At 56.2% G+C, this 56,869-nt stretch carries 55 protein-coding genes, 1 tRNA gene and 1 other RNA gene (1 of these 57 cut by a window edge); 38 read left to right on the top strand and 19 right to left on the bottom strand.

The window, feature by feature from the left end; translation table 11 throughout:
* The 5 genes from NFR47_RS07510 to NFR47_RS07490 all read right to left on the bottom strand — a co-directional run.
* A protein-coding gene (locus NFR47_RS07510) for a DUF3868 domain-containing protein (RefSeq protein WP_251214955.1) crosses the window boundary here: on the bottom strand, window positions 1–968 show its 5' portion. The gene continues 478 nt to the left of window position 1, outside the view; only the first 968 of its 1,446 coding nucleotides appear in the window; the start codon lies at window positions 966–968; its stop codon lies off the left edge, out of view.
* Between the two features lie 6 nt (window positions 969–974).
* Window positions 975–1,559 (bottom strand): DUF3575 domain-containing protein, encoded by a 585-nt coding sequence (locus NFR47_RS07505; RefSeq protein ID WP_251214954.1) that lies wholly within the window; start codon window positions 1,557–1,559, stop codon window positions 975–977.
* 150 nt (window positions 1,560–1,709) lie between these two features.
* Window positions 1,710–2,003: a hypothetical protein gene (locus tag NFR47_RS07500; protein WP_251214953.1), complete on the bottom strand. Its 294-nt coding sequence runs from the start codon at window positions 2,001–2,003 to the stop codon at window positions 1,710–1,712.
* Window positions 1,996–3,624, bottom strand: coding sequence for a S41 family peptidase (locus NFR47_RS07495; protein ID WP_251214952.1), 1,629 nt, complete (start codon window positions 3,622–3,624; stop codon window positions 1,996–1,998). The genes NFR47_RS07500 and NFR47_RS07495 overlap by 8 nt, the downstream gene beginning before the upstream one ends.
* On the bottom strand, window positions 3,624–4,793 hold the full coding sequence (locus NFR47_RS07490; RefSeq protein ID WP_251214951.1) for a DUF3078 domain-containing protein: 1,170 nt from the start codon (window positions 4,791–4,793) through the stop codon (window positions 3,624–3,626). Before NFR47_RS07490 ends, NFR47_RS07495 begins: the two co-directional genes overlap by 1 nt.
* 130 nt (window positions 4,794–4,923) lie before the next feature.
* On the opposite strand from NFR47_RS07490, the gene nfo reads away from it, so the two are divergent.
* Complete coding sequence (gene nfo / locus NFR47_RS07485) at window positions 4,924–5,769, top strand: deoxyribonuclease IV (RefSeq protein WP_251214950.1); 846 nt, start codon at window positions 4,924–4,926, stop codon at window positions 5,767–5,769.
* Between the two features lie 230 nt (window positions 5,770–5,999).
* On the opposite strand, the gene NFR47_RS07480 is transcribed toward nfo, so the two are convergent.
* From NFR47_RS07480 to NFR47_RS07465, 4 genes are all read right to left on the bottom strand, one after another.
* Window positions 6,000–7,208 (bottom strand): aspartate aminotransferase family protein, encoded by a 1,209-nt coding sequence (locus tag NFR47_RS07480; RefSeq protein ID WP_251214949.1) that lies wholly within the window; start codon window positions 7,206–7,208, stop codon window positions 6,000–6,002.
* Window positions 7,209–7,336: 128 nt separating this feature from the next.
* Complete coding sequence (locus NFR47_RS07475; protein WP_251214948.1) at window positions 7,337–8,068, bottom strand: TrmH family RNA methyltransferase; 732 nt, start codon at window positions 8,066–8,068, stop codon at window positions 7,337–7,339.
* The gene (gene rsgA / locus NFR47_RS07470) at window positions 8,049–8,969 is read right to left on the bottom strand and encodes a ribosome small subunit-dependent GTPase A (protein WP_251214947.1); all 921 of its coding nucleotides are present in this window, start codon (window positions 8,967–8,969) and stop codon (window positions 8,049–8,051) included. Before rsgA ends, NFR47_RS07475 begins: the two co-directional genes overlap by 20 nt.
* 3 nt (window positions 8,970–8,972) lie before the next feature.
* A complete protein-coding gene (locus NFR47_RS07465) occupies window positions 8,973–9,482 on the bottom strand; it encodes a CvpA family protein (protein ID WP_251214946.1) in 510 nt (169 codons plus the stop codon).
* Window positions 9,483–9,611: 129 nt separating this feature from the next.
* Between NFR47_RS07465 and NFR47_RS07460 the strand changes: the two genes are divergently transcribed.
* Complete coding sequence (locus NFR47_RS07460) at window positions 9,612–11,642, top strand: glycoside hydrolase family 2 protein (RefSeq protein ID WP_251214945.1); 2,031 nt, start codon at window positions 9,612–9,614, stop codon at window positions 11,640–11,642.
* Here NFR47_RS07460 and NFR47_RS07455 read toward each other — a convergent pair.
* Window positions 11,560–12,165 carry a WbqC family protein gene (locus NFR47_RS07455; protein WP_251214944.1) on the bottom strand — a complete coding sequence of 202 codons (606 nt, stop codon included), beginning with the start codon at window positions 12,163–12,165 and terminating at the stop codon, window positions 11,560–11,562. The genes NFR47_RS07460 and NFR47_RS07455 overlap by 83 nt on opposite strands.
* A gap of 157 nt (window positions 12,166–12,322) precedes the next feature.
* On the bottom strand, window positions 12,323–13,816 hold the full coding sequence (ispG, locus tag NFR47_RS07450) for a (E)-4-hydroxy-3-methylbut-2-enyl-diphosphate synthase (RefSeq protein WP_251214943.1): 1,494 nt from the start codon (window positions 13,814–13,816) through the stop codon (window positions 12,323–12,325).
* A gap of 172 nt (window positions 13,817–13,988) precedes the next feature.
* Between ispG and recG the strand changes: the two genes are divergently transcribed.
* Window positions 13,989–16,091 carry an ATP-dependent DNA helicase RecG gene (gene recG / locus NFR47_RS07445; RefSeq protein ID WP_369808770.1) on the top strand — a complete coding sequence of 701 codons (2,103 nt, stop codon included), beginning with the start codon at window positions 13,989–13,991 and terminating at the stop codon, window positions 16,089–16,091.
* A gap of 19 nt (window positions 16,092–16,110) precedes the next feature.
* Window positions 16,111–16,905 carry a DUF3108 domain-containing protein gene (locus NFR47_RS07440; RefSeq protein WP_251214941.1) on the top strand — a complete coding sequence of 265 codons (795 nt, stop codon included), beginning with the start codon at window positions 16,111–16,113 and terminating at the stop codon, window positions 16,903–16,905.
* 61 nt (window positions 16,906–16,966) lie between these two features.
* Here the strand turns inward: NFR47_RS07440 and nth are convergent, their stop codons facing one another.
* From nth to NFR47_RS07425, 3 genes are read right to left on the bottom strand one after another with little or no spacing between them, the layout of a single operon-like run.
* Window positions 16,967–17,623: an endonuclease III gene (nth, locus tag NFR47_RS07435; RefSeq protein WP_251214940.1), complete on the bottom strand. Its 657-nt coding sequence runs from the start codon at window positions 17,621–17,623 to the stop codon at window positions 16,967–16,969.
* The gene (locus NFR47_RS07430; RefSeq protein WP_251214939.1) at window positions 17,620–18,555 is read right to left on the bottom strand and encodes a glycosyltransferase; all 936 of its coding nucleotides are present in this window, start codon (window positions 18,553–18,555) and stop codon (window positions 17,620–17,622) included. Before NFR47_RS07430 ends, nth begins: the two co-directional genes overlap by 4 nt.
* 5 nt (window positions 18,556–18,560) lie before the next feature.
* Window positions 18,561–21,053, bottom strand: coding sequence for an ATP-dependent helicase (locus NFR47_RS07425; protein WP_251214938.1), 2,493 nt, complete (start codon window positions 21,051–21,053; stop codon window positions 18,561–18,563).
* Window positions 21,054–21,422: 369 nt separating this feature from the next.
* Between NFR47_RS07425 and NFR47_RS07420 the strand changes: the two genes are divergently transcribed.
* The 8 genes from NFR47_RS07420 to rnpB all read left to right on the top strand — a co-directional run bounded on the left by NFR47_RS07420 (window position 21,423) and on the right by rnpB (window position 27,962).
* On the top strand, window positions 21,423–22,421 hold the full coding sequence (locus tag NFR47_RS07420) for an AAA family ATPase (RefSeq protein WP_251214937.1): 999 nt from the start codon (window positions 21,423–21,425) through the stop codon (window positions 22,419–22,421).
* A gap of 4 nt (window positions 22,422–22,425) precedes the next feature.
* Complete coding sequence (locus NFR47_RS07415; protein WP_251214936.1) at window positions 22,426–23,310, top strand: DUF58 domain-containing protein; 885 nt, start codon at window positions 22,426–22,428, stop codon at window positions 23,308–23,310.
* Window positions 23,307–24,269 carry a hypothetical protein gene (locus NFR47_RS07410; RefSeq protein WP_251214935.1) on the top strand — a complete coding sequence of 321 codons (963 nt, stop codon included), beginning with the start codon at window positions 23,307–23,309 and terminating at the stop codon, window positions 24,267–24,269. Before NFR47_RS07415 ends, NFR47_RS07410 begins: the two co-directional genes overlap by 4 nt.
* Window positions 24,270–24,277: 8 nt before the next feature.
* Window positions 24,278–25,024, top strand: coding sequence for a tetratricopeptide repeat protein (locus NFR47_RS07405; RefSeq protein ID WP_251214934.1), 747 nt, complete (start codon window positions 24,278–24,280; stop codon window positions 25,022–25,024).
* A gap of 42 nt (window positions 25,025–25,066) precedes the next feature.
* On the top strand, window positions 25,067–25,435 hold the full coding sequence (locus tag NFR47_RS07400) for a four helix bundle protein (protein WP_251214933.1): 369 nt from the start codon (window positions 25,067–25,069) through the stop codon (window positions 25,433–25,435).
* A gap of 20 nt (window positions 25,436–25,455) precedes the next feature.
* On the top strand, window positions 25,456–26,448 hold the full coding sequence (locus NFR47_RS07395) for a vWA domain-containing protein (protein WP_251214932.1): 993 nt from the start codon (window positions 25,456–25,458) through the stop codon (window positions 26,446–26,448).
* Window positions 26,449–26,452: 4 nt separating this feature from the next.
* Window positions 26,453–27,472 (top strand): VWA domain-containing protein, encoded by a 1,020-nt coding sequence (locus NFR47_RS07390; RefSeq protein ID WP_251214931.1) that lies wholly within the window; start codon window positions 26,453–26,455, stop codon window positions 27,470–27,472.
* Window positions 27,473–27,596: 124 nt separating this feature from the next.
* Window positions 27,597–27,962: RNase P RNA component class A (gene rnpB, locus NFR47_RS07385), an RNA gene on the top strand.
* 43 nt (window positions 27,963–28,005) lie between these two features.
* Here the strand turns inward: rnpB and NFR47_RS07380 are convergent.
* The 3 genes from NFR47_RS07380 to NFR47_RS07370 form a co-directional block, all read right to left on the bottom strand.
* Entirely contained in the window at window positions 28,006–28,584 is a 579-nt protein-coding gene (locus tag NFR47_RS07380) for a hypothetical protein (RefSeq protein ID WP_251214930.1), read from the bottom strand.
* Window positions 28,581–28,895, bottom strand: a complete 315-nt coding sequence (locus NFR47_RS07375; RefSeq protein ID WP_251214929.1) for a hypothetical protein — start codon at window positions 28,893–28,895, stop codon at window positions 28,581–28,583. The genes NFR47_RS07380 and NFR47_RS07375 overlap by 4 nt, the downstream gene beginning before the upstream one ends.
* Before the next feature lie 182 nt (window positions 28,896–29,077).
* Window positions 29,078–29,656, bottom strand: a complete 579-nt coding sequence (locus NFR47_RS07370; RefSeq protein ID WP_251214928.1) for a flavin reductase family protein — start codon at window positions 29,654–29,656, stop codon at window positions 29,078–29,080.
* 97 nt (window positions 29,657–29,753) lie between these two features.
* Between NFR47_RS07370 and NFR47_RS07365 the strand changes: the two genes are divergently transcribed.
* The 17 genes from NFR47_RS07365 to NFR47_RS07280 all read left to right on the top strand — a co-directional run bounded on the left by NFR47_RS07365 (window position 29,754) and on the right by NFR47_RS07280 (window position 46,199).
* Window positions 29,754–30,659 (top strand): tyrosine-type recombinase/integrase, encoded by a 906-nt coding sequence (locus NFR47_RS07365; protein WP_251214927.1) that lies wholly within the window; start codon window positions 29,754–29,756, stop codon window positions 30,657–30,659.
* A 19-nt stretch (window positions 30,660–30,678) separates the two neighbouring features.
* On the top strand, window positions 30,679–30,975 hold the full coding sequence (gene hpf, locus NFR47_RS07360) for a ribosome hibernation-promoting factor, HPF/YfiA family (protein ID WP_251214926.1): 297 nt from the start codon (window positions 30,679–30,681) through the stop codon (window positions 30,973–30,975).
* A 137-nt stretch (window positions 30,976–31,112) separates the two neighbouring features.
* Entirely contained in the window at window positions 31,113–32,435 is a 1,323-nt protein-coding gene (locus NFR47_RS07355) for an MATE family efflux transporter (RefSeq protein ID WP_251214925.1), read from the top strand.
* 53 nt (window positions 32,436–32,488) lie between these two features.
* Complete coding sequence (locus NFR47_RS07350) at window positions 32,489–33,163, top strand: site-specific integrase (protein WP_251214924.1); 675 nt, start codon at window positions 32,489–32,491, stop codon at window positions 33,161–33,163.
* Window positions 33,164–33,285: 122 nt separating this feature from the next.
* Window positions 33,286–34,953: an ATP-binding protein gene (locus NFR47_RS07345; protein WP_251214923.1), complete on the top strand. Its 1,668-nt coding sequence runs from the start codon at window positions 33,286–33,288 to the stop codon at window positions 34,951–34,953.
* A 139-nt stretch (window positions 34,954–35,092) separates the two neighbouring features.
* Window positions 35,093–35,515 carry a hypothetical protein gene (locus tag NFR47_RS07340; RefSeq protein WP_251214922.1) on the top strand — a complete coding sequence of 141 codons (423 nt, stop codon included), beginning with the start codon at window positions 35,093–35,095 and terminating at the stop codon, window positions 35,513–35,515.
* Window positions 35,516–35,781: 266 nt separating this feature from the next.
* Window positions 35,782–36,066: a helix-turn-helix domain-containing protein gene (locus NFR47_RS07335; RefSeq protein WP_195290405.1), complete on the top strand. Its 285-nt coding sequence runs from the start codon at window positions 35,782–35,784 to the stop codon at window positions 36,064–36,066.
* A 47-nt stretch (window positions 36,067–36,113) separates the two neighbouring features.
* Window positions 36,114–37,007, top strand: a complete 894-nt coding sequence (locus tag NFR47_RS07330; protein ID WP_338022847.1) for a toprim domain-containing protein — start codon at window positions 36,114–36,116, stop codon at window positions 37,005–37,007.
* 89 nt (window positions 37,008–37,096) lie between these two features.
* On the top strand, window positions 37,097–37,456 hold the full coding sequence (locus NFR47_RS08540; protein WP_289641603.1) for a plasmid mobilization protein: 360 nt from the start codon (window positions 37,097–37,099) through the stop codon (window positions 37,454–37,456).
* A complete protein-coding gene (locus NFR47_RS07315; RefSeq protein WP_251214921.1) occupies window positions 37,446–38,519 on the top strand; it encodes a relaxase/mobilization nuclease domain-containing protein in 1,074 nt (357 codons plus the stop codon). Before NFR47_RS08540 ends, NFR47_RS07315 begins: the two co-directional genes overlap by 11 nt.
* 17 nt (window positions 38,520–38,536) lie before the next feature.
* Window positions 38,537–39,205, top strand: coding sequence for a hypothetical protein (locus tag NFR47_RS07310; protein WP_251214920.1), 669 nt, complete (start codon window positions 38,537–38,539; stop codon window positions 39,203–39,205).
* 117 nt (window positions 39,206–39,322) lie between these two features.
* On the top strand, window positions 39,323–40,507 hold the full coding sequence (locus NFR47_RS07305) for a hypothetical protein (RefSeq protein ID WP_251214919.1): 1,185 nt from the start codon (window positions 39,323–39,325) through the stop codon (window positions 40,505–40,507).
* Window positions 40,508–40,509: 2 nt separating this feature from the next.
* Entirely contained in the window at window positions 40,510–42,183 is a 1,674-nt protein-coding gene (locus NFR47_RS07300) for an ATP-binding protein (RefSeq protein ID WP_251214918.1), read from the top strand.
* 10 nt (window positions 42,184–42,193) lie between these two features.
* The gene (locus NFR47_RS07295) at window positions 42,194–43,762 is read left to right on the top strand and encodes an ATP-binding protein (RefSeq protein WP_251214917.1); all 1,569 of its coding nucleotides are present in this window, start codon (window positions 42,194–42,196) and stop codon (window positions 43,760–43,762) included.
* Window positions 43,763–43,839: 77 nt separating this feature from the next.
* The gene (locus NFR47_RS07290; protein WP_251214916.1) at window positions 43,840–45,801 is read left to right on the top strand and encodes a radical SAM protein; all 1,962 of its coding nucleotides are present in this window, start codon (window positions 43,840–43,842) and stop codon (window positions 45,799–45,801) included.
* Between the two features lie 10 nt (window positions 45,802–45,811).
* Entirely contained in the window at window positions 45,812–46,000 is a 189-nt protein-coding gene (locus NFR47_RS07285; protein ID WP_251214915.1) for a hypothetical protein, read from the top strand.
* A gap of 28 nt (window positions 46,001–46,028) precedes the next feature.
* The gene (locus NFR47_RS07280; protein WP_251214914.1) at window positions 46,029–46,199 is read left to right on the top strand and encodes a hypothetical protein; all 171 of its coding nucleotides are present in this window, start codon (window positions 46,029–46,031) and stop codon (window positions 46,197–46,199) included.
* Window positions 46,200–46,272: 73 nt separating this feature from the next.
* Here the strand turns inward: NFR47_RS07280 and NFR47_RS07275 are convergent.
* Window positions 46,273–46,343, bottom strand: a tRNA-Cys gene (locus NFR47_RS07275).
* Between the two features lie 231 nt (window positions 46,344–46,574).
* Between NFR47_RS07275 and dprA the strand changes: the two genes are divergently transcribed.
* The 7 genes from dprA to NFR47_RS07240 all read left to right on the top strand — a co-directional run bounded on the left by dprA (window position 46,575) and on the right by NFR47_RS07240 (window position 52,246).
* Window positions 46,575–47,675 (top strand): DNA-processing protein DprA, encoded by a 1,101-nt coding sequence (dprA, locus tag NFR47_RS07270; protein ID WP_251214913.1) that lies wholly within the window; start codon window positions 46,575–46,577, stop codon window positions 47,673–47,675.
* 57 nt (window positions 47,676–47,732) lie between these two features.
* A complete protein-coding gene (locus NFR47_RS07265; RefSeq protein ID WP_251214912.1) occupies window positions 47,733–48,548 on the top strand; it encodes a TatD family hydrolase in 816 nt (271 codons plus the stop codon).
* On the top strand, window positions 48,545–49,582 hold the full coding sequence (locus NFR47_RS07260; protein WP_251214911.1) for an asparaginase: 1,038 nt from the start codon (window positions 48,545–48,547) through the stop codon (window positions 49,580–49,582). The genes NFR47_RS07265 and NFR47_RS07260 overlap by 4 nt, the downstream gene beginning before the upstream one ends.
* 320 nt (window positions 49,583–49,902) lie before the next feature.
* Window positions 49,903–50,706, top strand: a complete 804-nt coding sequence (locus NFR47_RS07255; protein ID WP_251214910.1) for a MotA/TolQ/ExbB proton channel family protein — start codon at window positions 49,903–49,905, stop codon at window positions 50,704–50,706.
* A gap of 30 nt (window positions 50,707–50,736) precedes the next feature.
* Window positions 50,737–51,156 (top strand): hypothetical protein, encoded by a 420-nt coding sequence (locus NFR47_RS07250; RefSeq protein WP_251214909.1) that lies wholly within the window; start codon window positions 50,737–50,739, stop codon window positions 51,154–51,156.
* Window positions 51,157–51,165: 9 nt separating this feature from the next.
* Window positions 51,166–51,771 carry an ExbD/TolR family protein gene (locus NFR47_RS07245; protein WP_251214908.1) on the top strand — a complete coding sequence of 202 codons (606 nt, stop codon included), beginning with the start codon at window positions 51,166–51,168 and terminating at the stop codon, window positions 51,769–51,771.
* 4 nt (window positions 51,772–51,775) lie between these two features.
* A complete protein-coding gene (locus tag NFR47_RS07240; protein WP_369808766.1) occupies window positions 51,776–52,246 on the top strand; it encodes an ExbD/TolR family protein in 471 nt (156 codons plus the stop codon).
* Between the two features lie 737 nt (window positions 52,247–52,983).
* Here the strand turns inward: NFR47_RS07240 and NFR47_RS07235 are convergent.
* Window positions 52,984–53,589 (bottom strand): ribonuclease HII, encoded by a 606-nt coding sequence (locus NFR47_RS07235; RefSeq protein ID WP_251214907.1) that lies wholly within the window; start codon window positions 53,587–53,589, stop codon window positions 52,984–52,986.
* A gap of 57 nt (window positions 53,590–53,646) precedes the next feature.
* On the opposite strand from NFR47_RS07235, the gene NFR47_RS07230 reads away from it, so the two are divergent.
* Both NFR47_RS07230 and NFR47_RS07225 read left to right on the top strand, forming a co-directional pair.
* The gene (locus tag NFR47_RS07230; protein ID WP_251214906.1) at window positions 53,647–54,648 is read left to right on the top strand and encodes a hypothetical protein; all 1,002 of its coding nucleotides are present in this window, start codon (window positions 53,647–53,649) and stop codon (window positions 54,646–54,648) included.
* 157 nt (window positions 54,649–54,805) lie between these two features.
* A complete protein-coding gene (locus NFR47_RS07225; protein WP_251214905.1) occupies window positions 54,806–55,720 on the top strand; it encodes an AraC family transcriptional regulator in 915 nt (304 codons plus the stop codon).
* Window positions 55,721–56,869: the final 1,149 nt, after the last annotated feature.

The raw sequence follows: 56,869 nt of genomic DNA, 5'->3' as shown, positions 1-56,869 counted from the left end.
TACTGCCGGGGATAGGTCCGCTTGATTTTCGCCTCCTTGGCATCCGGGTTCATCCGGCTGTCTATGATTCTGAGGATTTCCCGGCGATGACCGATGTCGGACTGCTCCACGTATCGCCGCAGCCCTTTCCAGTCCTCCGGCTCGTATTCCGTGCGAATGAGGTTGTCGGAGAAATGGTACAGGTTCCGGATGTACCTTTTGAGCGCCCGGGTGCGCCCTATCGCCAAATCCCGGTTGTGCCAATAGGGGCTTTCGGGCGAGGCGTAGCCCTTGAGCCACACCGAGACGATGGATATGTCCTTGTCGTAGCGCACGGAATCAATGGTGGCCTTGATTTTGCCGAGCTCGGCCGCATTGCGCCGATACCCCCTATAAATCACGGTCTGGTCTACCGGGAAGTCGATGAAGGCCGCTCCCGACAGCGAACGGGTTTTCGTGATTTCGGCTTCGGGACGCACGAACACCAGCTCCGGGAAGAAGACCTCGTTGTAATGTCCGAGCTCGCCCTCGTATTGCGCCAATGTTTCATGGCAGCACCCCAAGTCGCGGCGGTGGAACTTGAGGGCGGCCCCGTCCATCCACTCTTCGTAAAGGACGAGCCGATGATAATCCATGTTGTCCGGCTTCCGCGACGCCTTGTAAACAGCTTCCTGCTCGCCCAGGATGTCGCTTATGCCGTTGCGCATGTAATAGTAATAGCGTCTGCGTCCATATACGCCTATCGACGGCAGGTCGAGCGAATCCGCTCCGCTGACCAGACGCGGCGTGAGCAGCACGGCCCGGTTGGAGGCCACGTCGAGCCCGGCCAAATCCACGCCTAACTCCACGGTGAGATACTTGCCGTTCCGGTTCACCTTGAAATGCTCGACGGCGACACCGGGGACGATGGCGGTCGTCTCCTGCGCCAGGCCGTCCGCTCCCGATCCCAGGAGAACCGCAAGGATGAATATCGTACTTTTCCAGCTCATTGCGCCCTAAAACACGTAAACCAAGTTAATGGCCGCCTTGGTAGGCCCCACGTAATGATGCGGCCGGTTCGTTTCGACCTTTTTCCCGCATCCCGAACACCGGAACCGGTCGTAACGGGTATAAGAATAGCCGAAGCCCACCTCCATTTCCAGGTTCCAATGGAGACCCAGTATCCACGTGTAGCCGTACGCGACCCCGCCGCCCACGAACCAACCCTGGAACCGGGCGTCCTTGAGCTTGCGCGCATCGGTGCCCAGCAGGTTGAACCGGCCGTCGAATCCTCCGATACTGTATTGTCCTCCATGGGTGTGCAGGCCGAAGAAATGACCGGAAAAACGGTCGCAGAACCAATAACGGAATTCGGGCTGCACGGCCCAATGCCGCCAGCGCCTGTCGTTCGACAGCGTCCAGACATTGACGTCTCCCCTAAGATCAAAAGTCCATCTGGGAGCGAGACCCGTCTCGACCCCAAGATTGACATTCAGAAAAGCATCGGAAACCAGGTTCGTCTTTATCGCGGCCTTTTGCGCACAGAGTTCCTGCGGAACACCTGTCACGGCAATCGCCAACAACAAGAGTATACGTTTCATGCCCTCTATCGCTTTGATATTCACCAACCCCTCCCCGCAGGGGCGGTCGTCTTTCCGCTGGATAAATGATTATAGCCGCAAAAATAAAAAATACATGCGAGCAATCAAATAAATAGGCAAAAAAATATGCGGCCGCGAACGAAACGGAAATCAATAATCGTCCGACGAAAAGAGGTCGGGTGTAAGCAGCTCGTCCTCCTCCAGATAATCGGGTTCGGCCTCGGCGTCGGACTCCTCCGCAGCCTTGGTCGGAGCGGCCACGGCGTTCCGTGCGGCCTTGGCTTTCGGCTCCGTTTCCGCTTCCGGCTGCGAACGCATGAACGACGGCAGCGAAAAATCCACGTTCCCGATCATCGAACGATAGCGGTCGCGCCCGAGGACCGTGAAGACCAAGACGGCGATGACGGCCGCCGAAAAGAGCATTCCGATAAGTTTCTTAATCATCTGTCTGTTTGTCGTTTAAGATTTCGATGGCCCGCCCTATCACCTTGTCCACAGGGTAAATGTTGGCGTAGAAACCCGTATCTTCCAACTTGGTGTTGCGCCCGATGTAGGCCCTCAGCTGCGCTTCGATAAGCCGCCGCGACCGGGCGATTTCGGCGTACTGCGGTTCGACGCCCTTGAGGACCGCATAGCGGATGAAGCTGTTGACCAGCGTTTTGTCGCTGTCGAGCAGCTCCTTGAGCTGGGCGACGGTCTCCACGGCGTTGAGCGCGTCGCGGTGACGGTCGGCATACTCGATGGTATAGCGATAGAGAATGTTGCGGCCCGCAACCTCCACGAAATAATCCGTCACGTCGGTCGTGTCGGCCGGGACGAAGAAGTCGGGCATGATGCCCCCGCCGCCGTAGACCACCTTGCCGCCCGGAGTGACGAAGCGCAGCGAATCGGCGAAACGGATGCTGTCGGCCGAGAAAAACTCGTTGTTGCGGTAACGGTTCCAGAGCTCCTCCTCGTAATCGGCATCGCGGCCGATGGTATAGGGCTTCTGAATCGAACGGCCCGTAGGGGTGTAGTAGCGCGCCGTGGTCAGACGCAGGGCCGAACCGTCGGGATAGGGAACCTGCTGCTGCACAAGCCCCTTGCCGAACGAACGGCGGCCTACGATGGTGCCGCGGTCGTTGTCCTGCAACGCCCCGGCCAGAATCTCGCTCGACGAAGCGCTCCCCTCGTCGATAAGCACCGCGACCTCCATCTCCTGGGCGGTGCCCGTTCCGTCGGCATACTCGCGCAGCTGCTCCTTGTTGCGGTCCTCGGTGTAGACAATCAGCTGCCCCTTGTGGAGAAATTCGTTGGCCACGGCAATCGCCTGGTCGAGGAACCCTCCGGCATTGCCGCGCAAGTCGAAAATCAGCCGGTCGACCCCCTCGGCGCGCAAAAGGGCGAGCGCCCGGCGCATCTCCACCGCGGTGGTCCGGGCGAACTGGCCCAGCTTGATGTAGCCGATGCTGCCCTCGATGCGGAACGCCGATTCGATGCTCTTGATGGGGATGGCGCCGCGCACGACCTCCACCTCCACCAGCTCGGGAATCCGCTGCCGCTCCAACCCGAGACGCACGGTCGTGCCGCGCGGCCCGCGCAGACGCCTGACGATGTCGTTCTGCGGAATCTTGCGCCCGGCGACCAGCGAATCGTCGATTTCGATGATGCGGTCGCCCGCCCGGACCCCAACCTTGTCGCTGGGACCCTGCGCAATGACGTTCAGCACGATAACCGTGTCGGTCGCCATGTTGAAAACCACGCCGATGCCGTCGAACTCGCCTTCGAGCGACTCGTTCATGGCCGCCATTTCGGCCGCGGGAATATAGACCGAATGGGGGTCGAGCTCGCCGACCAGAAGCGGGATGACATGCTCAGCGAGCGAATCCATCGGCACCGGGTCGACGTACTTGTTCTCGATGAGCGAAAGGGTCTGCAAGAGTTTGCTGTCGGCACGCTCCTGGGGCAGAAACGCCTGCGGCACGCCCGAATGGCGCCCGGCATAGAGCCCCAGCGCCGCGCCGGCGACCACCCCGGCCGCCAGCAGCAGCGGGAAGACAACGGTCCGTATGGAATTGTTGTACATTATTTATTCTTGAAAGTGTAGGCCAATCCGACGCTCAGCAACGTCTTGGTCTGCACGTCCACATTTTGTGCCCGGTTGTAGTAAAGCTCGAAGTTGAGCGTCGTGGAAAGGTACTTCGTCGCCTTGATGTCGATGGTGTTGGTCCAGCGCACGGTCGGGTGGATGGGCAGGTTGGGCTTGGCCGAAATCGGCGCGTTCTCGGTGTTGTTCCACTCGTCGAGCGCGTGCATGTAGTCGGAATAGTCCGAAATCTTGTTGCGCTGCCCGATGTCGGTGATCCAACCGTAGAACGAGAAGACCGACGTACGGTAACGGAAGATACCTTTGCGGCCGAACGTGCGGTCGAAGTCGATCTGCACCGAAGAACCGCCCTCGTACTTCGACGACTTGTCGGGTCCGGCCAGACCGTAGGTCTGCCAACCCTCCTTCTTGTCCCACTTGTTCTCGCGAATCTGAGCGCTCTCCACGAAAACGGCGCTCAAGGCGATGGGCGAGATGTTGACCACGATAGGGAACTTGGGCTTGGGACACTTGTAGGTGATACCGAGCGAGATGTCGAGGTAGCCCGGCGCCATGAAAGCGCTCTTGCGCTCGAAATCTTCCTGCTGCGTACGCGAAATGTAGCCGTTGGCGAACTGGCTGCGGAACTTGAAGATGGCTCCGTAAGACCAGTTTTTCGTCATCTTGAACGAGGGTGCCACCGAGAGGTCGAATTCGTCCTGGTTCTTGAACCACACACCGTTGCTCGAAGTGGAACCGTCGTCGGTCTTGGTCTCGACCTTCATGCGGTTGTAGCCGAACTTGGCGATGAACTTGGTTTCGACGGAAAAGAGGTTCTTGGTATATGTATGGTTCAGAAACAGATTGGCCATCAGCGCGATGGAGTTGTCACCGCCCGAGACCTTGATCCAAGGGTCGTTGTAAGAGGTGAGCGCGCCCTGCAGCCCGCCGCCGAACTCCAGCTTGTTGCGCTCCTTGCGGATGGCGGCCCGCTCGGCCCGGTAGCGGGCCCTGTTGAAATAGGCCACGTCGACCGGCGTGGACTTGACCGGGTCGCGGAACGTCACGTTCTCCTGGCGGGCATCCACCTCGTCGATGGAAAACTGGGCCGAAGCGGAGGGCGCCGCGGCGAGCGCCGGCAGAAGCAAAAGCAGCGAATGGAATTTCATAGAACAGGGGATGATGGAATTTCAACCGCAAATTTATGAAAATATTTGCAGAAATCTTATTTTTGCAACAAGGTTAGGTCCCCGACCGAGCCTGCGCACCTTCAACCGTTCAACCTTTCACCTCGCAAGAATGAAATTCTTCGGAGCCCACGTAAGCGCCTCGGGCGGCGTATGGAACGCCCCGGCCAATGCCCGCGCCATCGGAGCCACGGCGCTGGCCCTTTTCACCAAGAACCAGCGCCAGTGGATGGCCAAACCGCTCACCGACGCGGAGACCGCCGCATTCCGCCGTGCCTGCGAAGAATACGGCTACGCCCCGGCGCAGATACTGCCGCACGATTCCTACCTCATCAACCTCGGGCATCCCGAAGCCGAGGGGCTCGAAAAGTCGCGCGCGGCGTTCGACGACGAGATGCTCCGCTGCCAGGAGCTGGGACTCGACCGGCTCAACTTCCACCCGGGGAGCCACCTCAAACAAATCTCCGAGCAGGAAAGTCTGGACCGCATCGCCGAATCCATCAACCGGGCCCTCGACCGCACGCACGGCGTGACGGCCGTCATCGAAAACACGGCGGGGCAAGGTTCCAACTTAGGATTCCGGTTCGAGCACCTGGCCTATCTGATCGAGCGGGTGGAGGACAAGACGCGCGTGGGCTACTGCATCGACACGTGCCACGCCTTTGCGGCGGGTTACGACCTGCGCACGGCCGCGGCGTGCGACGCCACGTTCGCCGAACTCGACCGCGTAGTGGGCCTGCAATACCTGCGGGGCATGCACCTCAACGATGCGATGAAACCCCTGGGCAGCCGGGTCGACCGCCATGCCCCGCTGGGCGACGGCAAAATAGGCTGGGAGTGCTTCCGCTACATCGCCCGCGACAGCCGTTTCGACGGCATTCCGCTGATTCTCGAAACGCCCGACGAAAGCCGCTGGGCCGCCGAAATCGCCGCCCTCAAGGCCTTTGCGGAGGAATAGCACCGTCGTCGCAGCGTCCCTCGCAATGACGGGATACCGGGAATTCGGGCCGGAGCCTGCGGAGCACGCCCGGCGGCAGCCGGATGCTTGCGGGCCTCCGCCGGGAGAGGCTGCGGCCCGCCCGCCTGAAAGGCGAATTTCATAAAAGCAATACGAATCCGCCTTGCTCCTCGGAGCAACAAAAGGCACAGGGAGCGTAAAACCGGGCGTAACTTCCTGATTTTTAATTCTTAATTTTTCATTTTTAATTCATCCAGGCACTGCCGTATCAGCGCAGCGCTGTCGCGGATCTCGCTCTCGGAAATGGTCAGCGGCGGCGAAATGCGGAACGCCGTGTCGCAATAGAGGAACCAGTCGCTCATGATGCCCGCCTCCTTGAAGAGCTCCATCAGGCGGTAAAGCGGTTCGGAAGCCCCCAGCTCGACGGCCAGCAACAGCCCCGAACGACGGATGCCGCGCACGGCCGGATGGTCGGCAAGCAACTCTTCGTAGAGCGCACCCTTGCGCTCGACTTCCTCCACAACGCGGTGTTCCAGCAAATAATCGAGTGCCGCCAGACCTGCCGCACAGCAGACCGGGTGGCCGCCGAACGTGGTGATATGGCCCAGCACAGGGTCGGTCTGCAACGTATCCATGATTTCGTGCCGCGCCACGAATGCCCCCAGGGGCATCCCGCCGCCGAACGCCTTGGCCAGGCAAACGATGTCGGGCACGACGCCATATTTCTGCATGGCGAACATGGCGCCCGTGCGCCCCATTCCCGTCTGGATTTCGTCGAACACGAGCAGCGCCCCCACCTCGTCGCAGCGCCTGCGCAGGGCTTCGAGGTAACCGGGCGCAGGCGGCCGCACCCCGGCTTCGCCCTGCACGGGTTCGGCCAGCACGCAGGCCGTGCGGGTCGTGATCCGCGCCAGCTCGCCGAAATCGTTGAATTCGATGGACTGCACATCGGGCAGCAGCGGGCGGAACGCATTCTTCCACTCCTCGCCCTCGGGCGCCCCCATCATGCTCATGGCCCCGTGGGTCGAGCCATGATAGGCCCGGCGCATCGAAATCAGCTCCGTGCGCCCGGTGAAACGCTTGGCCAGCTTCAACGCCCCCTCGACCGCCTCGGCCCCCGAGTTGACGAAGTAGACGCTTTCGAGCCCGCCGGGCAGCAGCGACGCGATACGGGCGGCATACTCCACCTGCGGCGTTTCGACCAGCTCGCCATAGACCATCACGTGCATGTAGCGCGCAGCCTGCTCCTGCACGGCCTTGACAACGGCAGGATTGGCATGCCCTACGTTGCTGACCGACACTCCGGCCACCAAGTCGTAATAGGGTTTGCCCTCGGGCGTATAGAAAAACGTGCCCTCGGCCCGCGCCACCTCTACCAGCATCGGCGAAAGCGACGTCTGCGCCACATGGGCAAGAAACCGTTTGCGAAGAATATTCATACAAGTGAAAAATTTCGTGTTATGGACTGCGGAACCGGACAGCCCCGCTGCATTCGCCCGGGCCGGCTGCGGGGGTCGCGCCAAAAGCGCGAGCCGGCCCCGGGCGCAAGGTCTGAGACCTTGGCACTTTACGATTGCTCCAAGGAACCCGACGCTTCCGAAACCCCATCCTCCGGCCCGTCGCCGAACCGCCGTTCGAGAATGCGCGGGGCATCGGCAACGCTGCGCAGCATCCAGCGGTAGAGCGTTTCGGTCTGCTGCTGCGGGGTCATGGCCCACGCCCCGACCTGCCGCCGCACGCGCTGCGAAAGCTGATAGATGAGGATGGCGGCCGAAGCCGACACGTTGAGGCTCTCGACCATGCCGCACATGGGGATGCGCAGAAATTCGTCGGCCGCGGCGATCGCCTCGTCGGAAATCCCGGCGTGCTCGGTGCCGAAGACCAGCACGAAGGGCCCGCGTGCGACGTCGAACGTCTCGGGGGTCGTGTCTTCGCGATGGGGCGTGGTGGCCACGATGCGGTAGCCCTCGGCCTTGAGCGCGCGGAGCGCTTCGGCGCTCGACGCGTGGCGGCAGACGTCGACCCAGCGGTCGGTGCCGCGCACCACGGCCGCGGCCGGGCGGAACTCGCAGAAGCTCTCGACGGTGTGCATCCGCTGTACGCCGAACGCCTCGCAATGGCGTATCAGCGCCGCGGCATTCTGCGGATGGAACGTATTCTCGGCCAGCACGGTCATGTAGTGCGTCCGCTGTGCCAGGGTCCGGCGGAACAGACCGGCACGCTCGGGGGTCATGAACTCCTCCAGGCAAGCGATCCGCTCCTCGTACCACGCCGTGTCCTTATTTGCGGTATTTGTCATCGTCGTCCAGCATTTTGAGGTAGCTTTCGTAGCGCATCGGCGCGATTTCGCCCCGCATCACCGCCGCAGTCACGGCGCAGCCCGGCTCGTGGGTATGGGTGCAGTTGTAGAAACGGCAGTCGCGGCCCGTGCGCATCATCTCGGGGAAATAGTGCCACAGCTCGCCCTCGTCGATGTCGATGAGCCCGAACCCCTTGATGCCCGGGGTGTCGATGACCGCCCCTCCTCCGGCAAGCGGATACATGGTCGAAAAAGTGGTCGTGTGGCGTCCCTTGCCGTGGCTTTCGGATATTTCGCCCGTGCGGATGTCGAGCGCAGGGTCGATGGCCCGCACGAGGGTCGATTTGCCCACGCCCGAATTGCCCGAAACGAGCGTCGTCCGCCCCTGCAGCAATTCGCGGACCTCGCCGACCCCCTCGCCGGTAGCGGTCGAAACCGTCAGCACCCGGTAGCCGGCCGATTCGTAGACGGCCCGGAATTCGGCCAGCGCCTGCGGCTCCTGCAAATCGGCTTTCGAGAGCACGAGGGTGGCCGGAACCTTGTAGGCCTCGCAGGTGACCAGGAAACGGTCGATGAACTCCGGCGCCGTCTCGGGCTGGCGGAGCGTCGCCATGAGCAGCGCCTGGTCGACGTTGGCGGCAATGATATGCGATTCCTTGGAGAGGTTCGACGCGCGGCGGATGACATAATTGCGGCGCGGCTCGACGGCCGTAATGACGTGGTCCCCGGCAGCGTCGCGCTCGCACGCCACGCGGTCGCCGACCACCACGGGGCTGGTCGACCGCACCCCCTTGAGCCGCATCCGCCCCCGGATACGGCAGCGCACCGTCTCCTGCCCGGCCAGCACCTCGAACCAACTGCCCGTCGCGCGGACCACCACTCCCGAAAAACTCCGTTCCATAGGCTATGCGTCCTGCTTTTCGTCCGCCTGCGGCAGCTGCTCGCCGAGCCGTTCCGCATAGGGAAAAATCAGCCCCGAAAGCCGCAGCACGGGGCGGTAGCTTCTCGATGTCTCGATGGTCCGGCTGTCCACCAGCCAATAGTCGACGTTGAGTTTCTCGAACGCGGCGAACAATACGCTGACGACCAGCATGTATTTCAAAATGGAAAGGCCCACGCCCAGGAGGGTGTCCAGCCACCCGAATCCGGCGAAACGGGAAAGTCGCTTCAACATCCGCCCGACGATGGCGACCAGCAGGATGCACCCCAGCAGCAGCACGATGAATCCGCCCGCAGAGCGTACCAGGGGGTCGAAATGCAGCCACTCGCCCACCGGCTTGCCGAAGCGCACGGCGAGCCACAGCCCGACGACGAGCGCCACGAGCGACCCGGCCTGCACGATGAATCCCTTGCGCCACCCGTTCCACACGGCCAGCGCCAGCACCAGACAAACGATAAGGTCGATCGTATTCACGGCAAAGCGGCAAATTGTGGGTAAAGATAGGCATTTTATTGCGAATTCCACCCTGTTTTCCGCAGAACGCCCCGACAAATTTGGCATTCCCCCCGGTTTGCACTACCTTTGTGGAAAACCCGAATCATCATGAAAAGAGATATCCTGCTCGCTCTGCTGCTGCTTTGGGCCCTGCCGCTGGGGGCCCGCGAAATCTATCCGCTCAACGAGGGCTGGCGCTTCTTCTACGCCTCGGAACCCAACAGCGACAACGCCCGGTTCGTGACGCTGCCCCACAGCTGGAACAACAACCCGACGGCCGAAGGCTCGCTGCGCGAAACCACGGGGCTCTACCAGAACGACCTGCGCATCCCGGCCGAATGGGCCTCGAAACGGGTCTTCATCCGCTTCTACGGCGCGCAGAACGTGACCGACCTCTTCGTCAACGGCCGCCATGCGGGCGAACACCGCGGCGGTGCGACCGCCTTCACGTTCGAGATTACCGACAGGCTGCGCTTCGGCACGGACAATTCGCTGCTGGTCATCGTGAGCAACGCCGCACGGACCAACGTGCTGCCCACCTCGGCCGAGATGAATTTCTACGGCGGTCTCTACCGCGAAGCCGAACTTATCGTCACCGAACGCACGGCCGTGTCGCCCCTCTACTTAGGGACCGACGGCGTGCTGGTCCACCAGCGGACCGCAACCCGCGAAAAGGCCGAGGGCGAACTGGAAATCCACCTCACCTCCAAGAACGAGACGGCCTGCACGGTGGCGGTCGACATCACGGCGCCCGACGGCCGCAAGGTCTTCGCTGACCGCATCATGCACGCCAAACTCGACGGCCGGCCGCTGAAAATCGCCTACACGGTGCCGAACCCCCAACTATGGTCGCCCGAACACCCGGACCTTTATAAGGTCAACGTCGAAGTGAGCAAAAACGGCCGTTCCGACCGGGTGTCGGTCCGCACGGGCTTCCGTCAGATAAAGGCCACGCCGGGCGCGCTGCTGCTCAACGGCAGGAACATCCCCGTGCGCGGCGTAGTGCTCTACCACGACAACGCCCTGTCGGCCGGAACGCTGACCGCCGCCGACTATGACCTCGACCTCGAAGAAATCCGCACCTTGGGAGCCAACGCCCTGCGTTCGGCCGTGATGCCCCACGCCCGGCACCTCTACGACCGCTGCGACGAAACGGGCATGCTGGTGTGGATCGACACGCCCCTGCAGCGGGCCCAGTTTCTGAGCGATGCGGCCTACTACGCCACGGCCGCTTTCGAGCAGAACGGGCTGCAGCAGCTCCAAGAAATCGTCGCCCAGAATCTCAACCACCCCTCGGTGGTGATGTGGGGCATCTTCTCGCGCCTGCGCAACACGGGCGACGACGTGCGCCCCTACATACGCAAGCTCCACGACGCGGCCCGCACGCTCGACCCCTCGCGCCCGACGGTGGCCGTGAGCGACAAGAACGGCGACATCAACTTCATCACCGAAATGATCGTCTGGCGGCAGGCCGTAGGCTGGGCCAAGGGCCATCCGCACGACCTGCACATCTGGCTCGAACAATTAGGCAAAAGCTGGTCGCACCTCCGCTCGGCCATCCAATACGGCGCCCCGGGCGTCATAGGCCACGCGTCGGTGCCACTGCACAACAAGCCCACGACGCACCGGATGCCCGAAGAACGCCAGACCCTTTTCCACGAAGAATACGCCCGCTGCCTGCAAAACGACTCGCTGCTGTGGGGCGTCTGGGTCGAGAACATGTTCGACTTCGGTTCGGTGCGGGGACACAACGGCACCAACGCCATGGGGCTGATGACCATCGACCGCCGGCGCCGCAAGGACGCCTACTACCTCTACAAAGCCATGTGGAACAAGGAGGAACCGACACTGCACATCGCCGGGAAACACAGCAGTCACCGCACCTCGCCGCAACAGACGTTCCGCGTCTACAGCTCGGCAGGCGAACCGCTGATGACCATCGGCGGCGACACCGTAAGACTGACCCGATACGCCGACTGCCAATATCGTTCGGACACGGTGACGCTGACGGGCCGGGCCGAGGTGAAAGTCCGGGCCGGAAAGCTGCGCGACAGCACTACCGTGCTGATAGACAGCGCCCCAGCACCGAAGAGCTCTCCGGTCCTTCCGCAAACAGCAAATCCGCAAAAGACAAATTAGGGACGAACGGCTGACGGTCGGCGAAGACCTGCACGTAAGGCTCGGCCGCAAAGGCCGGGCCTTCGGCGTTTTTGGGCCGCAGATCGCAGTCGCCGGGCCGGGCCTCGACATAGGTTTCGCTCACCGCGGGCATGGGAATCCGCGCCGCGCCGCAAAGGCATTCGAGCAGCCCAAGGTTGAAATCGGCGAGAAAATCGAAACGCCGCTCGTAAAAGGGGGCCAGCCTGTCGGCATAGAAATCGAAATAGGGCGACCCTTTGTAGGAAGCGACCAGCGCCCCCCAATGCTGGTGCTGCCAACGTTTGGAATAATCGAGCCGCACGTCGCGCACGGGCTGCCGGGGACGGTTGGCATGCGCCACGTGGACCGTCAGTTCCATCGTCCCGTCGGCCGCAAGAATCCGGGCCCGGTTGCGCTCCGAGCGCTTGATGAAATGCTCGCCCAGGTCGACGACGCACCCGCCCTGCATCAGGCAGGCGAAGTAGCGGACCGAAGGCAGATAGGCAAGAGGGAGGAGAAACATAATGCGCTGAATTAAAAATGAAGAATGAAAAATTAAAAATTATCGGTCCTCCCGCTTCCCGGACCTCTACCCGCCCGGGGATTTCCGATCAGTCCGGAAACCGCAGCCGGCACGAAATGAAACTGCAAATCGACTTTTAATTCTTAATTTTTCATTTTTAATTCCCGGAGGGTTCTTCCCACTCGCCGTGCTCCTTGATAAGTGCTATCAGGCGGTCGAGGGCCTCCTCCTGCGGAATATTGCGGGCGATGACTTCGCGGCCCTTGTACAAGGTTATCCGCCCCGGCCCGGCACCCACATAGCCGTAGTCGGCGTCGGCCATCTCGCCCGGACCGTTGACGATGCAGCCCATGACGCCGATTTTCAGATTCTTGAGGTGCGACGTGCGGGACTTGATTTCGGCAAGGGTCTTTTCGATGTCGTAGAGGGTCCGCCCGCACGAGGGGCAGGCGATGTATTCCGTGTGGGAGAAGCGGGCGCGGGCGGCCTGCAAAATCATCAGTTCCACCTCCCGGATGGCGGATGCGGCATGCTGCGGAGCGTCGACCCAGATGCCGTCGGCCAGCCCGTCAAGCAGCAGCACGCCCAGGTCGGCCGCGGCCTTGACCGCCACCGTTTCGAGCGACGCATCGTCGTAGCGGCGTTTCACGACCACAGGTTCGTCGGGCTGCTCCAAACCGAGGATGGCGGCCCGCAGTTCGGCCGTCGGATTGCCCGAAACGGCTTCGAGGATACGGAATCCGTCCAGCGGTTCGTCGTGGACAACGGGCACCGCCACCCGGCTGCGCCGCCGGAACTCCGTAGGCGAATAGCGTTCGGGGTGGCGCACCGCGAATTCGCCCGGCCGTTCGGCGAAATAGTCGGCCAGCAGCTGCGCTACGGGAATTTCGTGTTCGGGCGCTTCGGTCAGCGAAACCCGGATGGTGTCGCCGATGCCGTCGGCCAGCAGGGCCCCGATGCCCACGGCGCTCTTGATGCGCCCCTCCAGCCCGTTTCCGGCTTCGGTCACTCCCAGATGAATGGGATAGCGCATCCCCTCGGTCTCCATCGCCTCGGCCAGCAGCCGGTAAGCGGCCACCATGACCCGCGTATTGCTCGACTTCATTGAAACGACCGCCCTGTCGAATCCGACGCGTTGGCAAACCCGCAGAAACTCCATGGCCGAAACGACCATCCCCTGCGGCGTGTCGCCCCACTCGTCGAACACGCGCTTGGCCAGCGAACCGTGGTTGACGCCGATGCGCAGAGCGACGCCCCGCTCGCGGCATTGCTCGATAAGCGCTTCCAGCTCACCGTGTTCCGTGCGATAGTTTCCGGGGTTGATCCGCACTTTGTCGACATACTGCGCCGCCACGGCGGCGGCTTCGGGCAGGAAATGGATGTCGGCTACCAGCGCCACGTCCAACCCCTCCTCGCGCACACGGCGGGCTATGTTTTGCAGGTTTTCGGCTTCGCGCCGTCCCTGCGCAGTGAGCCGGACGATGCGCCCGCCCGCCGCAGCAATCCGCCCTATCTGGGCCACGCACGCTTCGGTGTCGTTGGTGTCGGTGTTGGTCATCGACTGCACGGCAACGGGATGCGACCCGCCGATGGTCACGGGACCGAACGCGACTTCGCACGACGGCCGCCGGGAAAATTTTGTCAGCTCCATTCTTTTTCGTGTCGGAAAAACTACTGCGAAGATACAAAAAGGAAACGAAGAACGGAAACACCCGAAATCCGCCGCCGGACATCGCTGCCGGAGCGCAAACCGGAGGAAACGGTTTTTCCGCTTCTCCGCAATGCGGAAGCCGTGATTTTTTAATTATCTTTGCCCTGTGAACATGCTGGAGAGCAATATCCAATTTGTGCCGGGCGTGGGCGAAGCGCGGGCGAAGCTGCTCGACCAGGAGCTGCATGTGCGCACCGTGGGCGACATGCTGCGTCATTTTCCGACGCGCTACATCGACCGCACCAAAATCTACCGCATCGCCGAAATCACCGAGGGCGCCCCGGCGCTGGTCCAGTTCCGGGCCCGTGTGACGGGGGTGGCCTACGCGGGCGAGGGGCGCAAACGCCGCTTCACGGTCTACGTCAAAGACCCCTCGGGAGCGGCCGAGCTGGTGTGGTTCCAGGGCATCAAGTGGATCGAAAAACGAATCGAGGTCGGGCGCGAATACCTCGTCTTCGGCCGTCCCTCGTTCTACCGCAGCGAACTTTCGATGGCGCACCCCGAGCTGGAAACCATCGAACAAGCCCTCTCGCGCAAGCCCGAAAGCGGCATGCAGGGCATCTACCCCTCGACCGAGAAGCTCTCCAACGTGCTGGGAACCAAAGGTATGTACCGCATCATCTGCCACGCATGGCAGTTGGCCAAGGACCATGTCGAGGAGCTGCTGCCCGAAGCGCTCCGCACCCGCTACGGTCTGATGCCCCTGCGCGAAGCCTACTACAACATCCACTTCCCCCAGTCGCCCGAAGCGCTCCGGCAGGCCCAGTACCGGCTCAAGTTCGACGAGCTGCTGGGCGTGCAGCTCAACGTCCAGTCGCGCCGCACGGCCCGCATGACCAAGAACGACGGCTTTCTCTTTCCGAAAGTCGGGGGCGTTTTCAATACGTTCTACACGCAGAAACTGCCGTTTCCGCTCACCGGAGCGCAGAAACGCGTCATCAAGGAGATCCGCAGCGACACCGTCACGGGGTTCCAGATGAACCGCCTGCTCCAAGGCGACGTCGGCAGCGGCAAAACGCTGGTGGCGCTCATGTCGATGCTGCTGGCCGTGGACAACGGCTACCAGGCCTGCATGATGGCCCCCACCGAAATACTTGCCCGCCAGCACTTCGCCACGTTCAGCCGCATGCTCGACGGGCTCGGCGTCCGGGCGGCGGTTCTGACCGGAGCCTCCAAAAGCCGCGAACGGCGGCAGGCCCTCGAAGGAATCGCGTCGGGCGAGGTACAGATTTTGATTGGGACCCATGCGTTGATCGAAGACCGCGTGCAGTTCGCCAACTTAGGGTTCGTCGTCATCGACGAGCAGCACCGCTTCGGCGTCGAGCAGCGGGCCCGGCTCTGGACCAAGAACGCCCGCCCGCCCCACATCCTCGTCATGACGGCGACGCCCATCCCGCGGACGCTGGCCATGACCCTCTACGGCGACCTGGACGTCTCGGTCATCGACGAGCTGCCCCCGGGCCGCAAGCCCGTCAAGACGGTGCACTACACCGATGCGGCGCGGCTGCGGCTTTTCGGCTTCATGAAGCAGGAAATCAAGAAAGGGCGGCAGGTCTACGTGGTCTACCCGCTCATCAAGGAATCGGAGACGATGGACTACAAGGACCTCACCGACGGCTACGAATCCATTTCGCGCGACTTTCCGCTGCCGGAGTACGTGACGACCATCTGCCACGGCCAAATGAAGCCTGCCGACAAGGAGGAGTCGATGCGCCAGTTCAAGGCGGGCGAAGCGCAGATCATGGTGGCCACTTCGGTCATCGAAGTGGGGGTCGATGTCCCCAACGCCACGGTCATGGTCATCGAATCGGCCGAGCGGTTCGGGCTTTCGCAGCTCCACCAGCTGCGCGGACGCGTCGGCCGGGGCGGCGAGCAGTCGTACTGCATTCTGATGTCGGGCGTCAAGCTATCCAAGGAATCGCGCGCGCGGCTCGAAGCCATGTGCGAGACCAACGACGGCTTCCGGCTCGCGGAGCTCGACCTCAAGCTGCGGGGCGCGGGCGACGTCAACGGCACGATGCAGAGCGGACTGGCGTTCGACCTGCGCATAGCCAACCCCACGGCCGACGTGCAGATACTGACCCTTTCGCGCGAAGCGGCCATCGAAATCCTCGCTGCCGACCCCGAACTCGCCCGTCCCGAAAACCGCGGGCTCGCCGTGCTGCGGTACAATTATTCGGGGCGCCGCGAAACCGATTTCTCACGCATTTCCTAACGAACGCATACCGATTTTTATGAAACGACTGCTTCTTGCCATACTGCTCCTGTGGACCGGCCCCCTGGCCGCCCAGCTCTACCACCCCGGCGAAGTGCTCCGATACCGGGTGAGCTACAAGGCCAAAATGTTCCCCAACACCGAAGTGGGGACCGTCGAGGTGACGACAACCGAAACCACGTGCGACGGGAAGAAATACTACCTCGTCAAGGGGGTGGGGCGCACGCTGCCGACCTACCGCTGGTTCTACAACATGGAAGACATCTACCAGGTCTGGATCGACCCCGTCACGCTGCGCAGCGAGTATTTCCAGAGCGACATCCGCGAGGGCGACTACACGTTCGAGAGCCGTTTCGACTACGTGTGGCAGGATTCGGTCGTGCGGACCCGCTGGCGCAGCCGGCAGCGTCCGTTCGCCGAGAAGGAAATGCCCCTCACGCCCGAAAGCATGGACGCCATATCGCTCTTTTTCAACATGCGCACGGCCGAGGCGGACGATTTCAGCAAGGACAAACCGGAATACCTGCGGATGGTGCTGCAGGATACGGTGCGCAATATCCGCTACCGCTTTCTGGGCCGCGAGGTGAAGAAAATCCGCAACATGGGCAAGTTCCGGACCCTCAAGTTCGATTGCCAGCTGGGCACGACCGAAGGCTATTCGTTCACCGACGGCACGGTCTTCTACATCTGGATCACGGACGACAAGAACAAGATTCCGGTCTACATCGAATCGCCCGTCCGCGTGGGCAGCATCAACGGTTACATTTCCGGTTACAAGAATCTCAAATACCCGGTGACCAGTCTTGTCAAGTGAATAATTAATAATGAATAGTGGATAATGAACGGAATGTAGCGAAATAATTATTCATTATTAACTATTCCTTATTCATTGTCTTCTGTTCCGCCGCATATTTGCGGCACCAGGGGGCTATGCCGCACGAAGCGCATTTCGGAGCGCGCGCCGTACAGACGTAGCGTCCGTGGAGAATCAGCCAGTGGTGCGCCACGGGAAGCAGACGGCCGGGGATGTTCTTTTCGAGCGCCAGTTCGGTTTGCAGCGGCGTTTTGGAGTTGGTGGTCAGCCCTATACGTTCCGAGACGCGGAACACATGCGTGTCGACAGGCATCACCTCGCGCTGCCACAGCACGGCCCCCAGCACGTTGGCCGTCTTGCGCCCCACCCCCGGCAGCCGCTGCATCGCGTCGAGGTCGGAGGGCACCTCGCCGCCGAATTCCTCGCACAGCATGCGGGCCATCCCGGCCAGATTCTTCGCCTTGTTGTTCGGATAGGAGATACTCTTTATATAGGGATAGATTCCCTCCGCCCCCGCTTCCGCCATCTTGTCGGGCGTGGGGAAGCGCTCGAAGAGGGCCGGCGTGGTCATGTTGACCCGCTTGTCGGTACATTGGGCCGACAGGATGACGGCTACCAGCAGCTGGTAGGGATTGTCGTAGTGCAGTTCGCTCTCGGCCACGGGCATGTGCTCCGAAAACCAGCCGATGATTCCGTCGTAACGTTGTCTGAGTGTCATAGTCGCAGAGTTTTCCGGCGCCTGAACAGCACCTTTTTCACCAGCAGTCCCGCTCCTTCGGGACAAAGCAGCAGCCGCGGCGTGGCCTTGAGGTCGCGCCACCAGCGCACCAAATATTCGCGCACCGGACCGTGGTAGGAGAGAATCCACAGCGCCACCGCACTCCGTTCGCGCAGGATGCGGAAACGGTTGCGGCCCCCGGTGTAACGTTCATCGAACCAAAGGCTTATTCCCATCAGCGAATCGCGGAAAGCAATCCGCTGCCTGTACTCCGCGCTGTGGCTGACGCTCGCAGGCAGACGACGGTGCACGGCCGTCGGCCGGTCGATGAAGCGGATGCGGCTGCACGCCGCGAACCACAGCCACATGGGCCAGTCGTCGGTGAGCCATTCGGGATGGAGTTCGGGGCGGATTTCGTCGTAATAGCGGGCAATCAGTCCGCGCCGCGCAAGGGTCGTGCAGTTGGCGACGGTGGTCCGCAGCAGCAGGCGGCCGAAATCGGTGTAGCGTTCCGGCGGATAGGGTTTCCGTTCGCCCGTCGCCTGGTAGAAGTCCGTCGCCGCCGTGCAGCACATGCCGCACGCAGGGTCGCTCTCCAGGAGGCCGACCTGCGTTTGCAGCTTCAGCGGGTCGTCCCACCAGTCGTCGCCGTCGCAGTAGGCCACATACTTGCCGCGGCAGGCATCGAACGTCCGGCGGTAGTTGGCCCGCCAACCGACGTTCTCCCCGCCGCCGACCACCCGCACCCGGTCGGGAAAACGCCGGGCATACTCGCGGCAGACGGCCGCCGTGCCGTCCGTGCTGCTGTCTTCGCCCAGCACCAGCTCGACCCCGAACGACGTCTGCTGCGCCAGCACGCCCTCGATGGCCTGCCGGATGTAGGCTTCGTGGTTGTAGGTCGTCATGCAGACCGATACGAGCGGCGTTTGCATCGGGGTCAGAGTTTGGTCAGTTTGGCGAATTTGGCCAGCAGGGTCTTTTCGCCGGCATTGTCGAACGCGATGACCAGCTTCTGGTCCTCGGCCAGCATCTCGATGCGGCGGATGATGCCGACGCCGAACTTCTGGTGCTCGACCCGCTGCCCCACAGCATAGTCGCCGCAGGCCGCAGCCGCATCGCCCGCCGGACGCACGCCCAAACGCCGCATCCCTTCGGTCGAAGGCCGCGGGGTCTGCACCAAGGCCGGGTCGGGTGCCGTGCGCGGTTTGGGCGCCCCGAAGCGGGAAGCGCCCTGCGAAGCCCCGGAGCCTGAGCCGTAGCCGCCCTGCGGCCGCCCGGGCTGTCCGTTCCGCGGGAACCGTTGGGCCGGACCGCTGCCGTAGCCCCGTTCGTCGCCGGGTTGTTTCTGCTGAAAACGGTAGTCGAACCGTCGGCGCAACTCGTCGAGGGCCGAACCGCCCTCCTCGCGCCTTACCAGGCGTTCGCCGTCGGCTTCCACAGCGGTTTCGAGGTACTGCGGGTCGATTTCGTGCAGGAAACAGCTCGGGCGCGAAAACTCCATGTTACCCCACTTGAACCGCATTTCGGCATACGAAAGCGTCGCCGCCACCTTGGCACGCGTGAGCGCCACGTAGAACAGCCGCCGCTCCTCCTCCAAGCCGTCGGGCGTCTCCACGGCCCGCTGCGAGGGGAAGAGGTTTTCCTCCAGCCCGACAATATACACATGTTTGTATTCCAGCCCCTTGGCCGAATGAACGGTCATCAGGGTCACTTTGTTGCGGTCCTCGGGGTCGTCCTTGTCCATGTCGGTCATGAGCATGACGTTCTGCAGCCACTCCTCGATGGTCGCCTCCTCCTCGGGCTGCCGTTCGCCCCCGCGGATTTCGGCGTCGCGCTGTTCCTTGAACAGCTGCATCGAGTTGAGCAGCTCCTCGATGTTGTCGAGCGCCGAAGTCGCTTCCGGCGTGTTCTCGGACCGATATGCCGCCAGAATGCCCGACCGCGAAGCGATTTCGTGGCCGAAGTCGTAGAGTCCCTTTTCGCCCCGGGCGGCCGCCAGCGAACGAATCATCGCCACGAACTCCGCCACCTTGCGGACGATGGCTTTCTGCACGGCATCGGCCGGCGGCTCGGCCACCAGCGCATCGACCGCCTCCCACATCGAAACGCCCCGCTCGGCGGCCATCTGCGCAATCCGCTGCACGGTCGTGTCGCCGATACCGCGCGCCGGATAGTTGACGATGCGCCGGAACGCCTCGTCGTCGCGCGGGTTGACGACCAGCCGGATGTAGGCCATCAGGTCCTTGATTTCCTTGTGGTCGTAGAACGACGACCCCTTGTAAATCCGGTAGGGAATCCCGCGCCGCCGCAGGTTGTCCTCCAGCACGGCCGACTGGCTGTTGGTACGGTAGAGGATGACCGCTTCGGCCCATTCGTCGCCCGCCGCACGCACCTTGTCGCGCAGGTCGGAGACCACCATTTCGGCCTCCTCACGGTCGTTATAGGCTTTCAGCACACGGATTTTTTCGCCCCGGGCTCCTTCCGAAAAACAATTCTTATCCAGCTTCTTGGAGTTGCGCCGAATGACCGAATTGGCCGCATCGACGATAGTGCGGGTCGAACGGTAATTCTGTTCGAGCTTGAAAACCTCGGCCGTGGGGAAATCTTTCTGAAACGACAGAATATTTTCGATTTTGGCCCCGCGGAACGAATAGATCGACTGCGCATCGTCGCCCACGACGCACACCCGCGAATGGATCTGCGACAGGCGGCGGATGATGACATACTGCGCGTAGTTGGTGTCCTGGTACTCGTCGACCAGAATATATTGGAACTGTTCCTGATAGCGGGCCAGCACCTCGGGGCAGTCGCGCAGCAGAATGTTGGTCTGCAGCAGCAGGTCGTCGAAATCCATCGCTCCGTTGCGTTTGCAGCGCTGGCAGTAGGTGTTGTAGATGTTGCCGAATTCGGGAATCTGCGCGTGCCGGTCCTCGGTTCCGTAGGTCGTATTGGCCAGGTAGGCGCCGGGGGTCACCAACGCGTTTTTGGCAAACGAAATACGCGACGCAAGCCGCGCAGGCTTGTATTTGTCTTCGTCGAGGTTCAGTTCGCGGACAATGGTTTTCAGCAGGTTGCGGCTGTCCGAGGGCTCATAGATGGTAAACGACTGCGGGTAGCCTATCCGTTCGGCGTTCTCGCGCAGAATCCGCGAAAAAACCGAGTGGAACGTGCCCATCCGGATGAAGCGGCTGCGGTTGTCGGGCAGCATGGCGGCAATGCGCGAGCGCATCTGCTCGGCAGCCTTGTTCGTAAAGGTGAGGGCCAGAATGTTGTGCGGCTTGACCCCCTGTTCGATCATGTAGGCGATACGTGAGGTCAGCACACGCGTCTTGCCCGACCCGGCGCCCGCAATGATAAGCGACGGCGAATCGTAGTTCACCACGGCGTCGCGCTGGGCAGGATTCAGTCCCTGTAATATCGGTGATTCCATGTCGTAGATTTTCCCTGCAAAATTAGCATTCTGCCGGGGAAGCGTCGCCGATTTCCGGAAAAATCTTTCGCAAAAAATCGCCGCCCCTCCGAAAAAGGGGTGGCGCACCGTCAGAATTCGGCTTCTTCGCTCGCCTCGAACACCGTTCCGTCATCGGCGGTCAGGCGCACGAAAAGCGTGTGTTTCCCAGGATCCGCAGGCGCGGCATCGAAGTCAAGCCATGCGAATTAAGGTTCTACCCATGGCACGATAGGGAAAAATCGGCGGAAACCGGGATTTTTTAAGCGTTATTTTATTAGTTTTGCAATAATTTCGGCGCGGATGCGTTGAAAGAACGAAACCGGCAAACAATCGAAACAGAAACATACCATGAGCGAAGTCATCAACATCAAGGAACTCAACGAACGCATCGAACGCGAATCGGTCTTCGTCGACACGCTGCGCAGCGAAATCGGCAAAGTCATCGTCGGGCAGGGCCACCTGGTCGACACGCTGCTCATCGGCCTGCTTTCCAACGGCCATATCCTGCTGGAGGGCGTGCCGGGTCTGGCCAAGACGCTGGCCATCACCACGCTGGCCAAGGCTGTCGACGCCGGTTTCTCGCGCATCCAGTTCACCCCCGACCTGCTGCCCGCCGACCTGCTGGGCACGCTCATCTACTCGCAGAAGAACGAGGATTTCGTGGTCCGGAAGGGGCCGATCTTCGCCAATTTCGTGCTGGCCGACGAAATCAACCGTTCCCCGGCCAAGGTGCAGTCGGCGCTGCTCGAAGCCATGCAGGAGCGGCAGGTGACCATCGGCGACGAGACCTATCCCCTGCCGCAGCCGTTCCTCGTGCTCGCCACGCAGAACCCGCTGGAGCAGGAGGGCACCTACCCCCTGCCCGAAGCGCAGGTCGACCGTTTCATGCTCAAGGCCAAGATTTCCTACCCCAACAAGCAGGAGGAGCGCGACATCGTGCGCATGAACCTCGCGGGGGCCGGGATGCCCGAAGTGAGCAAGGTCATCGCGCCCGAAGACATCGTCAAGGCCCGCAAGGTGGTCGAAGACGTCTACATGGACGAGAAAATCGAGAAGTACATCATCGACATCATCTTCGCCACGCGCGAGCCGGGCGAATACAGCCTGGGCAAGCTGCAGAACCTCATCGCCTACGGCGGTTCGCCCCGCGCGTCGATTTCGCTGGCCAAGGCCGCCCGGGCCTACGCCTTCATCCGCCGCCGCGGCTACGTCATCCCCGAGGACGTGCGCGCCGTCTGCCACGACGTGCTGCGCCACCGCATCGGCCTCACCTACGAAGCCGAAGCCGAGAACATCACCTCCGAAGAGATCGTCACCGACATCCTCAACAACGTAATCGTCCCCTAACGCGATGCAGGAGAACGAACAGGATATTCTCAGGCGCGTCCGCAAAATCGAAATCAAGACCCGCGGACTTTCCGACGAAATCTTCGCCGGCAAGTACCACACGGCCTTCCGCGGACGGGGCATGTCGTTTTCCGAAGTGAGGGAGTACCGCGCCGGCGACGACGTGCGCGACATCGACTGGAACGTCACGGCGCGTTCGCGCAAGCCCCACATCAAGATTTACGAGGAGGAGCGCGAGCTGACCATGATGCTCCTCGTGGACGTCTCCGCGTCGCGGCTGTTCGGGTCGGCGGAACGGTTCAAGAAGAACGTCATGACCGAAATCGCGGCCGTGCTGGCTTTCTCCGCCGCGCAGAACAACGACAAGGTGGGCTGCATCTTCTTCTCGGACAAGGTCGAGAAGTTCATCCCGCCCAAAAAGGGCCGCAGCCATATCTTGATGATTATCCGCGAGTTGGTCGGGTTCCGGCCCCAGTCGCAGGGCACCCGGCTCTCCGAGCCCCTGCGGATGCTGACCAACGTCAACAAGAAACGCTGCACGACTTTCATCCTCTCGGACTTCCTCGACCCGGCGCAGGACCGCGCGGCATTGGAAGACGCGCTGAAAATCGCGGGCAGCAAACACGACCTGGTAGGCATCCGCGTCTGCGACCCGCGCGAAGCCGAGCTTCCCGACGTGGGAATCGTCGAGCTGCAGGACGCCGAAAGCGGCCGCAAGGTGTGGGCCGACACCTCCTCGCGCGCCATGCGCGACCACTACGCCGCGGCCTGGCGCACCCGCAGCGAAGCCATCGACGCCCTGCTGCGCCACCACCGCATCGACTCGGCCACGATTACGACCGACGGCGACTACGTGGCCGAACTCCTCAAACTCTTCCGACAACGATGAAACGACTGCTGTTATGCGGCCTGCTGTTCGCCGCCGTCACCGCCCACGCCCAACAGCCCGTCGTCACGGCCCGCGTCGAGCCCGACAGCCTGATGATCGGCGACCGCTTCGACTACGTCATCGAGGTGGAAAAAGACCTCGTGCAGACGGTCGCATTCCCCCTCTTCGAGCCCAACGAGGGCGACCGCCATTTCGAGCTGGTCGAAGAGCTTCCGGTCGACACGCTCCAGCGCGACGGCCGCCGCATCAAGCTCCGCAAGCGCTATCGGCTGGCCGCGTTCCAGGAGGGGCACCACGACCTCGGCCCGGCCGAAATCCTCTATGCCGACAAGAACATCGTCGACACGCTCCGCACGGCCGAACGGCTGCATCTGGAGGTGACGACTTTCCAGATCGACTCGACGTCGCACTCCATTTTCGACCTCAAGCCCCAGCGCGACCTCCCGTTCCGGATGGGCGAAATCCGCGGTTATCTGCTGTGGAGCCTGTTCGGGCTTCTGTTGTTGGCCGCGGCCCTCTGGGCGCTGCTCCGCTATCTGAAAAAGCGCGGCGCCACCTTAGGCGGGCTTTTCGCCCCGGCTCCTGCCCTGCCGCCCCACGTCGAGGCCATCCAGGCGCTCGAAGAGCTCCACAACCGCAAGCTGTGGCAGAACAACCGCCACAAGCAATATTATTCGGGCCTTACCGACATCCTGCGCAGCTACATCGCCCGCCGCTGGGAGGTGGGGGCCATGGAGATGACCACCGACGAGATTCTCAGCGCCCTGCGTCCCCTCGACCTGCCCGACAAGGCACGGATGGACCTCACGGCGATTCTGCGCGACGGCGATTTGGTGAAATTCGCCAAGGCGACGCCCGACGCCGAGACCAACGAAAACGCCTATCTCAAAGCCTATTACTTCGTCGAGGAGACCAAGCCCGCCACCGAGCAGGCCGAGCCGAACGCCGAAAACGAATGACCCCTGCCATGCACCGATTCCTGTACATACTTTTTCTTTTCGCTTTCTGGGGTGCCTCCGCCCAGCAGATGCCCGAACGGCGCGAGGTACGCAAGGGCAACCGCAGTTACCACAAGGGCGACTACAAGAAAGCCGTCGAGCGCTACACGCAGGCGCTGACCTATGCGCCCGGTTCGTTCGAGGGGACCTACAACCTCGGCAGCGCCCTCTGCAAGGCCGAAATGTTCGACAAGGCCGAGCAGACCATGGCCCGCGCCGCGGCCGATACGCTCCGCACGGACAAGGAACGCGCCCAAGCGTTTTACAACCTGGGCAATGCTCAGTTCCTGCAAAAGAAATACAAGGAAGCGCTCGAAAGCTACCGCCGTTCGCTGTTGCTCGACCCGGCGGATATGGAAGCCAAATATAACTACGCCTATACCAAGAAGCTCTTGGACGAAAACGAAAATCAGAACAGCGAAAATAATAACGACCAGCAACAAGGACAAGACAAGAATCAGCAAGAACAATCACAAGATAACAACCAAGAACAACAAGATAGCGACAAGGAAGAACAAGACGGCCAACAAGCCCCCTCGGAATCGGACCAAAACGACAAAAACAACAACGAAGGCCAAGAGCAGCCCGTGCCCGCCGGAATTTCCGAGCAGGAGCAGCAGCAGATGCTCGACGCCATCCAGGCCCAGGAAGATAAAACCCAGGAAAAGCTCAAGGAAAAGCAGGGCGTCATCGTCCGCGGCGGAAAAAACTGGTAGTTCGTACCCGAATTCAGAATTCATAATTGACAATTCATAATTATGAAAACAAACAACGTCGTAGCCGACAAAAGTTTCTTGTTCGCAATACGGGTCGTCCGGCTTTACCAGCATCTGATTCGCAATAAACATGAATATGTTCTGTCCAAACAATTGCTCAAAAGCGGCACCAGTGTCGGAGCCAACATTCGCGAAGCTCTGCGTGGACAGTCCCGGCAGGACTTCGTTGCCAAAATGAATATTTCGCTCAAAGAAATCTCCGAAACAGGTTATTGGATCGAATTATTGCACAAAACGAATTACATTACGGATAAGGAGTTCCAAAGTATATTTTCCGATTGTCAGGAACTCGGCAAGCTTTTGACACGCATCGTCAAAACAACCCGTGAAAATCCCGATTGTGAATTATGAATTCTGAATTGTGAATTAATATGACCTTCCACAACCCCCATATTCTCTGGCTGTTGCTGCTTCTGCTGCCGATGATCGGCTACTACGTGTGGCGGACGCTGCAAGGCGGCGCGGCCATCCGGATTTCGACCGTCGAAGGGGCGGAGCAGGCGCCGAAGACCGTCCGTTATTACCTGCGGCACCTGCCGTTCGCCCTGCGTGCCGCGGCGGTCGGTCTGATTATCGTGGCGCTGGCACGGCCGCAGGATGCCGAACAATATTCCAACACTTCGACCGAGGGCATCGACATCCTGCTCGCCCTCGACGTCTCGGGGTCGATGCTCGCGCGCGACTTCCGGCCCGACCGCATCACGGCAGCCAAGGAGGTGGCCGGGTCGTTCATCGCCGACCGCTGCGGCGACCGCATCGGGTTGGTCGTATTCGCAGGCGAAGCCTACACCCAAAGTCCGCTCACCACCGACCAGGGCACGCTCCAAACGCTCCTCGGCCGCATCCGCAGCGGCATCATCGAGGACGGCACCGCCATCGGCAACGGGCTCGCCACGGCCATCAACCGCCTGCGCGAAAGCGACGCCAAGTCCAAGGTGGTCATCCTGCTCACCGACGGCGTGAACAACCGCGGCGAAATCGCCCCGCTCACGGCCGCCGAAATCGCCAAGGCGCAGGGCATCCGCGTCTACACCATCGGCGTCGGCACCCGCGGCATGGCGCCCTACCCCGCCGCCGACATCTACGGCAACCCGACGGGCGGCACCGTCATGGCCAAGGTCGAAATCGACGAGAAAACCCTCGCTTCGATTGCCGAGCTCACGGGCGGCCGCTACTTCCGGGCTACCGACAAGGCGACGCTCAAGGCCATCTACGACGAAATCAACCAGCTCGAAAAAAGCAAGGTCGAAGTGACCGAACACGTTGTTTACCACGAGCTTTTCGTCCGGTGGCTTCTGTGGGCCGCCGCGCTGCTGGCCGCCGAATTCCTGCTCGCGACGCTCGTTTTCAAACGCATTCCCTAAAGCCATGTTCCGATTCGCCCACCCCCAATACCTTTGGCTCCTGGCCGCCGTCCCCGCATTCGTCGTGCTCTTCTGGCTGGCGGCCCGCAGCCGTCGGCGCCGCCTGGCCCGCTTCGGATGCGAAGCCACGCTCCGCGAGCTGATGCCCGAAGTTTCGTCCGGACGCATCGCCTTGAAATTCATCCTTTTCTGCACGGCTTTCGCCTTGATCGCGCTGGCGGCCGCACGGCCGCAGTTCGGGTCCAAGCTCCGCGAAGAGAAGACGCAAGGCATCGAAATGATGCTGGCCGTCGACGTCTCCAATTCGATGCTGGCCGAAGACTTCGAGCCCAACCGGCTGGAACGGACCAAGTATGCCATCGGCAAACTCTTCGACGGACTGCGGCAGGACCGTGTGGGGTTGGTGGTCTTCGCCGGGGAGCCCAAGGTGCAGCTGCCCATCACGTCGGACTACCGCATGGCCCGGGCGTTCGCCCGCCGCATCGACCCCTCGCTCGTCACGGTCCAGGGTACGGCCGTGGGCAAGGCGCTGGAACAGTCGCTGCTGGCCTTTTCGGGCAATACCGAAGATGCCCGCAGCCGGGTCATCGTGCTGATTACCGACGGCGAGAACCACGACGACGACGCGCTGGCCGTCGCCCGGCGGGCCGCCGAAATGGGGGTCCGCATCTACACCGTCGGCATCGGCACGCCCGAGGGGGCGCCCATCCGCATCGGCGGCGACTTCATCAAGGACGAAAAGGGCGACATGGTGGTCTCGAAGCTCAACGAGAAGATGCTTGCCGAAATCGCCGACCTGACGGGCGGCGTCTACGTCCGGTCGACGAAGCAGTCCATCGGGCTCGACGAAATCGTGCGGAGCATCAACGAAATGGAGCGGTCCGAACTTTCGACCGTCCGCTTCGAGGAGTACGACGAACAATACCGCGGCCTGCTCGCCGCGGCCCTCGTATTGCTATTGTTGGAGTTCTTCCTCCTCGACCGCCGCAATCCCCTGCTTGCGAGGTTCAATATTTTCAATTAAGAATTATTTGCGATTCCGGCAATACAGCGGCCCTCAAAAATCCGCTTGCCGAAAATGACATCGACAAAAAAACGACTTCCGATTTTTAATTCTTAATTTTTCATTTTTAATTCTTAATTTTGCCCCGCAGGCCCGCTCTGTCGCCGCCGGGTAACCGGGGGAGGAAAGTCCGGGCAACACAGAGCGCCGCGCAAGCTAACGACTTGATACCCGTGAGGGTATGGGAGCGTAACAGAGAACGACCGCCCGCCGGGTTTCCGGTTGGTAAGGGTGAAAAGGCGGGGTAAGAGCCCACCGCGGGGGCAGCGATGCCGCCCGGCCGTACGTCCCGCGGGTTGCAAGACCGTGTATACCGGCAAACGAGGGTTGCTCGCCCGATGCCGGGGGGTAGGTTGCTGGAGACGGCGGGTGACCGCCGCCGTAGATAAATGACAGGGGCCCGGGACGCAAGCCCCGGGAACAGAACCCGGCTTACAGGGCCTGCAAAAACAAGAAGCTGCTATCCGAAGATAGCAGCTTCTTTCGTCTCCGCTTCAGAGCCATCGGCGAATCCCTGCGAATACCGCAGCACAGCACACGGCGCCGGCAACGAACCACCAGCGGCCGCACGAGCGCGCAGGCGCTGCCACGGTTTCGGTCCGGGATTCCCGCCGGATGCTGTCGGCCGTCTGTGTCCGATACTCCGAACATCGGGTCGCTGCCGAATCGCGTTGCCGGCGGATTTCGGTCCGGACGGTCCGGACCACCTTGCGCGGCAGGCTGTCGCTGCGGGCCGTAACAACCAGCGTGTCGCCGCGCCGCCGTGTCTCGACCGCCAAAGGGCCCTGCCGCGCAACGAAGCGGGCCCCTTCGGGCAACTCCTGCAAAGCCGCCAGCGGAACAGCGGCCGCAACCTCCCGGGCCGGAACAGGCTCGGAATCCACAATGATTTCTTCGCGGAGCACCTCCTCGCCCGCCCGATACGACGATGCGGCCGACGAACGGAGTTCCTTGCTCCGTTGCGACACAGCCCGATGCGCCGTCCGGGCATTGCTCCGCGAAGCAGCGCACGAAACGGCCGATGCGGCCAGCCATCCGGCCAGCAGCCACAGCAAAAAAGAATTCGGTTTCATAGTTTTATTCGGTTGAAAAGTCGGGGACTGATTCTGCGGCGCAGGTCTTCGACTTCGCGGGTCAGCCGGTCGACCTTGGCCAGCAGCGTCTGCTGGGCAACCTGCCATTGGGCTTTCTCCTGCCGCAGCATGACATTTTCCTGCAAAACCTGATTGTACTTTTCGCTCAGCAGGTCGATGGACCGCTGCATTTCGGCCAAAAAGTCGTTGTCTCGCCGGCGCCGGCCTACGAACCACGAAACGGCCGCGCCCAAGAATCCGCTCGGCAGGGCGAACGCAAGCAGTTCGCCGAGCCACGAAAAATCGGTCATGGATAAAAATTTTGAATGTTTTCGATGAAGCCGCTTCCGCAGCGGCACGCAAATCCGGCGCAGACCGGAAGAACTCCGGCCGCAGGGCGAACGCCCATACAAATATACTATCGCAAAAGTCCCTTGTCAAGAGCGGAGCCCCGGAAAATTTTTCCGGGGCTCCGTATCAGGAAGTTACAAGGTTATTTTTTCGGCGACGGTTTCTTGCGCACCGACCACCCGAAGTGGCCGAGCGCCTGCCCCAGCCCGAAATATTCGCCGTGGGAGTAGACAATCGGGCAAGCCTTTTCCAAGCAGAACTTCCCGCTCTGCGGGTCGATATACGCGGCGTCGACCTGCACCCCGACGACCTCGGCGACGAACATGTCGTGCGAGCCCAGCGGCACGACCTGCCGCACCCGGCATTCGATATTGACGGGCGATTCCTCGACAATCGGCGCCGCCACATGCAGCGCCTTGCCGGGCGTCAGCCCCATTTCGCGGAACTTGTCGTAATCGCGTCCCGAGCGCACGCCGCACCAGTCGGCGGCCCGGGCCAGCCGCTCGGTCGTCAGGTTGATGACGAATTCGCCCGTGCGGCGGATGATTTCGTAGGAGTGACGTTCGGGCCGCACCGAGATATAGCACATCGGCGGGTCGGAACATACGGTTCCGGTCCATGCCACGGTCAGCATGTTGTATTCTTCGGGCGTAGCACCGCAGCTCACCAGCACGGCAGGCAGCGGGTAGAGCACCGTGCCGGGTTTCCAATTCTCTTTCATAAGGACAAAGATAGCGCAAGTCGGATGGAAAAGCAAACCGGCTTTTATATAGAGCCTATTTTCAATAAAGCTACGAAAAATTCGTTATATTTGCTCCATGCTCGCCGATTTCATCCGCTATTTGGAGGCCGAACGCCGCTATTCGCCCCTCACCGTGCGCAATTACCGTCGCGACGTAGAGAATTTCATGGCGTGGCTCGGCACCGACGACGCCCGTTTCGACCCGCGCGAGATAACCGTCGGCCATATCCGCGAGTGGATCATCTTCCGCACCGAGCAGGGGGGCATCGGCGCCGCCACCATGAACCGCGAGCTCTCATCGCTGCGGACCCTTTTTCGCTGGCTGCACCGCACGGGTGCCATCGACAAGGACGTGCTGCGGCCCCTCGCTTCGCTCAAGACCTCGCGCCGCCTGCCTGCCTTCGTGCCCGAAAGCCGCATGTCGGCCATCGTCAGCGAATGCGGGTTCGACAGCGACGAGTTCCTCACCGAGCGCAATTCGCTGGCCGTGCTGCTTTTCTATTCGTGCGGTCTGCGCCTGGCCGAATTGGTGGGCATCGACCGCGACGACCTTTCGGCCGACGGAACGTCGCTGCGCATCCGCGGCAAGGGCGACAAGGAGCGCATGGTACCCATTCTGGAGGAGGTGCGCGACAAAATCCGACACTATCTGCGCGTTATCGAACGGCAGAAAATTTGCAAATCCCAAGAAAAAGCACTATTTTTAACTCAGCAAGGAAAGCGCATTTCCCGCACGACGGTTTACCGGCTTGTCCAGGACGAACTGACCCGTGCAGGAGTACAGGGTAAAAAGAGCCCCCACGTGCTCCGGCATACGTTCGCCACCCACCTGATGAACGGCGGCGCCGACATGCGCGAGATACAGGAGCTGCTGGGCCACGCGTCGTTGCAGGCCACGCAGGTCTACACCCACAACAGCATCGCCCGACTGAGAGAGATTTATGCCAAAGCCCATCCCCGGGAGCAGAAGGGGAATAAGTAAAACACTAAAAATCAAGGCTATGAACGTGCAGATTCAATCCGTCAGATTCGACGCCGACAAGCGGCTGGTCGAATTCGTGAATGCCAAGATGGCGAAGTTGGACCGTTTCGCCGAGCGCTCCACAGGCGCCGAGGTCATTCTCAAGCTCGATAAGGACTACGAAAAAGGCAACAAGATAGCCACCATCACGCTCCGCATGCCGGGCGAGGATTTGGTCGCCAGCCACCAGGCCAAGACATTCGAGGAGGCGGTCGACGAGGCTATCGACGCCCTCAAGCACCAGTTGGACAAGTTCAAGGCGAAGGTCGAGAAGTAGGCTTTCCCACCCCATCCGCAGCGGCCGTCTTTTCGCAAGACGGCCGTTGTTTTGTCCGGTGGCGAACCTCCGAAAACAGCACCGAAACCGACCGAACACTGCATGAATTTCCCCGAAAAGCGTATCTTTGCGGCGCCATGCCTTTTTCCGACAGACAGATACTGAAAATCACCTTTCCGGTCTTGCTGAGCCTGCTCATGGAACAGCTTATCGGACTGACCGATACGGCCTATCTGGGCCGCGTCGGCGAGACCGAGCTGGGGGCCGCCGCGCTGGCCGGCATCTTCTACCTGGTCATCTTCATGCTCGGGTTCGGGTTCAGTATCGGCGCGCAGGTGCTGATGGCACGGCGCAACGGCGAAAAGGACTACCGCGGCATCGGCCCGATTTTCACGCAGGGCATGGGATTTCTGCTCCTGCTGGCGGCCCTGCTTTTCGCCGCCTCACGGCTGTGGGCTCCCCGGCTGCTGCGGCTGCTGATCGAATCCGACCAGGTCTACGCCGCCGCCGTAAGTTATCTGAACTGGCGCGTCTACGGTTTCTTCTTCTCGTTCGCCGCCGCCATGTTCCGGGCTTTCTACGTCGCCACGACCCGCACGCGCATACTGACGAGCAATTCGGTCGTCATGGTCCTTACCAACGTGGTGCTCAACTACATGCTGATTTTCGGCAAATGCGGATTCCCAGCCCTGGGCATCGCCGGCGCGGCCATCGCTTCGGCGCTTTCGGAGGGCGTCTCGGTACTTTTCTTCGTCCTCTACACCCGGTTGCGGACCGACCACAGGCGCTACGGGCTGTTCCGTTGGCAGGGCCTCGATTTCCCGTTGCTGGGCCGCATTCTCGGCGTCTCGGTGTGGATCATGGCGCAGGAGGGTTTCGCGTTTTTCGCGTGGCTCTTTTTCTTCGTCGCCATCGAGCACCTGGGCGAGCGGCCGCTGGCCGTTTCCAACATCGTGCGCAGCGTCTCGTCGTTCATCTTCATGTTCGTCAACGCGTTCGCTTCGACCGCCAGTTCGTTGGTCAGCAACCTCATCGGCGCCGGACAAGGCAGCAGCGTGTTGGCGTTGTGCCGCCGCATGATTCGGCTTTGTTATCTCTTCGTGCTGCCCATAGTGGTCCTCGCGTTCCTCTTTCCGGAGCCCGTGCTGCGCATCTATACCGACAATACCGAGTTGATAGCCGCTTCGGTCGCATCTCTAAGGGTCATGCTCACGTCGTTCATCATCTGCGGGCCCGCCATCATCTACCAGTTCAGCGTCTCCGGTACGGGCGACACCCGCGCCGCCATGATTATCGTCACCCTCACCGCCGCCGTCTATATGGCTTATACCTGCCTCCTCGCTTTCGGGTTCCGCGCCGGCGTCGCCCTTTGTTGGTCCGCCGACCACGTTTATTACCTCGTCCTGCTCTCCTCCTATCTCTACCTCCGTTCCGGACATTGGAAGCGCAGAAATATCTGATTTCCGCTTAATCCCTCTTCTTCAGCCACTATGTCAAGAATTTGAAAATCATCATGCGGGCAGCGCGTGAAGAGGGGTTACACGACAACGGTTTGATCGAAAGCCGCAAATTCCGTGTGCTGACTGCCGATGTCGAAAATATCTATCTGACCGAATCGGAGATTCGAGCTATTGCCGACCTCGATTTATCGAACAACAAACACAAGGATATTGCTCGCGATATATTCTTGGTCGGTTGCTATACGGCGCAGCGATTCAGCGACTACTCGACCATCAACGAGGGCAATATCCGCACGTTGGACAGCGGACAGCGGGTCATTGACCTCAAGCAGCAGAAGACGGGCAATCACGTCGTCATTCCCATTCGGCCCGAATTGCAGGCGATATTGGACAAGTACGAAAACCGTTTGCCGAAGGCCTATGAACAGAAAGTAAACAAATTCATCAAGGAGGTCGCACGCGAAGCGGGTATTACGGAGAAAATCGAAGTTCCATACGTCGAGAACGGGGAAAAGAAGACGCATCTGGTCGATAAATGCGACTTGGTAAAGACCCATACGGCACGCCGCAGCGGTGCGACGAACATGTATCTGGCGGGCATTCCGACCATCGCCATCATGAAAATCACGGGTCACAAGACTGAAAAGGAGTTCATGAAATACATCAAGATTACAGAAGAGCAGACCGCCATGGAGTTGATGAATCATCCGTATTTCAGCGGCCGATAGTTCGGATTGTTTCCACAGTAAATTTTACGGCGGCAACAAAACATCAAACAAATTCCGGCGCAGACGATTGCAACTCCGATTATTTGCGAATAATTTGTAACTTTACAGGAAATTAGAAATATATGACGATTGAAGAATTAACAAACATACTCGATTCTTTGCTAATCCTGCCTGCGGAAACGGAGGTGGTAGAGTTCAAAAGAGCAGAGAGAAATTTCGACGATAGAGATTTGGGGCAATACTTTTCGGCATTGAGCAACGAAGCCAATCTGAAAGGCATGTCGCACGCATGGCTGGTTTTCGGCGTGGAGAATCATACGCACGAGGTTGTCGGCAGCCAATACAAGAATAGCCGTCCGGCTCTCGATGCGATGAAGAAAAAGATCGCCGATCAGACTACGGGCCGGCATACTTTCGTCGAGATACATGAATTGCGGTACAAGAACGGCAAAAGAGTTGTGATGTTCGAAATACCGCCTGCCCCGCAGGGTATTCCAATCGATTATCAGGGCCATTATTACGGTCGTGACGGAGAATCCTTGCAGGCGTTGAGTATGGACAAAATCGAGAGAATAAGAAATCAAGCCAAATTGAAAGACTGGAGTGCGGAGATAATCGAAGACGCTTCATTGGAAGATCTGGATTCGGCGGCTATTAGCAAGGCAAGAGAGCTATACACGAACGCCCATAAGGACAAGGCCGACGAGATTGCATCGTGGGACGACACGACTTTTCTGAACAAGGCGAAAATCACGATTCGGGGCAAGATCACCAATACGGCCATCGTATTGCTCGGCAAAGAGGAAAGCGAGCATCTGATCTCTCCGGCAGTCGCCAAAATCAAATGGATTCTGCGCGGGCAGGACAATATCGAGCGCGATTACATGATTGCCGCTTGCCCGTTCATTTTGGCCGTCGATAGAATATACGACAAGATTCGCAATCTGAAATACCGCTACATCAATCCGGAATATAAAACACTCTTTCCCGAAGAGATCGACACCTACGAGCCGTATGTCATTCGCGAGGCATTGAACAACGCTATCGCCCATCAGGATTATACGCTCGGCGGTCAGATCAACGTGGTGGAATACGACGACAAGCTGGTATTCTCGAACAAAGGGTCGTTCATCCCGGGCAATATCGAACGAGTGCTCGTCAGTGATGCTCCCGAGGAGCGATACAGAAATCAATTTTTGGTAACGGCCATGGTCGGTTTGAAAATGGTCGATACGATCGGCAGCGGCATCCGCAAGATGTACAATTATCAAAGACAGCGACTGTTTCCTCTGCCGGACTACAATTTGACCGACAATCGGGTTGAAGTTACCATAACGGGTAAAATTCTCGATATGAACTACGCCAATATTCTGGCGGGAAATACCGATTTGAATCTGCTCGATATCGAATTGCTGAACCGCGTGCAGCTGGGGAAACCGTTATCCGATGACGAGATCGTCCGATTGAGAAGCAAACATTTGATTGAAGGCCGCAAGCCCAAAGTCTATATCGCGAAACATATCGCCCAAAAGGTTGGGCAGAAGATTGAATATTCGGAGCATAAAGGACTTGGAAATAAAAGTTGCGAAGAGCTTTTGATGACGGCATTGCACGATCACAACTCGTTGTCGCGCAAAGAAATAGACAAACTACTATGGAATCTCCTTTCCGACCTGCTTACTGACAGACAGAAAAAAGATAAAATTACAAATCTTTTGGCAAAATTAAAGAGGCAGGGCAAGATAAGAAATGAATCGCAAGGCCCGAATTCAGATTGGTTTAATGTTTAATTTTTACACGCTTTTACACGCTTTTTTACATACTTATTTCTTTTGACGTTTTGCTTATATGTTGTGTGTTAGGCGATTAAAAGCGTGTAAAAAATGTTTGGGTAGGAAGAAAATACCCCCCCCCTAAAAAATATAGACAATGCCCCGCCGTCGCAAAATAGAAATCAAAGCCTCCGAACTGGCATGTTTCGACACGTTGGTTGAGGCATTGCGTTCCCGGCCGGAGTTTGCGGACTTCGACCCGACAAGTCTGCGTGTGTGGGCATACGAGAGCCATGAGCAACAACTGAAAAACGTGGATAAGGCGCTTCGGCATCTTGACCGCTGGCTATATATCCGCAAGGACAAAAACGAGTTGCCGGCATTCGACGGCGGGCGGTTGATGAACAAAAAGGAGTTGGCCGCCGCATTGGGTATCACCCGTCCGACACTCTACCGTTGGTTAAGTAGCAAGTGGTTCGAGGGCTGTCGCGACGAACGGATGTCTCGGGACGAATATTACTCTTCATCTGCCGTTCGCGAAGCGCTGCAAAGATATCTTGACAGAGGACAAAACGAATAACGCTTAGGAAACCGCCAATCCGTTTTGCAGGGAGCACGAATCGTTGCTCCCTGTTTTTATGATTTTTAATCACTTTACACACAGGGATTTTATCGTGCAAATCTTCGCAATTTATGGAAATCCGCCTCAAAAAACGGGATAATTATCCGTGGATTGTCCTAACTTGACATCGTGTGTCTTCGAAGTGTCTCCGCCTTGTAACACAATTACTTATTTTAGTTAATTCCGATAAACCTATTCCTTTGCAGCGTTAAATCGCAAGAACTATGGCAAAGGAAATCTATCTGAACGGCATGACTGCCGACCAGCTCTCGGAGATGATTCGGGAGTCCCTGCGCGACGAGCTACAACAGCTGCGTCCCATACAACCGAAAACCGACACGAAATATCTCACGCGGCATGAAACCGCCCGCCGTTTGCGCATCTCGCTCGTGACGCTCACCGACTGGGTGAATCGCGGTAAAATCTGCGCCCACAAAATCGGCGGGCGTGTCCTGTTTCGCGACAGCGATGTCGAAGCAGCCTTGAATCGAATCGTTCCCATTAAATAATTCAGTGAAAGAATAAATATCTCTCTTTTCACTGAACATAGATTGTTATGAAAATGATTCAAATTATCAAACGTCTTTCAATTCGGACCTACCTTGCCGAACGGGGTTTACGCCCGACCAAAGACAATCCGCGATATGGCCTTTATCTTTCACCGCTGCGTAAGGAACATACGCCGAGTTTCAAGGTGGACTACGTGCAGAACTTATGGTATGACTTCGGGCTGGGTGCGGGCGGTTCGATTATTGACCTCGTGATGCGATTGGAACGGTGCGATTTTGCGCAATCCATCCGGTTCCTCGGCAGCGGTGAGAGAACACCGATGGTCGTTCCCGTGTCGTCATCGGTTCCGCCGACCGTCCCCGCGCTCCGCTTGCTTTCCGATATCCCGCTCCGTCATCCGGCGCTGGTCGGCTATCTTTCCTCGCGGGGAATCGATCCGGCAGTTGCATCGGCCTGCTGCCGGGAAGTACATTACGCCGTCGACGGACGCAACTATTTCGCTGTCGGATTCCGCAACGATGCCGGCGGCTGGGAGCTGCGTTCGGAACGCTTCAAGGGATGCGTGTCGCCCAAGCAGATTACAACGATCGACAACCGTTCCGATACCGTCGTTGCATTCGAGGGATTCATGGATTTTTTGTCCTACCTTTCGATGAAACCGGCCGAATGGCCGCCTATCGACGTTGCAGTGCTGAACTCAGTCATCCATCTTCCGAAAGTGATTCCGTTTCTCGACCGGCATGCGACGATTCATGCGTTCTTTGATAACGACGACGCGGGGCGTAAAGCCACGGCCGATTTGAAACGGCTATGCCCGAACAGCACCGTCATCGACCGGTCGCACCTTTATCGGGAGCATAAGGATTTGAACGAATATTGGCAGGCGAAACAGTCTCGACTGCATATTGCGCCCCAACGCAAACGAGGTATGAAAATGTAAGAAGGCAAGTTTGTGTTTTTGTAGTACAAAAACGTGCCGCCGATGTTCGGTGGCAACATCCCGCTGGTCTATTAACACGAAATCAACCCATGAAACAAATACCGATTCACAAAGGCGGACGACCTGCCATAAGCGAGGGTCGCCGCAAAAAATACCAGCTATCGTTACGGCTCGATGCCGAACATTACTTCAAACTGAAATCGCTTGTCCGCACCTCCGGTCATGGAACAGCCGAAGTCCTCCGGCAGTTGATAGCTGCCGGTCGTGTGCGCGAGCGTCTGCGACGCGAACATCTCGACTTCATGTCCCAACTCAAAGGCATGGCCCGCAACCTGAACCAACTTACCCGTCTTGCCCATGCAAAAGGATTGACGGGTATAGTATCCCGCCATACAGCTATTGTGGTAAGTATTGAATCCCTGTTAAAGAATCTTCGCGATGATCGGTAAGATCATCGCCGGGTCATCATTTGCAGGAACGGTCGGATATGTAATAAAGGAACAATCGCGAATATTGGCAGCCGAGGGAGTAACCCCGCCGAATGTTCGGGAGATGGTGCAGGACTTCAAAGACCAAACCTTACTGAACCCACGGATCAAGAACGCTGTCGGGCATATATCCCTTTCGTTTTCTCCGAAAGATGCGCCGCGCATGACTGACGCGTTGATGACACAGATTACCAAAGAGTATATGCAGAAAATGGGCATCGCCGACACGCAGTATCTGCTGGTGCGCCACCTTGACCAACCGCATCCGCACTGCCATCTGGTCTATAATCGGGTAGGAAACAACGGGCAAACCATCTCAGACAAGAATATGAAAATCCGCAATGCAAAAGTCTGTCGGACTTTGACCGAGAAATACGGGCTACACCTTGCATCGGGCAAAGAATCGGTACGCCGGGAACGCTTGCGGGAACCCGACAAAACCAAATACGAGATATACGACGCAATCAAAACAACATTGCCTCAATCCCGAAGCTGGAGTGAATTAGAAAAACATTTGAAGGAGCACGGTATTGCTATGCGTTATAAGTATTGCGGCTCGACCAATCAAAAACAAGGAGTGCTGTTCGGCAAGAACGGTTTCGAGTTTTCAGGTTCAAAAATAGACCGCCAATTCAGCTACTCGAAGCTGAATCGACACTTTACGCAAGCACAGCAACAAACCCGGTATCGGGCTACGCTTACGAAGGGATTCCATGCAGCCATAGGCAATTATCGGTCGGCATACGCCGATTTATTCGGCAATGCAGGCGGAAACGGGAATAAAAGTCAAACCGATAATAATACAATAAATTTCGGCGGGAGTATCGGAGCATTGCCGTTGCCGCCCAACGATTCGCCTATTGGATTGTCAGCAGTTCAGCTGCAACGCAAACCCGGCGAAAGTCCCGAAGAACATATCGCCCGCATTACGGCGTTGCTCAACACCGTTGCCGAAGCGATGGCAATTGCTGCGATGGAGCAGAAACGCCGCCTACGAGAACGCAAAACCAAAATGAAATTATAACCCTAAATCAAGCAACTATGAAAGAAAATGATATGATGTCTTACGAAATGTACGAAGACTTCAAGGAAACTATGGTAAAAGCCATCAAAACCGAACTGTCGGCGAAGAATAATCAATCGACCGATACGGATTTGCCACAACGAATAGAACAAATCGTTCTTACTGAACAAGAGTGGCATCGGACAATAATAACCCAGCTTGCCGGACGGTTGGAAAGCATCGAACGGAGCAACATAAAGACTCAAGCAGGGATAGATAACCTACGAGTATTTGTCGAATCGATTGAAATCCCCGCCGAATTGCCGCCGAGAATAACGCAACACAGAATTTCGCTCGCCATCGAATCGAAAGGAGTATTCTGGGCGATGATAGGAATGATGGCAACAATCGTCTTGCTGTGCACGATGCTGTATTGGACCGCAAAACCCAATTACGACCGCATCGACAACGACCTGAAATACCGCTACATTAAAATGAAAGGCGAAGCGACCTCCGACCGCATTGCCGAACTGGAAGAAATCTTTGAACTACATCGCGACAACGCCAAGATCCGAGAGATGAAGAAAGATGTCGAAACTTTTGAAAAAGTAGTAAAGCAGAAAGCCGTGCATGATGAACAAGTACGGCTGAATGAGCAAGCAGCAAAACATTTCGAACAACAACTCAAAAAAATTAAGGCAGATTAAGAATGTGTTTTACTATTAGAAAGCCTAATAATTGATATAAATTGTTTAATTTTGTATGAGTATTAAATTTTAAAATAGATAACGCAGCTATAATCTGACTGGGAATAAAATATGGGAATGATTCTCGACTATATAGAACAGGCAGGGAAGGGTAAATATCAATGCTTCAAGACAAAAAAGATATGTCTTGATTCGGTAGATAATGACACTATCGCCTATAATTACGATGATAAAACAGTCGCAAATGCTACTAAAAGTACATTCGCGGAAACAGATCATTCTCGTGTAAAAACAGTATCCGTCGCATATTTGTTCAAGTCATCCAAAGTTCCTCCACCCATTTTTCGATATTTTTTGGATGGATCGCGACATACTTTCAAAATCGATGATATCGGTATTGGTAAAAAGATTTTTCCAATCATTGCAGGACAAATTATTGTCGGGTGTTGCGAGCGAAAGGATCGCAACAGCTTTAAATGCTGGCAATTGAATAGCAAAATCATTTTGGCAATGCCCGATGATTATGACGATGACGATGGCGGTGAAAATTTTTGCCGGTCATTTTGTGAAACTATTAATTCTAAAGTAATTGACAAAATATCTAAATTAAAAGATTTGCAATTAGGTATCAATAAATTGCTTTTGTACAGAACTAATATTAATCCACAAGAACAAGGCAGGGATAATTATAAACATCGGGGTATTGCATGTATTCAGAACGAAATGACCGATGAGGAGCAATTGATGGTTGAGAGATTATGTAAAGCTGGAAAATTACATAATGAATCATGGTTGATTAAAGATGGTTCTTTGGAATATAATCCGAGTTTCTCAAATTTAAATAGAACTCAATGGGATAACTTGAGAAGTAACTATCAGCATGTAGTTGGCGTTTCAAAACTCTTCGACCCTGAGTTGTTGCCGGATTTCGAAGGGAATCGGTTATCGAAAACTATTGCAAATTTAGAACCTTACGAACGAACTAAGGTTTACCGTTATGAATCAGACCACAAAGGTGGAAAATCATATTTTGCCGTGTGGTATGTGCGATTACGCAACCACGATTTTCGAGAAACACATTTTTCTGACATCGTAAAGTGCGAAATGGTCTTGATGGATGAAAACGATAAATTGGAAACAGACAAGGTGGATATGATAAGTGCAAACTTAATTCGAGAAGCCTATCCAGTTTGCTATGGCGTTGATACGCGCTGGGCAAATCATCTATATCCAATTTTCTTGACAGAATTGTTTTGCAAATCGAAATATGTGGATTCGAATATAATATTAAATTTATTCTAATTATGTTGCAGGTTATTGGAAAGGTATCAGCAACTGAAAAGATGCCATCTACAATTGATAATTTCTATTTTTGGACAGATAAAGGACAAATTTTGAGCCCGTTCGACATAGTTAAAGTTGAACATGTATCCTCTAATAACAATAAGTCTATTACATATGGAGTTATCGAAGAAATTACGCATGTAACGGACGCAGCGAGCCATTTCACGAATTTTATATCAAGTAATTTTGGTGATACCGCTGATTCTATTGGGCAAATGAATCGGCTTGGAATGAATTACGTAAAAGCAAAGGTCGTTTGCAATACTGATGATATTTATACTCCAGTACTTGATGGCAAACAAGTCTCGCTTTGTGACGAGGAGGATATCCGAACAGCTTTAGGACTAAATGATGTAAAAAATCCTTTGGTGTGCGGTTATTTGGAAATGTATCAAGGCAACGCCGCCAAAAAAGTCAAAGTCGAGCTTAATTCTCACTTTATAATTGGACCAGACGGAGCGCATTTGAATATATCCGGTATTTCAGGATTAGCGGCAAAAACATCTTATTCGATGTTCCTCCTTAATGCAATTCAGCATAAATTCAAAGACATAGATGAAAGTAGTGTGGCTTTTGTGTTTTTCAATGTCAAAGGACGAGATCTTATGGCCATTGATGAAGCGAATACCGATCTGCCAGAGAAAGATAAAAAGATATATGCGGATTTAGGGCTATCAATAGAACCATTTAAGAATGTTCGCTATTACTATCCTTACACAAAGGATGAAATGATGCAACATGCACAATCATACGCCCATCCTCAAGACGTTGAACGACAAAAGAAAAATCACAAAGCCTTTACATATAAATTTACCTATGATAAATCTCAAGATAAATTGGATTTATTGTTGGCCAATGAAGATGATAGTACTGGTACTTTGGAAAGTTGCGTCAATTATGTCATAAATGGAGAAGGGTGTTTTGCCGGTGTGAATAATTGGAAAGATTTTCAGGATAAGCTGGATGAATATACAAAAACTGCTGCCAATGGAGGTGTAAAGAACGAAATTCAAGTAACCAGCTGGAGAAAATTTAAGAGATGCGTTAGCAAAGCGATCAAGAATGATATTTTCTCAAAAGTAATACATGATAACGTAGGAGAAGTAGACCTCACAAGCGAGATTCAGCACAACCTGACAGCCAATCAGGTTATGGTAATCGATATTGCCCGATTGGACGAAAACTCTCAAAGTTTCGTTTTCGGTAGTGTAGCCCGCGCAATATATGAAATGAAATTGGGTGCCGACCGTGATAATATTCCCGATAAGGTAATTTTGTTTGTTGATGAACTGAATAAATATGCCTCGAACGATATTCCGAAAAACTCCCCAATTCTACGCCAATTATTGGAAATCACAGAGCGAGGCCGATCATTAGGCATTATCCTATTTTCGGTGGAGCAATTCCGAAGTGCTATACACGATCGAGTTAAGGGTAATTGCTCTACTCATGCTTATGGTCGAACTAATGCTATCGAAATATCAAAAGCCGATTACAAATACGTGCCTAAGGTCTATCAAAATATGATGACAAGATTATCTCCTGGGGAATATATTATTTCCAATCCAGCATTACGATCAATTGTAAATATTAAATTCCCCAAACCAACATACAAACAATTCCCCAACGGATAAAGTATAAACTATGGCAGAGCTGAAAACACATAAATCCCGTATTGGTAAAGGGTTGATAAACATGCTCATGTTCCAAATGTATGGGGATGAGAAGTTGATCTATCGTGAATATGTTCAAAATGCACGTGATGCTATTAATGATGCCGTCAATCACGGTATTTTAGGAGCTATAACCGATGGTAGAATTTCTATTACTATTGATTCTGCCAAGAGGTTTATCGAAATTAGGGATAATGGCATTGGCATACCCGTAGAACGAGTCGAATCCGTTTTGCTGGATATAGCAGATTCCGATAAGGACGGAGAATCGTCCGCAGGTCAGTTCGGCATAGGTCGATTAGTTGGCGGCTATTTCTGTAAAAAATTATCATTTAGAACAACCTACAAAGGAGAAGAACTTGCTTCGGAAATTGTTTTCGATATTGATAAAATCAAGGCTATTCTTAATGACGAAAATGATAAACGCGATGCCACGGATGTAATCGACTCTGCGTCATCTCGCAATTTATACGATGAAAATAAAGATGACCATTATTTCATAGTTACTTTATACGATATTGATTTACAATATCCATCGTTGTTGAGCAAAGACATTATTGCAGACTATTTAAGGGAGGTTGCCCCCGTCGATTATTCAGCTCAATTTAGAAATCAATTGATTATGACCAGTGTGTCAGGGGAGTATGAAGATCTACAAAAGAATGTTGGACATTTTCCAATCTCAATTAACGGCACGGCAATAGAAAAACGATACGGGTTGCGTGTCGTTGGAACAAATGATATAATTAACGGATTAGAATATTTTTCGTTGAAAGATGATACATACGGATTGTTAGCATGGGGCTGGTATGCCTTGACCGATTTTACCAAAGCAATTCCCGTATCAGACACGAACAGCCAATTTCGGCTCCGAAAACATAATATTCAAGTCGGAGAGGCTGATATGTTAACAACATATTTCCCTCGCAATGAAACCCGCGGTAATAAATACTTTTATGGTGAAATCCATATTGCAAATCAAAAAATCAAACTAAATAGTGCCCGTGATGGATTGGCTCCTACCCCAGAAGCCGAATGTCTAAAGTGCCAAATCCGAGATTTCTTCGATAGCTTGGTTAAATTATATCATTTAGCGAATGATACCAAGAAAGCCGTTGAACGATACGTTGACGCTTATAAAACAATACAAGCACCCACGTCAGAAGGCTTCGATGATGCTCAAAAACAATTAAACGAGGCAAATAAAAAACTCGAAAGTATCGCCAAGTCCAAGAATGCAACCAATCCGGTAGCACAGAAGGTATTAGAATCATATAAACGGCGAATCAAAGATATACAAGCCAGCACAAATACGAAAGAAATAGCGCATGTACCTGTATCTGAGCCTATATCAATCTCGGCTCCGCAGGTTAAGCCAGAAATTGACAGCTTTGAGATATTGAATAGTCATTACACCAAAGATCAAGTGGCATTGATTCGCAAGGTATGTATGTCGTATCAAAAGAACTGTCCGGTTTCACAGGATAAATTAATTAGAGAACTACAACGAAAAGCTATAAGAGAACTTGTAGAAGCATAATGGCAAGACCACGAAAAAAGTTAAAGATACTACTTATAGAGCCTAACTACTCAAATAAGTATCCACCAATCGGACTTATGAAATTATCGACCTATCATAAAATGTTAGGTCATGAAGTCGTTTTCTATAAAGGAGATTTAAAACAGTTTGTTATAGAGCGCATCGCCAATAATTGTATCGATGAGTTCTATAAAATAGATGAAAGCGTTAACTGGAATCTTTACAAAGATTTGTTTGTAGAGTATATTCGTACAAAACGAAAGGATTTCTTATCTCAAATCCCGATTAGCTCTACAAATATGGAGATTCTTTTGACAGACAAAATCAATCAGTTTAAAGATCATTATTGGAAGAAAAGCTGGGAAAAAGAACCGGAATGGGACCGTGTTTTCGTAACAACTTTGTTCACATTCTATTGGAGCATTACTATTGACACCATCAATTTTGCAAAGAAACTAGTTAAGGATACCAAAAATATGATGGTAGGAGGTGTATTAGCCACCATCCAAGCAAAGGAGGTTTATGAGGCAACCGGGATTAAACCGTTTGAGGGGATTTTGAATAAACCCGGGCAATTGGATAAAGGAAATCAACTCATCATAGATAATTTACCTTTGGACTATTCAATTCTCGATGAAATTGAATACAAATACCCAATGAACAATGCGTATTATGGATATACTACACGTGGTTGTATAAGAAAATGCCCATTTTGCGCAGTACCCAAATTAGAGCCTGTATATAACTCCTATATTCCACTTCGAGAGAGAATCGAAGAAACCCGAAAACAATACGGTGACCAAAAAGACCTTTTATTAATGGATAATAACATATTGGCTTCTTCAGAGTTCAATACAATTATCGATGATATTATAGCTTGCGGATTTGGTAAAGATGCTAAATTTATTCAACCGGATTTGCTTGCATTATCCATTGCTCATTTACGCTCTATTCCTGTGATTAACGAACGGGCAAATATTAGAAAAGCCCAGTCTTTAATTATGGAGTTTTACCAAAAATTAAAAGGCGAAGAATCATTCGAGGTGTATAAAATCGTTTTCGAAAGATATAAAATCAATAAGCTTCTTACAACTACAAAAGAACATCTTCTTGCCGCATATGACGAAATAAAAGATATATACGAAAAACATTTCAAACCTGCTCCTCGTCATCGTTATGTCGATTTTAACCAAGGCGTAGATGCTCGTTTATTTACTGAAGAGAATGTTAAGCAGTTAAGCCGAATCGCAATACGCCCATTAAGAATAGCTTTCGACAATATAAAAACAGAAGCACAATATACTCGTGCAATTGAAATGAGCAGTAAGGTTGGACTGAAAGATTTCTCCAACTACTTGTTATATAACTTTGATGATCACCCAGATGATTTATATCATCGATTAAGAATCAATGTAGAATTGTGTGATAGGCTAAATGTGAGCATATATTCTTTCCCCATGAAATACCATCCAATCCGTCGCACTACGGATATGGAAGAAGATTATTCTCACAATCGGGACTATATTGGCAAATATTGGAATCGCAAGTATATTCGGGCTATTCAAGCAGTTCTCAATAGTACAAAGGGTAAAATAGGCAAGGGGACATCATTTTTCATGAAAGCCTTTGGTGAAAATATCGAAGAGTACCATAAACTCCTTGAGATGCCTGAAACTATGATTATTTATCGTTATTTCTTCGAATGGCTTGGGCTTGAAAATGGAGGGAAAAAAACGGCTATTGAAATTTTAGGAAACGATTCAATATGCAATGCGTCAACACATGCATGGTGGAAAGCCTTTTGTGCTTGCAAGGAAAATGTATCATCCGAAGAATGGGAAATGGCGTTGAATATTATTCATAAAAATGATTTCAGCAAATCATATCATACCGGAAATTCTTATGTCGATACGTTATTAGGATATTATATCAGCTATCGACAAGCTATTATCGAACCTAATACGGATCTGTATAAACTAAAACAAGTATATGACCAAAATCCGCTCAAAGAATTAAGGAGGACGCAAAAGATCAAATAAATATATTGTTATGGAAAATAGATTGTTATTAGAAATAAAACAACTATATGATTCATTAGTTGCAGCACCTTATGGAGAGTATGTACATGGATATGGTACTCAAAAGCCGAATGGATTTAAGTATAAATCAAATGCTCAAAGATTATTTAATAAGGTTGTAGAGTTGAATGGGAAATGTCGTCCGTCTTATATTCGATGAACAAACGATATTTCAGTTATCGCATACTTTGGAAAAAGAAGTAGAACATGTTGTTGGAGCATATGAGGAAGCTATCAAATCAAATGCAGCCAAAAAGAGATGGCAAGAATTAGATGATAAAATGAAACGAGCAACCAACCAAATTCATCTGGACTTGCATAGCTTATTGTCTCATATTAAAGAGATCGAGACTGAATAGAGGTGGGTATTGCAAATGTATGACAAATCAAAAGGAAAACCGCGTTGCAGGCATCTACAACGCGGCTTCTTCGAGGTCTGAAGCGGATTCGAACCGCTGTACAAGGTTTTGCAGACCTTTGCCTAGCCACTCGGCCATCAGACCAAAACATGTCCCGCGGACCAGCCCATGCGAAACGCTGCGGCCCAACGGGAATGCAAATATACGAACAATTCTGCAAAAAGCAAATCTTTCGCCGAAAAGGGCCAATATATTTTTCTGTTTCATACAAATGGAGTATCTTTACATAGGATAGGTTGCCCCGACAGCGGCCCGAAGCCCCGAAGCGTTCGGCCGCCGCATCCGACCCAGAAGCACCATTTATTAATAGCCGCCATGACCATCGAAGACATCGCCTTGCAGTTCACGCCCGGAATCGGGGTGAAAGGCGCCGTGCATCTGTTGGAGTGCTTCGGGTCGGCAGAGCGGATTTTCGCGGCGGCAGAAGAAGAGTTGACCCTCCGGGCCGAGCTGCGGCCCGACCTCGCCCGGCAAATCGTTCGGCGCGCCGGATTCTCCTCCGCCGAAAAGGAGTTGAAATATTGCCGCAAGCACGGCATCATCCCCATCGCATCGACCGACCCCGAGTACCCGCCACTCCTGCGCGAGATTCCCGATTACCCGCATGTCATCTACGTGCAGGGGAATCCGCAGCGGCTCGCCGAGCGTTGTCTCTCCGTCGTCGGCACCCGCGCAGTCACTCCTTACGGGCAGGTCGTGTGCAGCAGGCTCATCGAGCGGCTCGCCGAGCGGGTTCCCCGGCTCACGATCGTCTCCGGGCTCGCTTTCGGCATCGACGCCGCCGCGCATAGGGCGGCCCTTGGGGCCGAGGTCCCCACCGTCGGCGTCCTGCCGTGTTCCCTGCCGAACATCGTCCCCGCCCACCATACGGCCATCGCCCGCGACATGCTCGACCACGGCGGCGCTCTCGTCACCGAGTTGAACAGCCAAACACGGCAATACGGTACCGCCTACATCGCCCGCAACCGCATCATCGCCGCCCTCAGCGCCGGGTGCGTCATCGTCGAGTCGCCCGACAGCGGCGGGTCGCTCGTCACGGCCCGGCTTGCCGACGAGTACCACCGTTCGGTCATGGCCGTTCCGGGCCGCGTCACCGACCGTTCGTCCGCCGGCACCAACTTTCTGATTCGCAGCCGTAAGGCGCAGGCCGTCCTCTCGGCCGAGGACATCATCGTCGAGCTCGGTTGGGATTTGGAGCCCGAGCCCGCGGTTCTCCGTCCTCAGTCCGAGCCGCAGCCCCTCACTCCCGACGAGACCCGCCTGCTCGCCTGTTTCACCACCTCCGACCCGTTTTCTATCGAGACCCTGCGCGAGCTCGCCGGGCTCGAACCCGGCGAGTTGGCCGCCTTGTTGCTCGGGCTCGAGCTCGCAGGCGCCCTGCGGCAGCTGCCCGGCAATCGGTACATGAAATTGTGACCCGGCGGCTCGGCTTCCGGATTTTTTCCTAATTTTGTGGTCATGAATCCGCCGTCCATGTTTTTGACCGACACCCATTGCCACCTCTACGAGCCCGAGTTCGACACCGACCGCGACGCGGTCTTCGCCCGGGCCGTCGAAACGGGGGTCGGGCGGTTCGTGCTCCCGGCCATCGATTCCGCCAGCCATCGGCAGTTGTTCGCCCTTTGCCGCCGCCACCCCGACCGTTGTTTTCCTATGATGGGTTTGCATCCCACGTCGGTCAACGACAATCCCCGTTGGCGCGAGGAGCTGGACCGGGTCGGGCAGTATCTGAAAAATCCGCCGGAGGGAATCGCCGGATTCTGCGCCCTCGGCGAAATCGGGCTCGATTTTTATTGGTCGGCCGATTTCCGCAGCGAACAGACCGAAGCGTTCCGCCGCCAGTGCGAATGGGCCCTGGAGTTCGGCCTGCCCATCGCCGTGCATACACGCAGCGCGTGGCCCGAGATGCTCGCCATCGTCGAGGAGTTCCGCGGCAGCGGGCTGCGGGGCGTCTTCCACGCGTTCGGCGAGGACGCCGCGACTTACGAAAGGCTCAGGGCCTGCGGCGATTTTCTTTTCGGCATCGGCGGGGTCGTCACCTTCAAAAACAGCCGTCTCGCCGACACCGTGCGCTGCATGGAGCCCGGCGACCTCGTGCTCGAAACCGACTGCCCCTACCTCACCCCGGCACCCCACCGGGGCAAGCGCAACGAACCCGCTTACCTTACCTATATATGCGCCAAGGTCGCCGAATTGAAAAACACGACCCCCGAGCGCATCGCCGCCATAACTTCCGCCAACGCCGAGCGCATGTTCGGTCTCCGTTCCCCGCAAACCGTGCTGCCATGAACAGTTCCAAATCCTCGATTCTGATTATCTACACCGGAGGTACCATCGGCATGAAGACCGACGCCGAAACAGGTGCCCTCGTGCCGTTCGACTTCAGCGCCATCTACGACGAGTTCCCCTCGCTCAAGCGGCTCAATGTCGACATCGACGTGCAGACCATGTCGCCCGTCATAGATTCTTCCAACGTGGCTCCCGCCAACTGGCTCGCGTTGGCCGGGATCATCCGCGACAACTACGCCCGTTACGACGGCTTCGTCGTCCTGCACGGCACCGACACCATGTCCTACACCGCTTCGGCCTTGAGTTTTCTGTTCGAGAACCTCGCCAAGCCCGTGGTTTTCACCGGGAGCCAGATTCCCATCGGCGTCCTGCGCACCGACGGCCGCGAGAACCTCATCACGGCCATCGAAATCGCCGGGGCCCGCCGCGGCGGCCAGCCCGCCGTGCCCGAGGTCTCGCTCTATTTCCAGAACCAGCTTTTCCGCGCCAACCGCACCACCAAGCGCAGCGCCGAAGCGCTCAGCGCGTTCCGGTCCTACAATTATCCGCCCCTGGCCGAGGTGGGTGTCAACATCGCCTATAACTTCCCGGCCATCCTCCGGCCCGATTCCGCCGACCCCGAGCTGCGCGTCGCCGGCCGGCTGGCCGACGGCATCGTCGTCATCAAGCTCTTCCCGGGGCTCAGCGAGCAGATTCTGCGTTCGATGCTCTCCGCTCCCGGGCTGCGGGCCGTCGTGCTGGAGACCTTCGGCGCAGGCAACGCACCCACAAGCGAGTGGTTCATCCGCGTGCTCCACGAAGCCATCCAGCGCGGCGTCATCATCCTCAACATCACCCAGTGCGGCGGCGGCAGGGTCTCGATGGAGCTCTACGAAACGGGGCTCCGGCTCCAAAAGGCAGGGGTGCTCTGCGGCTACGACATGACCACCGAAGCCGCCGTCGCCAAACTCATGTACGTGCTGGGGCTCGGACTGCCCGACGAGGAGTGCCGCGCACTGTTGCGCCGACCCTTGCGCGGAGAATTTACGGCATAGGCCGTTGCATAAAACAAATTTTTTTTCTATATTTCGCACTGATAATGTGCCGTATTCCGGTCGAAAACGGAGGGATTCGGCGCAGGATACAGAGTGTAAAATATTATAAAACTGATAGTTGCACAGCCCCGAATCCGTCGTTCCGGAAGCGGGGATTCGCACACGGAGCCGACGGGCCGAACCGGTTTTTTCTGCTCCGGACCGGATTTTCCGGCAGGCGCGAAGACAAAAAACGGCCTTTTCCGCAAAAAAGACCGAACGAGGGAAACGAACTTTAAGAAAAAGACAACCTAATCAAATCAATTATCAAACACACCACTATGAAAAAACTTTTTTTGATTCTGTCGGTGGCCCTCTTCTCGCTGGGCACCGTGAATGCGTTCGCGCAGGAAGCTGAGGCCGTGGCCGCAGCCGAACAGACCGAAGCGGTTGCCGACGAGGCAGTGGCCGAAGCCGAGACCGCCGTTGCTGCCGAAACCGAAATCGCAGGCGAAAGCATGCACCACATTCTGATGCAGAAGTTCCTCGAAGGCGGCTGGGGCTGGATGCTGCCCGTGCTGCTCTGCTTGGTGATCGGTCTGGCCGTAGCCATCGAGCGTATCCTGTTCCTCTCGCTCTCGACCATCAACTCCAAGAAGTTCATCACCGCTCTTGAGGAGGCTCTCCGGAACGGCGGCATCGAAGCTGCCAAGGACGTTTGCCGCAACACGCGCGGTCCCATCGCTTCGATCTACTACCAGGGTCTCGACCGCTACGACCAGGGTCTCGACGCCGTAGAGAAGGCCGTCGTATCGTACGGTTCGGTTCAGACGGGCCAGATGGAATCGGGTCTTTCGTGGATCGGTCTGTTCATCGCCCTCTCGCCGATGTTGGGCTTCATGGGTACCGTAGTCGGTATGATCGGTGCGTTCGACGCCATCCAGGCTGCCGGCGACATCAGCCCGACGCTCGTAGCAGGCGGTATCAAGGTCGCCCTGCTGACCACCCTCATGGGTCTTATCGCTGCGGTTATTCTTCAGCTGTTCTACAACTACATCGTTTCCAAGATCGACTCGCTGGTGAACGATATGGAGGATTCGTCGATCACGCTGATGGACATCCTCACCGCCTACAGCAAGAAATAATCCCCAACCACAACAGCAGTTCATGCAATTATGAAAAAGATTCTTAACATATTGCTGGGCGTTCTGATGGCCATCACCGCGGTTCTTCTGATCTACGCGGTTGCCACGGGCGGCTCGGAAGCAGCCATCGGCGCGAACCTCATCTGGGGATACTTCCTCTTCGTGTTCGCCATCGCCGCTGCGCTCTTCTGCGCCATCTTCGGCATGATTCAGAACCCGGCAGGCATCAAGGGAACCATCATTTCCGTAGCGTTGATCCTCGTTATCGTGGGTGCGTCGTACGCCTATTCGGCCAGCCACACGGTCAACATCATCGACCTGCAGAACAACGGGTTCTTCGGCCACGGCGAGACCGTCATTACCGAAACGAGCATCCTGGTGACTTACGTCGCCTTCGTCGCCGCGTTCCTGACGGCCATCGTTACGGAAATCCGGGGCGCCTTCAAATAATCGTAACCCATGGCAACGGATAAAAGAAAAGTACAGGAAATCAACGCCGGTTCGATGGCCGACATTGCCTTCTTGCTGCTGATTTTCTTCCTGGTCGCCACTACCATGAACACCGACACGGGTCTTGCGCGCATGCTGCCGCCGATTCCTCCCGAGGATCAGAAACAGGAGGAAATCAAGGTCAAGGAGCGCAACCTCTTTCTGGTGCTTATCAACGGTAGCGGTCAGATCATGGCAGGTCAGCCCGGCAAGCAGGAGTTCATCGAGCTCCGCCAGCTGAAGGAGAAGACCAAGGAGTTCATCCTCAACCCGCTGAGCACCGAGGACCTGCCCGAAAAGGAGGAGAAGGAATTCGACCTTCCCGACGGCAGCAAGTGGGTCTATCCCGTGAGCATGGGCGTGGTTTCGCTGCAAACCACCCGCGACACGGGTTACCAGCCCTACATCATGGTCCAGAACGAACTGGCCCGCGCTTTCAACGAAATCCGCGACGAGGTGGCCATGCGCAAGTTCGGCGACAAGTTCGATTCGCTGACGCCCGAGCAGCGCGACATCATCACCAAGGCCGTTCCTCTGAAGATTTCGGAAGCCGAGCCGCGAACTATCAAGAAGTAAGATTATGGCAGTAATGAAAAAGAAGGGCAACAAAGGCTTGCCCCCCATTTCGACAGCGTCGCTCCCCGACGTGATCTTCATGATCCTCTTCTTCTTCATGGTCTCCACGACCATGCGCGACCAGGAGCTGTTGGTGCGCTACAAGCTCCCCGAAGCTACCGAGGTGCAGAAGCTCGAAAAGAAGTCGCTCGTGAGCTACATCCATATCGGGCAGCCGTCACTGGCCATGCAGGCCAAGTTCGGTACTGCGCCGCGTATCCAGCTCAACGATTCCTACAAGACTACCAAGGACATCCTCGACTTCGTCGCCGCCGAGCGCGACAAGCTCAGCGAGGCCGACCGTGCCCTGATGACCATCTGTCTCAAGGCCGACGGTACCACCAAGATGGGTATCGTCACCGACGTCAAGCAGGAGCTTCGCCGGGCCAATGCCCTGAAGATTTCCTACGCGGCTTCCAAGTCGCTGGGTTATTAGGTCTTACACACCCTCTTTACAGCGGGCCCCGTTCTTGGGGCCCGCTGTTTTTTGTATCGATGCACAGCGGAGAAAAGCCGGATACGGATTTCGCACTTTCAAACCCTCTTTCGAGGGTTTGACATGTCGGCGCGATGAACGCGGAGCCCGGCTCGCACTTGCAGCGCGACCGCCCCAGCCGGGCCTGCGAACGGCTGCGGTTGGTCTTTTCACCTTTCACTTTCTACCTTTCACTTTAATAAAAACAGCCCGTAGATGCTGGACGCAGCGCACGGAGAGGCCGTTGGCCCGGTTGTGCCCATTCAACGGGTTCACGTTGTCCGCCCGGCAGTGCAGGCCGCCAACGTTCAGATTGCCCGCGGCGTAGGAAGACGAAGACCAAACATTGCCGTGCTCGCCGACGACGATCAAGGCTCCCGTCTCACGGTTGCGGGCGCCCGCAGCAGGGTGCATTGGCAATCGCTCGGTTGAATATGCCGGAGAAGTCCTCGGCGGACAGCTCCGGCACAGACTGGATTGAACAGCTGGCGGTCCCTGAAACGTTGGAGCTGAAGCCCGAAACGTTTCGGCACGTCGGCATCGCCGCCAGCGGATTGCTGAATCTACCCGACCTCGCTGGTCGCACCGTTCCGACAAGCCGAAGGTGCGCAGAAATGAACCGTAGCCCATACCATTCCGGGTCAGCAGGCTGTTTTTATGTTGTCCGGAGAGACTTCCGGCTGGCGCCGAAACCCCGCTCACGCTCCGAACGGAAGTTCCAGCTGGTCGATTTCGTGGCTGAAAGACAATCGGTGGTGGGGCGTCAGCCCATGTTCGCGAATCGCCAGCCGGTGTTCGCGCGTCGGATAACCCTTGTTCTTCAGCCAGCCGTACTGCGGGAATTCTTCGGCCAGCCGCCGCATGTATTCGTCGCGGTGCGTCTTGGCCAGCACCGAAGCCGCCGCGATGTCGGCATACTTGCCGTCGCCCTTCACGATGCACTTGTAGGGCAGTTCGAGCCGCGTGCGGAAACGGTTGCCGTCGATAGCCAGAAATCCCGGCCGCGGGTCGAGCCGCGCGACGGCCAGCGACATCCCCTCGAACGAAGCGTTCAAGATGTTGATTTCGTCGATACGCTCCGGCGGCACGGCCTCCACGGCCCATGCCACCGCTTCGCGCTCGATGATTTCGCGCAGCCGGTCGCGGTTGCGCTCGGTCATCTGCTTGGAATCGTTGAGCAGCGGGTCGCGGAACCCGGGCGGCAGCATGACCGCCGCCGCGAAGACCGGACCGGCCAGACACCCCCGCCCCGCTTCGTCGCAGCCCGCTTCGGGAAAATCATATTGATATTGCGTATCGAGCATACGACAAATTTACGAACTTTTTCCGTATTTTTGTCCTCGGAACAACATCCCGTCCGCATGAAATTCGACATTGCCCGGCAAGCCTTCATACCGTCGTTTCTGACCCTCGCCGCTCTGGCCGCAGCCGCGGTCTACGGACCCGTAGCGGCCGCCGCGGCAGCATCCGCTGTGCCTGCCGTCGCTGGGGCCGTGGTCGATTTCCGGCTGCCGGGCGAATTCCTCGTGCTGTTCCAAAACTCGTTTCCGGGCTGGGCCCGGGCGCTGACCTGCCTGCTGATTATCGTCACAGGCATCCGTACCGGCCACCTCACGGTCCGCTACAACCTCTATACGACAAACACCTGCATCGCCATCCCGCTCTACGGAGTTCTCGCAGGCGGGCTGACCGCCGGCGCCGCCGATCTGTCCATGTTCGTCAGCGCGCTGTTTCTGATACTGAGCATCAAGAACTTCTGCCGCTCCTACTCGACCAGCTACGCTTTCGACGCCATCTTCCGCGGCGCACTCTACTTAGGCATTCTGCTTATTCTCTCGCCCAAGGCGCTGCCGCTGATTCTGCTGCTGCCGCTGGCCGTGATTCACTTCCACCGCACGTTCCGCGAACTCATCGTCGCGCTTACGGGCCTGCTGCTTCCGGTATTGCTGCTGTGCTATGTCGGCTGGGGGCTCGGCAACGAATTCCATGCACCCCTGCTGGCTCTCGGCGAAAAACTTATCGCGGGCCAATGGCTGCTTTTCTTCGTCGAACTTCCGTTCGGAGTTCAACTGCTGGGAGGCGCGGCCGTCGTACTGCTTATTTTTGCGATGCAGTATTTCTATGCCGACCTCTATGCCGTCAGCTCCAAATCGCGGAGCATCCTTGTCTATCACCTGGAAATCCTGCTTCTGATTGCCGCTGTCGCCTCTCTGCCCGGTGCCACGGTATCGGTCTTCGCACTGGCCGCCGTGCCGCTGTCCGCCCTGCTGCCGCTGTTTTTCGTGCGCGCCCACCCCGGCATCGCCCAACCGATCTATGCGCTCTGCCTGGCGGGAGCGGCCTGCAATATGATTCTACAATAATATATTCGGGCCTAATATTAACAAATTCAGATTAATATATCCACATAAGACCGTATTTGTTATCCATAATTTTATAAATCAAAGTTTAGATTGTATATTTGAGGTGCAACAACAGTGACGCAACACTTGTTCGCAGAATTAAATTAACAATCTACACATGAAGAATTCAGTTAATTCGTCGGCTCAACAGCCGATGATTGTGAAGTATGTGGAAACACTTCACTCCGGCATCCAGTCACAGACCCTGTCGCGATATGCCATTGGCTACGTGTTGCGGGGGTCCATGTTCATCTACGACGGCGACAAACGCCGCCAGCTCACCCGAGGCGACATTTTCTACCTCGGAATCGGCCACCACTACATCGAACATTTCCCCGAAAACGGCCAGCCCTTCGAGCAGATTCTTGTCTACTACACGCCGTCGGACCTCCAGCGCATCCTGCTGCACCTGAACATCACCTACGGGCTGAACATCTCCAATTCGCACTCCTGCGAAAACTGCAGCCACCGGATGCACGTATCCATGCCCGCATGGGGAAGCATCCGGAATTTTTTCACCAACGCCAACAACTACCTGCGCGACGAGGATTTCCACCACGACGAAACGGCCGAGAACATCAAGATGACCGAACTGATCTATCTGATTGCCTCGCACGAAGACTGCTGCATCAAAAGCAAGCTGCTGAGCAACGTAGACGCCGCCAAGGAAAACTTCGAGCAAATCGTCTACGACCACATTTTCAAGGACATATCCATCGAGGAGCTGTCGCAGCTGACCAACCGTTCGCTCACCTCGTTCAAAAAGGAATTCCGGCGCCACTTCCAGATGCCGCCCCACAAGTGGTATATCCGTCAGCGTCTCATGCACTCGCGCCTGCTGCTGATTTCCACCTCGAAGTCGATTTCGGAAATCGGCAACGAGTGCACGTTCCCCAACACCTCGCACTTCATCAAGCTGTTCAAGAAAGAATACCAGATGACGCCTGCCACCTATCGTGCCCGCCACATCAACACCTCGATGACCCTGGCGGAACCCGAAAAGAAAGAGGAAAGCATCCGCGAGGCGCTTTAATAAAAAATATTAATAATGGCCCGTGTCCGGCGGCAAGCCGTTTCGATACGGCCGTAATTTTTACCAACCGACAAAAAAATATTACGAAAAATTTGGTTTTAGGTCAAATTACTTTTATATTTGTAATACGATAAGCGGGGTTCTCCCGCTCTCATTGACCTAACTAACCTAACCAAGAATTCCGGCGCCTACGGCGTCGGAATTCTTCTTTATTTATATATAAGGTACAAACACAGGAAATCCCCCGGCGCCGTGTTTGGTCGGTTCCGGGAGACTTCGAGGAAAGAGGATCGTTCGTTCTGGGGGCTGTTCTTAAATGATACTACGTATTTTATACGCGTCCGAGGCTCGGAGTTTCACCTCATAAAACCGAGAGTTGACTGTCTGTCGAACCATATATCCATAACGCCTTCTGAAGAGGTGAAAACGTCGGAAAATGGAACGGCACCACCGGAGAAACAAAAAAAACAGAAAGCAAAAAACCGAAAGAGAGAATTCGGGATTTCGATGTTACTGACAGAACGAAGAATTGTTTGTTTCTGACGTCAGCAAAAAACAAGGAGAGATTTGTCTTGGCGGATTTCGCTTGTTTCTGCGCTGCTGTGCACCGCAATCGTCGTATTCAAAGAATCAAGCGCGCGAACGACGAATACGCAAAAACGAACTTGCTGCAAGACGAAACAAAGATACAACCTGAAAAACCGTTTGTCAAGAGGGAAACACAAAAAAATAATAATTCTGCGCGGCGCCCGGCTTGTGTCCATAGCACGACCGCCGCAGCCGAGCTGCGAGTGGCTGCGGCGGATGTCATTCTGAACGGAGTGAACTGACGAACGAAGCATGTGCAGAGACTGCTTGCAGGCTATGCCATGCAAGGAGGAGGTCAACAAGCGCAGCGCAAGTTAAGAATCTATTTTGCGGGGGAACAGATTCTTCGTCGCCTACGGCTCCTCAGAATGACAAAGGGGACGGCTCCTCGGAATGACAGGCAGGTAGTCGGAATGACGGTGGTTTTTTGTGGGGAGGGGCACTTGAACCTTTGTTCCGCACTCGTAGAAATGGCGGGGTTTCGTTCGTCGAGGGAGCGAGCGCCCGGAGCGGGTGTTCGGAACAGCGTAAGTCTTCCGTGCCCGCTCAGCGAACGACCGA

Source organism: Alistipes muris, assembly GCF_943193205.1.
Taxonomy (GTDB): Bacteria; Bacteroidota; Bacteroidia; order Bacteroidales; family Rikenellaceae; genus Alistipes; species Alistipes muris.
This window is presented reverse-complemented; position numbering and strand designations above follow the sequence as displayed.

What these genes read in the sequence shown, in the direction of transcription:
- NFR47_RS07505 (WP_251214954.1), bottom strand. Translation starts at nt 1,559, where the DNA reads ATGAAACGTATACTCTTGTTGTTGGCGATTGCCGTGACAGGTGTTCCG.
- NFR47_RS07500 (WP_251214953.1), bottom strand. Translation starts at nt 2,003, where the DNA reads ATGATTAAGAAACTTATCGGAATGCTCTTTTCGGCGGCCGTCATCGCC.
- NFR47_RS07495 (WP_251214952.1), bottom strand. Translation starts at nt 3,624, where the DNA reads ATGTACAACAATTCCATACGGACCGTTGTCTTCCCGCTGCTGCTGGCG.
- NFR47_RS07490 (WP_251214951.1), bottom strand. Translation starts at nt 4,793, where the DNA reads ATGAAATTCCATTCGCTGCTTTTGCTTCTGCCGGCGCTCGCCGCGGCG.
- nfo (WP_251214950.1), top strand. Translation starts at nt 4,924, where the DNA reads ATGAAATTCTTCGGAGCCCACGTAAGCGCCTCGGGCGGCGTATGGAAC.
- NFR47_RS07480 (WP_251214949.1), bottom strand. Translation starts at nt 7,208, where the DNA reads ATGAATATTCTTCGCAAACGGTTTCTTGCCCATGTGGCGCAGACGTCG.
- NFR47_RS07475 (WP_251214948.1), bottom strand. Translation starts at nt 8,068, where the DNA reads ATGACAAATACCGCAAATAAGGACACGGCGTGGTACGAGGAGCGGATC.
- rsgA (WP_251214947.1), bottom strand. Translation starts at nt 8,969, where the DNA reads ATGGAACGGAGTTTTTCGGGAGTGGTGGTCCGCGCGACGGGCAGTTGG.
- NFR47_RS07460 (WP_251214945.1), top strand. Translation starts at nt 9,612, where the DNA reads ATGAAAAGAGATATCCTGCTCGCTCTGCTGCTGCTTTGGGCCCTGCCG.
- NFR47_RS07455 (WP_251214944.1), bottom strand. Translation starts at nt 12,165, where the DNA reads ATGTTTCTCCTCCCTCTTGCCTATCTGCCTTCGGTCCGCTACTTCGCC.
- ispG (WP_251214943.1), bottom strand. Translation starts at nt 13,816, where the DNA reads ATGGAGCTGACAAAATTTTCCCGGCGGCCGTCGTGCGAAGTCGCGTTC.
- recG (WP_369808770.1), top strand. Translation starts at nt 13,989, where the DNA reads ATGCTGGAGAGCAATATCCAATTTGTGCCGGGCGTGGGCGAAGCGCGG.
- NFR47_RS07440 (WP_251214941.1), top strand. Translation starts at nt 16,111, where the DNA reads ATGAAACGACTGCTTCTTGCCATACTGCTCCTGTGGACCGGCCCCCTG.
- nth (WP_251214940.1), bottom strand. Translation starts at nt 17,623, where the DNA reads ATGACACTCAGACAACGTTACGACGGAATCATCGGCTGGTTTTCGGAG.
- NFR47_RS07430 (WP_251214939.1), bottom strand. Translation starts at nt 18,555, where the DNA reads ATGCAAACGCCGCTCGTATCGGTCTGCATGACGACCTACAACCACGAA.
- NFR47_RS07425 (WP_251214938.1), bottom strand. Translation starts at nt 21,053, where the DNA reads ATGGAATCACCGATATTACAGGGACTGAATCCTGCCCAGCGCGACGCC.
- NFR47_RS07420 (WP_251214937.1), top strand. Translation starts at nt 21,423, where the DNA reads ATGAGCGAAGTCATCAACATCAAGGAACTCAACGAACGCATCGAACGC.
- NFR47_RS07415 (WP_251214936.1), top strand. Translation starts at nt 22,426, where the DNA reads ATGCAGGAGAACGAACAGGATATTCTCAGGCGCGTCCGCAAAATCGAA.
- NFR47_RS07410 (WP_251214935.1), top strand. Translation starts at nt 23,307, where the DNA reads ATGAAACGACTGCTGTTATGCGGCCTGCTGTTCGCCGCCGTCACCGCC.
- NFR47_RS07405 (WP_251214934.1), top strand. Translation starts at nt 24,278, where the DNA reads ATGCACCGATTCCTGTACATACTTTTTCTTTTCGCTTTCTGGGGTGCC.
- NFR47_RS07400 (WP_251214933.1), top strand. Translation starts at nt 25,067, where the DNA reads ATGAAAACAAACAACGTCGTAGCCGACAAAAGTTTCTTGTTCGCAATA.
- NFR47_RS07395 (WP_251214932.1), top strand. Translation starts at nt 25,456, where the DNA reads ATGACCTTCCACAACCCCCATATTCTCTGGCTGTTGCTGCTTCTGCTG.
- NFR47_RS07390 (WP_251214931.1), top strand. Translation starts at nt 26,453, where the DNA reads ATGTTCCGATTCGCCCACCCCCAATACCTTTGGCTCCTGGCCGCCGTC.
- NFR47_RS07380 (WP_251214930.1), bottom strand. Translation starts at nt 28,584, where the DNA reads ATGAAACCGAATTCTTTTTTGCTGTGGCTGCTGGCCGGATGGCTGGCC.
- NFR47_RS07375 (WP_251214929.1), bottom strand. Translation starts at nt 28,895, where the DNA reads ATGACCGATTTTTCGTGGCTCGGCGAACTGCTTGCGTTCGCCCTGCCG.
- NFR47_RS07370 (WP_251214928.1), bottom strand. Translation starts at nt 29,656, where the DNA reads ATGAAAGAGAATTGGAAACCCGGCACGGTGCTCTACCCGCTGCCTGCC.
- NFR47_RS07365 (WP_251214927.1), top strand. Translation starts at nt 29,754, where the DNA reads ATGCTCGCCGATTTCATCCGCTATTTGGAGGCCGAACGCCGCTATTCG.
- hpf (WP_251214926.1), top strand. Translation starts at nt 30,679, where the DNA reads ATGAACGTGCAGATTCAATCCGTCAGATTCGACGCCGACAAGCGGCTG.
- NFR47_RS07355 (WP_251214925.1), top strand. Translation starts at nt 31,113, where the DNA reads ATGCCTTTTTCCGACAGACAGATACTGAAAATCACCTTTCCGGTCTTG.
- NFR47_RS07350 (WP_251214924.1), top strand. Translation starts at nt 32,489, where the DNA reads ATGCGGGCAGCGCGTGAAGAGGGGTTACACGACAACGGTTTGATCGAA.
- NFR47_RS07345 (WP_251214923.1), top strand. Translation starts at nt 33,286, where the DNA reads ATGACGATTGAAGAATTAACAAACATACTCGATTCTTTGCTAATCCTG.
- NFR47_RS07340 (WP_251214922.1), top strand. Translation starts at nt 35,093, where the DNA reads ATGCCCCGCCGTCGCAAAATAGAAATCAAAGCCTCCGAACTGGCATGT.
- NFR47_RS07335 (WP_195290405.1), top strand. Translation starts at nt 35,782, where the DNA reads ATGGCAAAGGAAATCTATCTGAACGGCATGACTGCCGACCAGCTCTCG.
- NFR47_RS07330 (WP_338022847.1), top strand. Translation starts at nt 36,114, where the DNA reads ATGAAAATGATTCAAATTATCAAACGTCTTTCAATTCGGACCTACCTT.
- NFR47_RS08540 (WP_289641603.1), top strand. Translation starts at nt 37,097, where the DNA reads ATGAAACAAATACCGATTCACAAAGGCGGACGACCTGCCATAAGCGAG.
- NFR47_RS07315 (WP_251214921.1), top strand. Translation starts at nt 37,446, where the DNA reads ATGATCGGTAAGATCATCGCCGGGTCATCATTTGCAGGAACGGTCGGA.
- NFR47_RS07310 (WP_251214920.1), top strand. Translation starts at nt 38,537, where the DNA reads ATGAAAGAAAATGATATGATGTCTTACGAAATGTACGAAGACTTCAAG.
- NFR47_RS07305 (WP_251214919.1), top strand. Translation starts at nt 39,323, where the DNA reads ATGATTCTCGACTATATAGAACAGGCAGGGAAGGGTAAATATCAATGC.
- NFR47_RS07300 (WP_251214918.1), top strand. Translation starts at nt 40,510, where the DNA reads ATGTTGCAGGTTATTGGAAAGGTATCAGCAACTGAAAAGATGCCATCT.
- NFR47_RS07295 (WP_251214917.1), top strand. Translation starts at nt 42,194, where the DNA reads ATGGCAGAGCTGAAAACACATAAATCCCGTATTGGTAAAGGGTTGATA.
- NFR47_RS07290 (WP_251214916.1), top strand. Translation starts at nt 43,840, where the DNA reads ATGAAATTATCGACCTATCATAAAATGTTAGGTCATGAAGTCGTTTTC.
- NFR47_RS07285 (WP_251214915.1), top strand. Translation starts at nt 45,812, where the DNA reads ATGGAAAATAGATTGTTATTAGAAATAAAACAACTATATGATTCATTA.
- dprA (WP_251214913.1), top strand. Translation starts at nt 46,575, where the DNA reads ATGACCATCGAAGACATCGCCTTGCAGTTCACGCCCGGAATCGGGGTG.
- NFR47_RS07265 (WP_251214912.1), top strand. Translation starts at nt 47,733, where the DNA reads ATGTTTTTGACCGACACCCATTGCCACCTCTACGAGCCCGAGTTCGAC.
- NFR47_RS07260 (WP_251214911.1), top strand. Translation starts at nt 48,545, where the DNA reads ATGAACAGTTCCAAATCCTCGATTCTGATTATCTACACCGGAGGTACC.
- NFR47_RS07255 (WP_251214910.1), top strand. Translation starts at nt 49,903, where the DNA reads ATGAAAAAACTTTTTTTGATTCTGTCGGTGGCCCTCTTCTCGCTGGGC.
- NFR47_RS07250 (WP_251214909.1), top strand. Translation starts at nt 50,737, where the DNA reads ATGAAAAAGATTCTTAACATATTGCTGGGCGTTCTGATGGCCATCACC.
- NFR47_RS07245 (WP_251214908.1), top strand. Translation starts at nt 51,166, where the DNA reads ATGGCAACGGATAAAAGAAAAGTACAGGAAATCAACGCCGGTTCGATG.
- NFR47_RS07240 (WP_369808766.1), top strand. Translation starts at nt 51,776, where the DNA reads ATGGCAGTAATGAAAAAGAAGGGCAACAAAGGCTTGCCCCCCATTTCG.
- NFR47_RS07235 (WP_251214907.1), bottom strand. Translation starts at nt 53,589, where the DNA reads ATGCTCGATACGCAATATCAATATGATTTTCCCGAAGCGGGCTGCGAC.
- NFR47_RS07230 (WP_251214906.1), top strand. Translation starts at nt 53,647, where the DNA reads ATGAAATTCGACATTGCCCGGCAAGCCTTCATACCGTCGTTTCTGACC.
- NFR47_RS07225 (WP_251214905.1), top strand. Translation starts at nt 54,806, where the DNA reads ATGAAGAATTCAGTTAATTCGTCGGCTCAACAGCCGATGATTGTGAAG.